General features: G+C 31.3%; 50 protein-coding genes and 11 tRNA genes (1 of these 61 running past the window's edge). 9 read left to right on the top strand and 52 right to left on the bottom strand.

Annotation, left to right across the window (positions count from 1 at the left end; translation table 11 throughout):
• From tilS to purR, 31 genes are all read right to left on the bottom strand, one after another.
• Positions 1-1,010, bottom strand: the 5' portion of a protein-coding gene (gene tilS, locus FGK85_RS02390; RefSeq protein ID WP_138203410.1) for a tRNA lysidine(34) synthetase TilS. It extends 373 nt beyond the left edge of the window; only the first 1,010 of its 1,383 coding nucleotides appear in the window; its start codon is at positions 1,008-1,010; its stop codon lies off the left edge, out of view.
• Positions 1,011-1,144: 134 nt separating this feature from the next.
• The gene (gene spoIIE, locus FGK85_RS02385; RefSeq protein WP_138203408.1) at positions 1,145-3,532 is read right to left on the bottom strand and encodes a stage II sporulation protein E; all 2,388 of its coding nucleotides are present in this window, start codon (positions 3,530-3,532) and stop codon (positions 1,145-1,147) included.
• A 488-nt stretch (positions 3,533-4,020) separates the two neighbouring features.
• Positions 4,021-4,097: transfer RNA gene (locus FGK85_RS02380), tRNA-Met, on the bottom strand.
• Between the two features lie 3 nt (positions 4,098-4,100).
• Positions 4,101-4,176: transfer RNA gene (locus FGK85_RS02375), tRNA-Met, on the bottom strand.
• Positions 4,177-4,182: 6 nt separating this feature from the next.
• Positions 4,183-4,271, bottom strand: a tRNA-Leu gene (locus FGK85_RS02370).
• A gap of 19 nt (positions 4,272-4,290) precedes the next feature.
• Positions 4,291-4,366 (bottom strand) — tRNA-Met (locus tag FGK85_RS02365).
• Positions 4,367-4,372: 6 nt separating this feature from the next.
• A tRNA-Leu gene (locus FGK85_RS02360) sits at positions 4,373-4,461 on the bottom strand.
• A 19-nt stretch (positions 4,462-4,480) separates the two neighbouring features.
• Positions 4,481-4,556, bottom strand: a tRNA-Met gene (locus FGK85_RS02355).
• Positions 4,557-4,562: 6 nt separating this feature from the next.
• Positions 4,563-4,651, bottom strand: a tRNA-Leu gene (locus tag FGK85_RS02350).
• A gap of 79 nt (positions 4,652-4,730) precedes the next feature.
• Positions 4,731-4,807: transfer RNA gene (locus FGK85_RS02345), tRNA-Met, on the bottom strand.
• Between the two features lie 3 nt (positions 4,808-4,810).
• Positions 4,811-4,886 (bottom strand) — tRNA-Met (locus FGK85_RS02340).
• Positions 4,887-4,891: 5 nt separating this feature from the next.
• Positions 4,892-4,980 (bottom strand) — tRNA-Leu (locus tag FGK85_RS02335).
• 282 nt (positions 4,981-5,262) lie between these two features.
• On the bottom strand, positions 5,263-5,676 hold the full coding sequence (locus tag FGK85_RS02330; protein WP_138203406.1) for a S1 domain-containing RNA-binding protein: 414 nt from the start codon (positions 5,674-5,676) through the stop codon (positions 5,263-5,265).
• A gap of 65 nt (positions 5,677-5,741) precedes the next feature.
• Positions 5,742-6,029, bottom strand: a complete 288-nt coding sequence (locus tag FGK85_RS02325; protein WP_138203439.1) for an FtsB family cell division protein — start codon at positions 6,027-6,029, stop codon at positions 5,742-5,744.
• 59 nt (positions 6,030-6,088) lie between these two features.
• A complete protein-coding gene (gene yabQ, locus FGK85_RS02320) occupies positions 6,089-6,517 on the bottom strand; it encodes a spore cortex biosynthesis protein YabQ (RefSeq protein WP_138203404.1) in 429 nt (142 codons plus the stop codon).
• A 4-nt stretch (positions 6,518-6,521) separates the two neighbouring features.
• The gene (gene yabP, locus FGK85_RS02315; protein WP_138203402.1) at positions 6,522-6,815 is read right to left on the bottom strand and encodes a sporulation protein YabP; all 294 of its coding nucleotides are present in this window, start codon (positions 6,813-6,815) and stop codon (positions 6,522-6,524) included.
• 67 nt (positions 6,816-6,882) lie between these two features.
• Positions 6,883-7,125 (bottom strand): RNA-binding S4 domain-containing protein, encoded by a 243-nt coding sequence (locus FGK85_RS02310; RefSeq protein WP_138203400.1) that lies wholly within the window; start codon positions 7,123-7,125, stop codon positions 6,883-6,885.
• A gap of 120 nt (positions 7,126-7,245) precedes the next feature.
• Entirely contained in the window at positions 7,246-7,521 is a 276-nt protein-coding gene (locus FGK85_RS02305) for an HU family DNA-binding protein (RefSeq protein ID WP_138203398.1), read from the bottom strand.
• An 83-nt stretch (positions 7,522-7,604) separates the two neighbouring features.
• Positions 7,605-9,059: a bifunctional methyltransferase/pyrophosphohydrolase YabN gene (gene yabN / locus FGK85_RS02300; protein WP_138203396.1), complete on the bottom strand. Its 1,455-nt coding sequence runs from the start codon at positions 9,057-9,059 to the stop codon at positions 7,605-7,607.
• Positions 9,060-9,079: 20 nt separating this feature from the next.
• A complete protein-coding gene (locus FGK85_RS02295) occupies positions 9,080-10,615 on the bottom strand; it encodes a putative polysaccharide biosynthesis protein (RefSeq protein WP_138203394.1) in 1,536 nt (511 codons plus the stop codon).
• A 150-nt stretch (positions 10,616-10,765) separates the two neighbouring features.
• Positions 10,766-11,311, bottom strand: coding sequence for a stage V sporulation protein T (gene spoVT, locus FGK85_RS02290; protein ID WP_138203391.1), 546 nt, complete (start codon positions 11,309-11,311; stop codon positions 10,766-10,768).
• Between the two features lie 175 nt (positions 11,312-11,486).
• Complete coding sequence (locus FGK85_RS02285; RefSeq protein ID WP_138203389.1) at positions 11,487-12,488, bottom strand: peptidylprolyl isomerase; 1,002 nt, start codon at positions 12,486-12,488, stop codon at positions 11,487-11,489.
• A 60-nt stretch (positions 12,489-12,548) separates the two neighbouring features.
• A complete protein-coding gene (gene mfd / locus FGK85_RS02280) occupies positions 12,549-16,073 on the bottom strand; it encodes a transcription-repair coupling factor (protein WP_138203387.1) in 3,525 nt (1,174 codons plus the stop codon).
• Between the two features lie 26 nt (positions 16,074-16,099).
• Positions 16,100-16,663 carry an aminoacyl-tRNA hydrolase gene (pth, locus tag FGK85_RS02275; RefSeq protein WP_138203385.1) on the bottom strand — a complete coding sequence of 188 codons (564 nt, stop codon included), beginning with the start codon at positions 16,661-16,663 and terminating at the stop codon, positions 16,100-16,102.
• A 178-nt stretch (positions 16,664-16,841) separates the two neighbouring features.
• Positions 16,842-18,005, bottom strand: coding sequence for a S1C family serine protease (locus FGK85_RS02270; protein WP_138203383.1), 1,164 nt, complete (start codon positions 18,003-18,005; stop codon positions 16,842-16,844).
• Between the two features lie 79 nt (positions 18,006-18,084).
• Entirely contained in the window at positions 18,085-19,491 is a 1,407-nt protein-coding gene (locus tag FGK85_RS02265; RefSeq protein ID WP_138203381.1) for a sensor histidine kinase, read from the bottom strand.
• A gap of 2 nt (positions 19,492-19,493) precedes the next feature.
• The gene (locus tag FGK85_RS02260) at positions 19,494-20,180 is read right to left on the bottom strand and encodes a response regulator transcription factor (RefSeq protein ID WP_138203379.1); all 687 of its coding nucleotides are present in this window, start codon (positions 20,178-20,180) and stop codon (positions 19,494-19,496) included.
• A 204-nt stretch (positions 20,181-20,384) separates the two neighbouring features.
• Complete coding sequence (locus FGK85_RS02255) at positions 20,385-21,344, bottom strand: ribose-phosphate diphosphokinase (protein WP_138203377.1); 960 nt, start codon at positions 21,342-21,344, stop codon at positions 20,385-20,387.
• A 19-nt stretch (positions 21,345-21,363) separates the two neighbouring features.
• On the bottom strand, positions 21,364-22,734 hold the full coding sequence (gene glmU / locus FGK85_RS02250) for a bifunctional UDP-N-acetylglucosamine diphosphorylase/glucosamine-1-phosphate N-acetyltransferase GlmU (RefSeq protein WP_138203375.1): 1,371 nt from the start codon (positions 22,732-22,734) through the stop codon (positions 21,364-21,366).
• A 163-nt stretch (positions 22,735-22,897) separates the two neighbouring features.
• Positions 22,898-23,188 (bottom strand): septation regulator SpoVG, encoded by a 291-nt coding sequence (gene spoVG / locus FGK85_RS02245; protein ID WP_138203373.1) that lies wholly within the window; start codon positions 23,186-23,188, stop codon positions 22,898-22,900.
• Positions 23,189-23,308: 120 nt separating this feature from the next.
• Complete coding sequence (purR, locus tag FGK85_RS02240; protein ID WP_138203371.1) at positions 23,309-24,124, bottom strand: pur operon repressor; 816 nt, start codon at positions 24,122-24,124, stop codon at positions 23,309-23,311.
• A 376-nt stretch (positions 24,125-24,500) separates the two neighbouring features.
• On the opposite strand from purR, the gene murC reads away from it, so the two are divergent.
• From murC to FGK85_RS02215, 5 genes are all read left to right on the top strand, one after another.
• On the top strand, positions 24,501-25,877 hold the full coding sequence (gene murC / locus FGK85_RS02235) for a UDP-N-acetylmuramate--L-alanine ligase (protein WP_138203369.1): 1,377 nt from the start codon (positions 24,501-24,503) through the stop codon (positions 25,875-25,877).
• Positions 25,878-25,975: 98 nt separating this feature from the next.
• On the top strand, positions 25,976-26,293 hold the full coding sequence (locus tag FGK85_RS02230; RefSeq protein WP_138203368.1) for a hypothetical protein: 318 nt from the start codon (positions 25,976-25,978) through the stop codon (positions 26,291-26,293).
• A gap of 118 nt (positions 26,294-26,411) precedes the next feature.
• Positions 26,412-26,487 (top strand) — tRNA-Pro (locus FGK85_RS02225).
• Between the two features lie 52 nt (positions 26,488-26,539).
• On the top strand, positions 26,540-27,193 hold the full coding sequence (locus tag FGK85_RS02220) for an HAD family hydrolase (RefSeq protein WP_138203366.1): 654 nt from the start codon (positions 26,540-26,542) through the stop codon (positions 27,191-27,193).
• A gap of 123 nt (positions 27,194-27,316) precedes the next feature.
• On the top strand, positions 27,317-27,733 hold the full coding sequence (locus tag FGK85_RS02215) for a hypothetical protein (protein WP_138203364.1): 417 nt from the start codon (positions 27,317-27,319) through the stop codon (positions 27,731-27,733).
• 27 nt (positions 27,734-27,760) lie between these two features.
• Here the strand turns inward: FGK85_RS02215 and FGK85_RS02210 are convergent, their stop codons facing one another.
• The 3 genes from FGK85_RS02210 to FGK85_RS02200 are packed head-to-tail and all read right to left on the bottom strand — an operon-like array spanning position 27,761 to position 30,532.
• On the bottom strand, positions 27,761-28,474 hold the full coding sequence (locus tag FGK85_RS02210) for a 2-phosphosulfolactate phosphatase family protein (RefSeq protein ID WP_138203361.1): 714 nt from the start codon (positions 28,472-28,474) through the stop codon (positions 27,761-27,763).
• Positions 28,475-28,508: 34 nt separating this feature from the next.
• Entirely contained in the window at positions 28,509-29,426 is a 918-nt protein-coding gene (mnmL, locus tag FGK85_RS02205) for a tRNA modification radical SAM protein MnmL/YtqA (protein ID WP_138203359.1), read from the bottom strand.
• A 14-nt stretch (positions 29,427-29,440) separates the two neighbouring features.
• Positions 29,441-30,532 carry a hypothetical protein gene (locus FGK85_RS02200; RefSeq protein WP_138203357.1) on the bottom strand — a complete coding sequence of 364 codons (1,092 nt, stop codon included), beginning with the start codon at positions 30,530-30,532 and terminating at the stop codon, positions 29,441-29,443.
• A 284-nt stretch (positions 30,533-30,816) separates the two neighbouring features.
• On the opposite strand from FGK85_RS02200, the gene FGK85_RS02195 reads away from it, so the two are divergent.
• Both FGK85_RS02195 and FGK85_RS02190 read left to right on the top strand, forming a co-directional pair.
• Positions 30,817-31,863: a YkvI family membrane protein gene (locus tag FGK85_RS02195; protein ID WP_138203355.1), complete on the top strand. Its 1,047-nt coding sequence runs from the start codon at positions 30,817-30,819 to the stop codon at positions 31,861-31,863.
• 74 nt (positions 31,864-31,937) lie between these two features.
• Positions 31,938-32,837: a radical SAM protein gene (locus FGK85_RS02190; RefSeq protein WP_138203354.1), complete on the top strand. Its 900-nt coding sequence runs from the start codon at positions 31,938-31,940 to the stop codon at positions 32,835-32,837.
• A gap of 295 nt (positions 32,838-33,132) precedes the next feature.
• Here FGK85_RS02190 and FGK85_RS02185 read toward each other — a convergent pair whose 3' ends face one another.
• From FGK85_RS02185 to FGK85_RS15690, 9 genes are all read right to left on the bottom strand, one after another.
• Entirely contained in the window at positions 33,133-34,059 is a 927-nt protein-coding gene (locus FGK85_RS02185) for an alpha/beta hydrolase (RefSeq protein WP_138203352.1), read from the bottom strand.
• 110 nt (positions 34,060-34,169) lie between these two features.
• The gene (gene glpK, locus FGK85_RS02180; RefSeq protein WP_138203350.1) at positions 34,170-35,666 is read right to left on the bottom strand and encodes a glycerol kinase GlpK; all 1,497 of its coding nucleotides are present in this window, start codon (positions 35,664-35,666) and stop codon (positions 34,170-34,172) included.
• Between the two features lie 270 nt (positions 35,667-35,936).
• Positions 35,937-36,308, bottom strand: a complete 372-nt coding sequence (locus FGK85_RS02175) for a DUF1667 domain-containing protein (RefSeq protein WP_138203348.1) — start codon at positions 36,306-36,308, stop codon at positions 35,937-35,939.
• Positions 36,309-36,397: 89 nt separating this feature from the next.
• Positions 36,398-37,654, bottom strand: coding sequence for an NAD(P)/FAD-dependent oxidoreductase (locus FGK85_RS02170; protein ID WP_138203346.1), 1,257 nt, complete (start codon positions 37,652-37,654; stop codon positions 36,398-36,400).
• A gap of 113 nt (positions 37,655-37,767) precedes the next feature.
• Positions 37,768-39,198, bottom strand: a complete 1,431-nt coding sequence (locus FGK85_RS02165; RefSeq protein WP_138203344.1) for an NAD(P)/FAD-dependent oxidoreductase — start codon at positions 39,196-39,198, stop codon at positions 37,768-37,770.
• A gap of 156 nt (positions 39,199-39,354) precedes the next feature.
• Complete coding sequence (locus FGK85_RS02160) at positions 39,355-39,930, bottom strand: glycerol-3-phosphate responsive antiterminator (protein ID WP_243122780.1); 576 nt, start codon at positions 39,928-39,930, stop codon at positions 39,355-39,357.
• Positions 39,931-39,935: 5 nt separating this feature from the next.
• Complete coding sequence (locus FGK85_RS02155) at positions 39,936-41,735, bottom strand: heme NO-binding domain-containing protein (protein ID WP_138203340.1); 1,800 nt, start codon at positions 41,733-41,735, stop codon at positions 39,936-39,938.
• Between the two features lie 204 nt (positions 41,736-41,939).
• Positions 41,940-43,265 carry a peptidoglycan-binding domain-containing protein gene (locus FGK85_RS02150; protein WP_138203338.1) on the bottom strand — a complete coding sequence of 442 codons (1,326 nt, stop codon included), beginning with the start codon at positions 43,263-43,265 and terminating at the stop codon, positions 41,940-41,942.
• A gap of 111 nt (positions 43,266-43,376) precedes the next feature.
• Entirely contained in the window at positions 43,377-46,874 is a 3,498-nt protein-coding gene (locus FGK85_RS15690) for a S8 family peptidase (protein WP_279232895.1), read from the bottom strand.
• 285 nt (positions 46,875-47,159) lie between these two features.
• On the opposite strand from FGK85_RS15690, the gene FGK85_RS02140 reads away from it, so the two are divergent.
• On the top strand, positions 47,160-47,471 hold the full coding sequence (locus FGK85_RS02140; protein ID WP_138203336.1) for a helix-turn-helix domain-containing protein: 312 nt from the start codon (positions 47,160-47,162) through the stop codon (positions 47,469-47,471).
• 483 nt (positions 47,472-47,954) lie between these two features.
• On the opposite strand, the gene FGK85_RS02135 is transcribed toward FGK85_RS02140, so the two are convergent.
• The 5 genes from FGK85_RS02135 to murI all read right to left on the bottom strand — a co-directional run bounded on the left by FGK85_RS02135 (position 47,955) and on the right by murI (position 51,362).
• The gene (locus FGK85_RS02135; RefSeq protein ID WP_138203334.1) at positions 47,955-48,626 is read right to left on the bottom strand and encodes a helix-turn-helix domain-containing protein; all 672 of its coding nucleotides are present in this window, start codon (positions 48,624-48,626) and stop codon (positions 47,955-47,957) included.
• Between the two features lie 17 nt (positions 48,627-48,643).
• Positions 48,644-49,024, bottom strand: a complete 381-nt coding sequence (locus FGK85_RS02130; protein ID WP_171011302.1) for a DUF3783 domain-containing protein — start codon at positions 49,022-49,024, stop codon at positions 48,644-48,646.
• Between the two features lie 116 nt (positions 49,025-49,140).
• On the bottom strand, positions 49,141-49,659 hold the full coding sequence (locus tag FGK85_RS02125; RefSeq protein WP_138203330.1) for a peptidylprolyl isomerase: 519 nt from the start codon (positions 49,657-49,659) through the stop codon (positions 49,141-49,143).
• Positions 49,660-49,748: 89 nt separating this feature from the next.
• Positions 49,749-50,189, bottom strand: a complete 441-nt coding sequence (locus FGK85_RS02120) for a hypothetical protein (protein ID WP_138203324.1) — start codon at positions 50,187-50,189, stop codon at positions 49,749-49,751.
• 402 nt (positions 50,190-50,591) lie between these two features.
• The gene (murI, locus tag FGK85_RS02115) at positions 50,592-51,362 is read right to left on the bottom strand and encodes a glutamate racemase (RefSeq protein WP_138203322.1); all 771 of its coding nucleotides are present in this window, start codon (positions 51,360-51,362) and stop codon (positions 50,592-50,594) included.
• A 243-nt stretch (positions 51,363-51,605) separates the two neighbouring features.
• Between murI and FGK85_RS02110 the strand changes: the two genes are divergently transcribed.
• Positions 51,606-53,501 (top strand): type I glutamate--ammonia ligase, encoded by a 1,896-nt coding sequence (locus FGK85_RS02110; protein WP_138203320.1) that lies wholly within the window; start codon positions 51,606-51,608, stop codon positions 53,499-53,501.
• 141 nt (positions 53,502-53,642) lie between these two features.
• Here FGK85_RS02110 and FGK85_RS02105 read toward each other — a convergent pair whose 3' ends face one another.
• The 4 genes from FGK85_RS02105 to asnS form a co-directional block, all read right to left on the bottom strand.
• Complete coding sequence (locus FGK85_RS02105; protein ID WP_138203319.1) at positions 53,643-54,398, bottom strand: acyl-CoA dehydratase activase; 756 nt, start codon at positions 54,396-54,398, stop codon at positions 53,643-53,645.
• Positions 54,399-54,411: 13 nt separating this feature from the next.
• A complete protein-coding gene (locus FGK85_RS02100) occupies positions 54,412-54,663 on the bottom strand; it encodes a putative Se/S carrier protein (protein WP_138203318.1) in 252 nt (83 codons plus the stop codon).
• A gap of 10 nt (positions 54,664-54,673) precedes the next feature.
• Positions 54,674-55,933, bottom strand: a complete 1,260-nt coding sequence (locus tag FGK85_RS02095) for a double-cubane-cluster-containing anaerobic reductase (protein ID WP_138203316.1) — start codon at positions 55,931-55,933, stop codon at positions 54,674-54,676.
• Positions 55,934-56,142: 209 nt separating this feature from the next.
• The gene (asnS, locus tag FGK85_RS02090) at positions 56,143-57,534 is read right to left on the bottom strand and encodes an asparagine--tRNA ligase (RefSeq protein ID WP_138203314.1); all 1,392 of its coding nucleotides are present in this window, start codon (positions 57,532-57,534) and stop codon (positions 56,143-56,145) included.
• Positions 57,535-57,671 lie beyond the last annotated feature (137 nt).

Genomic DNA, 57,671 nt, shown 5'->3' with positions numbered 1-57,671 from the left:
TCTAACATAAATTGTTTTTCTTCTCTCTCTATAGGAACATATTTATACAAATGAATGTCTCCATAATTATTTGCTACAATTATATTGTTAGGTAATGTAATTTGCTTCCCTGTGTCACCCTTTTGTATATGTATTATATCATATATATGTTTTGTCTCTAAATCATATAAATTACCCTTTAATTCATTTAATGCTATTCTTAAAACCCTAGACAATATGGCCTCATGTTCTTTAAATAATTCTTTCCTTAATATAATTCTACCACATTCTGAGCCACAATACTCCTTATATTTATCCTTAGCCGATAAATCTATGTATTCATTGTCTTTCCAAGTAAGATTTGCAAATCTGTTTATAGTATTAACTATATCCTTATTAAAGTTTTTCTCCATATAAGGTATCAGCTCAAGCCTTATTTTATTCCTTGAATATATGTTTTGTAAATTTGTTTTATCTATTCTAGCATTAATTCCATTATCTTCGCAATAACTTTCTATTTCCCCTCTGGTCAATCTTATTATAGGCCTCACAACTAAATTATCTCTAATGGGCTTTATGCCTACTGCTCCTGCTAAACCAGTACCTCTCATCAATCTCATAAGCACAGTTTCAGCTTGATCATTAGCATTATGAGCTACTGCAATCTTTTGAGCCTTAAGTTTTTCTTTTAATTCATAGAAAAATTCATATCTCTCTTCTCTTCCTGCAGTCTCACAGGATATATTTTTTTCTAAAGCTACTTTATTTATATCCACTCTTTTACTATAAAATTCTACATTTATTTTCTTACAATACTCTTCAACATATCTTTCATCATTATCTGCCTCTTCTCCTCGCAAACAATGATTTAAATGAGCCGCTGCTATTTCTATACCTAAATCCTCTCTAAGTAAATAAAGCATGTGTAGTAAGCACATTGAGTCTGGTCCTCCAGACACTGCTACTATTACTTTATCGCCTTTATGAAACATTTGGTATTCTCTAATAGTATTTAAAACCTTTTGTAACATTCAAACACTTCCTAAAAAAATTATATTTTTATAATAACCAATTATAACATAAATAAAGAATGAGCTTAAGTTTTTTTAGAACTTATTCCCATTCTATTAAAAAACATATATAAAAACAACCCCATATCCATGTTTTAATACAAATCATATACCTTTGAAACCATCACTGTCATATCATCCCTTACCTTTCCCTTGCTTAATTTTAGAGATTGCTCCATAAGTCCTTCAGCAATTTCTCTAGGGTTATTGCTATTGCTTTTTTCTAAATATTTAATTACCCAATCATTTTTTCCTACGTTTTCATTGTTATAGTCTATAACTCCATCTGTCAGCATTACTACAATATCACCATTTTGTAAATTAAACTTCTTTAAATCCACATCAACCTTATCTAATATTCCAATAGGAAGACTTTTAGACTCTATTACTTTTACATTATTAGCTTTCTTTATAAATGTTGACGCTGCACCTACTTTTATAAAATCCGCTTCACCGGTATATAAATTTACATTTGCTAAATCTACAGTGGAGAATTTCTCCTCTTCATAAAATTTTAATGACATAATAGAATTTACAGCATCAATAGATGTTCCTTCGCTAAAACCAGAATTCATAAAGTTCTCAATCATTTCTACCACAGCTGCACTTTCCTCACTAGCTTCTGGTCCAGATCCCATTCCATCACTCAATAGCATTAAATAATTTCCATCATTACCCTTACCAAAACTATAGCTATCTCCATTATACTCCTCTCCATCTTTACATTTTCTCTTCACATATGAGGATATATGATATTTAGGCATTTCTTTAAAGTTTATAGTGCATTCACCAGTATTAGCATCTATAAAACACCCTTCTTCCTCTATACACATACTTCTTCCAGTGACTTCATCTATTAATGGCAATATCTCTTTCACACATTTTTGCTTATTACCACAACTTTTCATCGCTAACTTTATAACGCTTCGTCCATTCTTATCTATAAAGCATGTAATATCCTCATATTTAATTTTTTCCTTATTTAATATCCTTATAACATCACGTTCTAATGCTACATTAAATCGAACACCATATGCAAAATCATTTGTGGCTTCTTTTATAGACTTTGCCATATTATTTATCTGCTCTGATAATATTTTTCTTCCTTCCTGTAACCGTATGTTTAAAAGTTCACTTATTACATAATTATTTGCTATCTCCTCTGTATTTTTTAATAATACTTCTTTATTTATACATTTTTTATCTATTTCCTTTGGAATTATTTTTCTTCCTTGCTGGTAATTCTGTATTAATTCTCCAAAAGCAGAATAGGTATAATGTAGTTCTCTATTCCAGCACATACCTTTCATACTACAATTACTACACACCCTATCAGCCAAGTTTTCTATTAAAGAAGTACTCTTGTTTTTCATACTTAAATTTTCATTTTTTGATAGGCGTCCTAAAGTTTCTGACATATTATCAAGTACCGATGAAAAACTATTTAATCTCTTTTCAAAAATCTTTTTAATTTTATTTATATACTCTTCACTAATATATTTTTGCTTTTCTTCTCTGTTAACTTCTAAACTTAGTTTTTCGTAAAACTTCCTAGGTATTAACAAAAATATTGCAACAGCTACTATAGGCTCTATAAGTTTAAAATTTTGAAAACTCCTAGAATACACTGTTACTATAAAGAAAGTTACTATAAAAGCAAAGGAAGTAAACCATCTTCCCATTTCTCGAAAAGCTCCTGCTATCAAGGCACACAAACCATAAATGCATGTATAGATGCTTATATCTTTTGCACCTAGTCCAATGATGGCTCCAAGGGCCACTCCTGTGGCAGTTCCAACACCACTTCCGCTTACGTAGGTTAAAATACTTATAAAAGTTAAAGATAAAACATTCCATAAAGATACTTTATAAATTTTTATTCCATAAGTACCTGCTAATACTAGTGATATAAATATAGCCATGGTTATCAATTCTTCACTACTATATAAATGCTTTGTATTTAATTCTTTAAAGCATAAAATGGAATGATCAATAATAAAATATAATGGAATAATACACGCCATTTCTAAAAAACAAAATAAAAAAGTTGTTCCTACAGGCTTTTTTAATATAAATAGTTGGTACATAATAAACTCTAAAAGTATTATTGAAAATGTAATTATAACCTTCTTACCTCTACTAATTCCCTTTAGAAGCCAAAATATCATAGCTATTAAGGATATAGCTATTAAATATCTTCCAACCTCTCCCACTGCATTATGTATCCAAACATAACCTAAAACACTGCCTGCACAAGGAATCAAAAACATATAATCCTCAAAATAATATAGCATGGCCACAAGAAGCGCAATACCAAAAGGAGCTATAGACTCCATTATAGCAACTCTGCTTATAAATAATGCTATAAAAAAGATACACACACCTTTAAATATTAAATTTGCATTTAAAGTTTTTTTTACCTCTTCCTTCTTTTGTACTCCAGATACTCTTTGGTACGGAAAAACATTTACACCGTATTGCATATTCACTCTCCCCCTACCTTAATTAATATCTAAATTATAACAAAAGATCGTGGTAATAATTGTCAATATTCCTGTTAAGAGAAAATTTATTTCAGACAATATAAAACATAAATCAGTATTTTTTACCATAAACTGTAATCTTATATTTCCTGCAATCTTACACTCTATATAACTTTTAAATACAACTTGTTAAATTAAACAGCACTTTGCCTCATATATTTTTCACATAAATAAGTTATATAAACAGAACTCTAACCTTCAGATGGAGTTTTTACTCCATCTGAAGGTTAGAGTTCGTTATCTAGGGACGTAGCTGCCGTTATCTCCCACTTTGTTAGAAGTGGGAGTGTTACGGCAGGTAGTCATGGGATAAAAAAGTCGTTATATATACTCTTTTGATAGGATTTAGGGGAATTTTTATTAGATAAATTTGAAATGTCATATTTACAAAAAAATAAAAAACCTCACTATGATTGTGAGGTTTTACATGGTAGCGGAAATAGGACTTGAACCTACGACACTTCGGGTATGAACCGAATGCTCTAGCCAGCTGAGCTATTCCGCCATGTGGTTGCGGGGATAGGACTTGAACCTATGACCTTCGGGTTATGAGCCCGACGAGCTACCAGCTGCTCCACCCCGCGACATTTTGGTGCTGAAGACCGGAATCGAACCGGTACGGTGTTTTAGCACCGCAGGATTTTAAGTCCTGTGCGTCTGCCAGTTCCGCCACTCCAGCGTATTAATTTTTAAATTTTTGGTTGCGGGGACAGGACTTGAACCTGTGACCTTCGGGTTATGAGCCCGACGAGCTACCAGCTGCTCCACCCCGCGACATTTTGGTGCTGAAGACCGGAATCGAACCGGTACGGTGTTTTAGCACCGCAGGATTTTAAGTCCTGTGCGTCTGCCAGTTCCGCCACTCCAGCGTATTAATTTTTAAATTTTTGGTTGCGGGGACAGGACTTGAACCTGTGACCTTCGGGTTATGAGCCCGACGAGCTACCAGCTGCTCCACCCCGCGACATTTTGGTGCTGAAGACCGGAATCGAACCGGTACGGTGTTTTAGCACCGCAGGATTTTAAGTCCTGTGCGTCTGCCAGTTCCGCCACTCCAGCATATTATTATGCCTATAATAAATATTATATTAATGCAACCAAAAATTCAATGCAATTGCCCTTACAATGATTAAGCAAATGGTAGCGGAAATAGGACTTGAACCTACGACACTTCGGGTATGAACCGAATGCTCTAGCCAGCTGAGCTATTCCGCCATGTGGTTGCGGGGATAGGACTTGAACCTATGACCTTCGGGTTATGAGCCCGACGAGCTACCAGCTGCTCCACCCCGCGTTATTTGGTGCTGAAGACCGGAATCGAACCGGTACGGTGTTTTAGCACCGCAGGATTTTAAGTCCTGTGCGTCTGCCAGTTCCGCCACTCCAGCAAGCCTTGCTTAATCTCAAGGACAGATTTTATTATATAGTATATATACATTCATGTCAACAACTTTTTAAAATATTTTTTAATTTGTAACTGAATCCCCTCTATTTACTCCTACCTTACCTCTTACTTCTTGCTTATTACTTTTTACTTCTTATTTATTACTTTTTACTTATTACTTCTTATCTATTACTTCTTACCTAGCACCTAGCAATTGTACCATAAATAAAAGGGCTATTAAAGCCTTTATTTCCACTTTAATAAGCCCTTGATATTCTTTTAAATACTACATACTAGAACCTCTTTTATTGCGACCACCATTTCTCATATTTTGGTGCTTCTTTATATCCTGGAACTTTTCTTCACTTTCTTTTAAAAACTTTGAAATTCTATCTTCAAAGTTTACAACTTCATTTTTCGCCTTCTCCTTTTGCCAATCAATTTCTACTGGTCTAGCAGTTTTCTTAACTTGATTAGCTTGCTTTATTGAAAGACTCATTCTTCCATTATCATCTATGGAAAGAACCTTAACTTTAACTTTATCTTTTTCCTTTAGATGCTTGCTTACATCCTTTACATATGATTCTGAGACTTCAGAAATATGTACTAACCCTGTTTTTCCCTCCACTTCTACAAATGCACCAAAATTAGTTATATTTACCACTGTACCTTCTGCAATACTTCCTACTTTTAAGGTCATGTTAAAAAGACTCCTCCTTAATAATATAATGTTCTATAGAAAATAAATTTAAAAACTAAATTAAACTACTTTGAAGTTTCTTTTGATGAATTATTAATTACAGGAGTTTCTCCTTTTTTAATAAAGTTTAGCTTTTCACGAGCTATTTTTTCTATATAGTTATCGCTTTTAGACATATTTACTTGATCCTGTAATTCATTATTTTTTTTCTTAAGAGTACTTAACTCTTGTTTCTTTTGGTTGTTTTCCTCTTTAATCTTTGCAATTGTCACTTGTTGACTTATAAAAATACCTAATATATAAACCACCAGTACAGCAACTATTACTTTTTTAAAATTAATTTTTTTCCTCATAGCCCCTACCCTTTTCATTTAATAGTATAAAATACATATATATATATTTTAAGTTGCTTTTACTTTTTATTCAAGTTATTTTTATACTTTTTATTTTTTTTTTCTTTTTTAAAAAATATATGAAAAAAACACCCTATTGTATAAGTAAAAATATTAAATGTTACACGTATTATTTTACCCATAGCTTTGTTAATTTTATTTATGCTTTTATAAAAATATCTACTAAACAACTTTAAATAAGCAAATATTCCAAAAGCTATATACATATAGCATTGCACACCCATGTAAGCATAGTTTGTAGTAAACAAAAATATAAAAACAACTATAGCTGCAAATATCCAAAAAAGTATATCCTGTATGAACAGTATTATTTTATTATTACAAGTTCCCCTTATAGTTCTATATACATCAAATAAAACTCCTGTCAATACCCCTGCTAAAATATTATATAAAAGTAATTGCAATTGAGACGTAGTTGATAATATCATGCTCTTACTTGAATAGCTTGCTTATGATGCTGTCGCTATCCTTTTTCTTTTCTTTATTCATATAGACGCAGGAGTCAATTGTTCCTATTATCACCAGTTCACCATTTTGAACATCTAACTTATTCATCTTTAGGTTATTCCCTCTTACTTTTAATTGTCCTAACTCAGTGGTTAAATCTATTTCTTCTTCATTAAAACTTATAACTTCTTGGACACCTGTAAGGCTTAACCTCTTTCTACTGTCTAAATTCAAAATGCTTTTATGATCTTGTATTTTAATTTCTTTTTTTATCTCCATTTAAATCCTCCTATAATCCTATAGTATCTATACTTAATATATGATTATAGGTATATCATTAGTACCTTTACTCTATTATTTGATACATTTCTTTAGCTGCTTCTTTTTTAACATGTTCTGCTATATTAATTATCTTAGCTTTTAATTTACCCTTTGCAAATTCTATTTCTATTATATCCTCTTCATTTACCTCAGTACTAGGTTTTGCAACTTTACCATTAATCCAAACTCTTCCGCTTTCACAAGCTTCTTTTGCTATGGTTCTTCTTTTGATTATCCTTGATACTTTAAGATATTTGTCTAATCTCATTTAATTCTCCCCCTTGTACAATATGGTTACCCCAAATTATTGTTTATTATTTCTTACTTTAAAGAAAAAACCTAGATTTGCATCTAGGTTTTTCTTTATGTAGCCAATATTATCTAGTAATTACTTATTTACTCTGTCTTTGAACTCTTTTCCTGCTTTAAATACTGGAACAATTGATGCTGGAATTGTTATTTCCTCTTTAGTTCTTGGATTTCTTCCAACTCTTTCAGCTCTTTCACGAGTTTCAAAAGTTCCAAATCCTATTAATTGAACCTTTTCACCTTTTTCTAATGTTTCTTGTACGCTTTCTATGAATGCCTTTAATACTGCTTCTGCATCCTTCTTAGTTAATTTACTCTTTTCTGCCATACTAGCGATTAATTCTGCTTTGTTCACTTTTGTTACCTCCTTAAATAATTAGAGTACGCTATTGAATAAGCATATTCTTCATTTTTTTTTAAATTCCTTCTAAAATTTTATTAATTTTTTAATAATTTTGCTTGATTCCAGAATTCATCCATTTGTTCTAATGTCATTTCTTCTAGAATTAGGCCATTTTCAATGGCTTTATCTTCTATATACTGAAATCTTTTTATAAATTTATATATAGTATAATTTAAAGCATCTTCTGGGTCAATGTCAAGAAATCTAGCAACATTTACACATGCAAATATTAAATCTCCTAGTTCTTCTTTTATTTTACCCTTATTATTGCTTTTATATACATTTTTTACCTCGTAAAATTCTTTTATAATTTTTTCAAAAGCAGGCTCCACAGAATCCCAATCAAATCCTACCTTAGCTGCCTTTGCTTGCACCTTATTAGCTCTCATAAGAGCTGGTAACATCTTTGGTATATGCTTTAATGAATCTGTATAGCTAACTAAACCTTGCTCTTGTTTCTTTATTTTATCCCAATTATCTAATACTTGCTCGGAATTGTCTACTTTTATATCTCCAAATATATGAGGATGCCTATTGATCATCTTGTTACATATAACTTTTATAACATCGTTTATATTAAAGTATCCCTCTTCTTCTCCAAGCTTTGAGTGAAATATTACTTGAAGTAATACATCCCCTAACTCTTCCACTAATTTATCTTCATCTTGTTCCTCTATTGCCTCTATAACTTCATAGCATTCCTCTATTAGACATTTTTTTAAAGTTTCATGATTTTGTTCCTTATCCCAAGGGCATCCATTTTCTCCCCTAAGTATATCCATTATTTCTTTTAAATCATAAAAATCCATTGTAGTATTCAAATCTTTAGGCACATATATAGAAGTTAAATAATCTATATCTTCCTGTCTATCAAGCTCATATACTTTTATTTTTCTTATGCTTTCTAAACCCTTCACTCCTGCTGCCCTAACAAAATATATATCAGTGTCATCATTGTAATAATCTAATAAAGCTAATTTAACCTCTGAAGCTATAAACCTATTATATACTTGTGTTATTATAAGTCCAACCCTTTTATCTAATATCTGCTTTTTTATATCAAAAGCATCAATTATCTTAACACCTTCTATAGGATCTAATTTAAGACTTTCCATTAGAGCATCTACAAAGCTTACTGCTGGTAATATTTCACTATCTATTCCCTTAGTTTCACAAATTCTATTTAATATAGTCACAGATTTTTCTGCTACCAAAGGGTGACCCGGTACCGCATAAACTATATCTTCTTTATACTCCATGCTTTTATTAACCAAGTCTTCTGCAATAGACTTATATACCTCATCAAAATTCTCACATTTTTCGTACAGCTCATCATAAGCTTGAAAGTTTACACCTAGATTTTTTATATATTCCACTGTAGGGTGTTTAACAGTTCTCAAATACACATGCTTTGACTTCTTTAATAATTCTATAACTCCCACAGTAAGTGCATCTGGAGCTCCTGGACCTAAACCTACTATTTTAATCATAGCCTTACCCTCTTTTATTTCTATTTTCTCATGAATCTCTTTTTAAAACTTTTATAACTAAATATACCCAAAGCGCATATTAATATTCCATAAACTACTATACCAGCTAATATTGCTGAAAGGCAAGAAATATTTATGCTCATTGTATAATTATATACGTACTTATAAATAAATACAACAAAAAATGTCATTATTACCGATGCATATAAAGGTTTTATCATAACTTGATAATAATTTACGGATATATTTAAATGTTTTTTAAGTACTTTCAGATTAAGTAAAGCCGCTGCAATATATCCTAAAATACTCCCAATCACTGCTCCATATACATTTATGGCTGGTATAGAAACTAAATAAAAAGTTACCAATGACTTTATTATGCATCCTATAAACAAATTTATTACTGGTTTTCTAAAATTCCCTGTCCCTTGAAGAATTGATGTAGTAGTTTGTGCCATTATTATAAATGGAATTGATATACTTAAATACTGTAATATATGGTACCCGCCTACTTGCTTGTTAAATACTAAATTTAAAATAGGATGGGCCATAAAGTATAATCCAAAAAATGAAGGTATGGATATAATAAAAGAAATTTTCAATGCAGTCTCTACTTTTCTTTTAACTTCCATTCTTCTATTTAAAATAAAAGCTTCTGAAATTATAGGAACTAAGGAACTGCCTAAAGCAACAGACAAGCCTAGTGGCACATTTATAAGCACAGATGCTTTTCCTGTAAGCTGACTATATAATACAGTGGCTTCCTTAGAAGTAAATCCTGCTTGTAAAAGTTTTTGAGGTACTAGTATTGAGTCTACCAAGCTCATTACCCCTCCTACTGCTGCTCCTAATGAAATAGGTATAGCTATGCTTAAAAGCTCCTCCATAATTCCCTTATCTCTCATTATAAGTCCTCTATAAAATTCTTTTCTTACCCTCACATATTTACTGCACAAATATAGGTCTGAAATAATTCCCCCTGCCGCTGCTCCTAAAGCTGCACCTGCTGCTGCAAACTCTATTCCCTTTGGCATTAATAAATAAGCAAGTCCAACTCCAACCACTACTCTTCCTACCTGCTCTAACATTTGAGAAACTGCTGTTGGATTCATATTTTGAAGCCCTTGAAAAAAACCTCTTAAACAGCTCATAATTGCTATAAATACTGGTGCTATAGCTATAGCAATTAGAGCATAATATGCCTTAGGATCCCACTTCAGGGCATAAACTATATTTTTAGAAAAAGCCAATAAGCTCCCTGTAAAACCTATGCTTAAAATACCCATCAAAACTACTGAATCTCTTAGAACTTGTACCGCACCACTTCTATCATTAATTGCATTTCTTTCAGAAACCATTTTTGATACTGCTATGGGTATTCCTGATGACACTGCTATAAATACTGCGTATAAAGGATATGACATTTGGTAATACCCCATCCCCTCGTCTCCAATTAAATTTTGCACTGGTATTCTAAAAAATATACCTATAAATCTTGTAAATACACTAGCAAGCCCTAAAATTAAAGTTCCCTTTACTAGCGACTGTTTCTTCATACACTCCCCAACCCCTAAAAAATACTATATTTAATGATATTTTTAATTTTTTTCTAATATTACTCATGATATTATTTTAAAAATGAATATTTATTTATTTTTTTGTCTATAATCTAAAATGAAAAAAATAAATGGCAGATAAACTGCCATTTATTCCATTTGTTTTCCTAAGAAGGTTGATGCTGTTTGAGCTAATTTAATCTCTAAATCAGGAGTATCCTTATTTTCTTCTTTACTGATTAAGATTACTGCCCCAATAGCATCCCCTTCTGCTATTATAGGAGCTACCACCTCACCAAAATATTTTCCTTCTACCTCCTCATCTTCATACAAAGGCACTAATTTATCCTTATCTAAAACTACATTCTTTCTAGCTTCTATTATTTCACCTAATTCATTACTTATTTTCTTATCTAAATACTCCTTTTTAGTGGTTCCACTTACTGAAACCATATTATCTCTGTCGCATATTATTACTATGTTACCAGTAGACTGATTTAATGCTTCAGCATATTCATTAGAAAAACTTGTAAGCTCATTAATAGGAGAATATTTCTTTAAAATTATTCCTCCTTCTCTATCTGTAAATATCTCCAATGGATCTCCTTCTCTTATTCTTAAAGTTCTTCTAATTTCTTTTGGTATAACAACTCTTCCTAGATCGTCTATTCTTCTTACTATTCCTGTTGCCTTCATTTGTTTAATTACCTCCTTAAAATTAAAGTATATAAAATTACTTGTACTCATATTATTTTTCTAAATATGAAATTTTATACACAAATGTTATGTAATAGCCCCTATAATACAAAAAAAGATACCTAAAGGCCCTGTATTAGCCTTTAGGTATCTTTAAAATAAAAATTTATTAATATTATAGATTTTTTTCATAAAGCTTTATTTTAGCATCATTTTTCCATTTTTCTAGTATTTCTTTCCATTGGGATTGTTTCTTACTTTCTGAAACCATCTTATTTATTTCACTTTTTACTTGATCATATTTTTTAATTGGATATTCTTCCTTTTCAATACACTTAATTATATGCCATCCAAATTGAGTTTTTATAGGTGATGATATTTGTCCCTTTGAAAGAGCTTGTGCTGCAGTCATAAACGTTTTATCGTAGTTTGCATCATTGTAATTAATAAATCCTAGATCTCCACCCTGTTCATTTGCTGCTTTATCTGTGGATACTTCTTTAGCTACTTTAGCAAAATCTTCTTTTTTATCCAATCTTTCCTTTGCCTTTTTAGCTTCCTCTTCTGTTTTAACTAAAATATGTGCCACATGTATTCTATTTGGTTTTTCTGTAAATTCTACCATGTGGGAATCATAATATTCTTTTGTTTCCTTTTCTGTAGCCTTTACATCCTTCATAGCAGCTTCATATACCTTAGGAACTACAACTCTTATTCTTAAGAAATTTTTTAAAGTTTTTTCTGTAAAACCACCTGCAGTCATTTCTTTCTTAAATTCCTTATCATCTTTATAATTCTTCTTTATAGCATCAAATTGTTTATTGACTTCTTCCTCTATTTTCTTTTCATCATATACCTTAAGTTCTTTTGCCTTTTGCATAATAACCATTTCCATAGTTAATTCATCTAATACACTTTTTCTAGTTTCCTTTAATTGTGATTTAGCTTCTTCATTTTTTTCATAGTCATTACCATATTTAGCTTTAGCACTTTCTATAGCTTTTACCATTTGAGGATATTCATCCACTTCTCCCCTAGTTATCTTTTCTCCTTTTACTTTAGCTACTGTTGATTTTTGAACTCTCTCCGGAGTTTTTTCTATTAAATTACATCCTGCTATTGATAACATACATGTTCCTAGCAACACTGATGCAATTATTTTCTTAACCTTTTTCACAATACATTCCTCCTATTTTCTCATCCATAAATAGACTCATAAATTAATTCTATCATAAAACTAGTCCTTTTCAACTAATTTACTTATAAACTCAACCATTTCTTTCATAATTTTTACTATTTTTTCTCTTTTCACTCCCTTAAGCTTATATGCTACAGCTGGCTTTTCTCCAATCTTAAACAATATATCCTTGCCATACTTATCCATAACATTCCTAACAAGCTTTTGGTTAAAATATGTTTTGTTATGAAACCTAAATACTAATTCATCCTTCTCATCTACTATTTCTTCTATTCCACACTTGCTACCTAAAGCCCTGCTATAAGATATGTCTATTAAATTATTAACCGCTTCTGGTATATCAGAATATCTATCCTCTATCTCTTCTTGTACATCTAACATATCATCATAAGAGTCTATAGCTGCTATCTTTTTATATATTTCTATCTTTTGAGTTTCGTCTTTTATATATGTTCCAGATATATATGCATCTACATTAACTTTTATATCTGTCTCTACCTTTTCCTTCTCTATATGGCCCTTTAATTGTCTAACAGTTTCCTCTAGCATTCTGCAATATAAATCATACCCTACCGCAGCCATATGACCATGTTGCGCAGAACCCATCATATTACCAGCACCTCTTATTTCAAGATCCCGCATGGCTATTTTAAATCCTGAGCCTAGCTCTGTAAAATCTTTAATAGCCTTTAGTCTTTTTTCTGCTACTTCAGTTAACGCTTTATCCTTTCTATAAGTAAAGTAAGCATATGCTATTTTATTAGAACGTCCTACCCGTCCCCTCAATTGATATAATTGAGATAAACCCATTTTATCTGCATCATATATAATCATAGTATTTACATTTTGTATATCAATACCTGTTTCTATTATAGTAGTGCAAATTAATAAATTTATCTTTCCATCCATGAAATCCATCATAACCTGCTCTAATTCTCTCTCTGTCATCTGCCCATGGGCTATGCCTATAGAAGCTTCAGGTACCAATTTACTTAAGTACCCTGCCATATCCTTTATGTTTTTCACCCGGTTATATACAAAGAAAACCTGTCCATCCCTGCTTATTTCTTTTATTATAGCATCTCTCATCAATTGCTCATTAAATTCTACCACATAGGTCTGTACTGGATATCTATCTTCTGGCGGAGTTTCTATTACACTTATATCTCTAACCCCTGTTAAAGACATATGCAATGTCCTAGGTATAGGTGTGGCTGTTAATGTCAATACATCTATATTCTTTTTCATTTCTTTTATTTTTTCTTTATGAGTAACCCCAAATCTTTGTTCCTCATCTATAATTAAAATACCTAAATCCTTAAACTTTACATCCTTTTGTAAAATTCTATGAGTACCTATTAAAATATCCACATTTCCTTCTTTTACACTTTTTAAAGTATTTTTTTGTTGTGCTGATGTTCTAAATCTACTTATCATATCTATCTTTATAGGAAAATCAGAAAATCTTTTTATAATGTTATTATAATGCTGTTCTGCTAATATGGTAGTAGGAACTAAAAATGCTACCTGTTTTCCCTCCATTACAACCTTAAAAGCAGCCCTTAAAGCTACTTCTGTCTTACCGTAACCTACATCCCCGCAAAGTAATCTATCCATTGGCTTGTTGGATTCTAAATCCCCTTTTATATCTTCTATTGCAGTTAATTGGTCCGGTGTTTCCTCGAAGGGAAATTCCTCTTCAAATTGTTTTTGCCATACTGTATCTTTACCATATTTATTACCCTTCACCGTGGACCTTATAGCATAAAGCTTAATGAGCTCTTCCGCTATGTCATTTATAGATTTTTTAACTTTGTTTTTAGTTTTATTCCATTCATTGCTACTTAATTTATTTATTTTAGGAGCTTTTCCCTCGCTACCTATATATTTTTGAACAAGATCTAGCTGCTCTACTGGCACATAGAGTTTATCATCTTTGTCGTACTCCAATTCTAAATAATCTCTTTTATGTCCCTGTACATCTAAATGCTTTATTCCTTTATATATACCAATACCGTGATTAGCATGTACTACATAGTCTCCCAGCCTAAGTTCTGAAAAACTCTTTATTTTACTTACGCCTTTTCCTTTTACCTGCTTTTTCTTTAACTTTCTTTTAGACTCTCCGAAAACTTCCTTATCAGATATAACACAAAGTTTTATTTCATCAGCCTGAAAACCCTTAAGAAGACTTCCAGAAGTAATAACCACCTGAGATACTTTTATTTCCTCCAGTTCTTCACTGTAAAAACTTTCAATGCCCATTTCCCTTAAAGTGTTTACTAATCTTTGTCCTCTTGTTTTAGTTCCTGATAATATTACGGTTGCATAGCCTTTACTCTTTTTATCCTTTATGTCATCTATTAAAAGCTCTAGCTGCCCATGATAGTTACTTAAGGTTACAGCAACAAAATCTACTTCTTTAATGTATTTTATAGTATCATTTGGCTTTTTAATAGAATCTATAGTTATAAACAAATTGTTTTTTAAACGTTGAATTGTTTCTTCTTTAGAAAATAGCAAGTCCCATTGTCTAGATAATATACTTGCCCTTTGAAAAAAGTTTTTATAATCCTCTTCAAATTCAAAATACACACTATCTAGTTTACCTATACATCTCTTAGCATCATCTAATATTATAAACGGTTCATTTATATAATCTAATAGTGATGCCTTCTTTTCATAAAAATATGGTATAAAACTCTCAATATTGTCAAACTTCCAAGTTTCTTTTAAATACTCTAAATTTTTATTAGTTGCTTTAATCAAATTTTGTAGATTATCTTTTAGTTCTTTACCATTAAAATTACCTTTTGCTTTTTCCAAGTCTTCTAAAATACCCTTATATCCCCTATCTAAATCCTCTGGAGTAAGTATTACTTCTTTAGCTGGAAATATTTCTATAGAATTTACTTTTTCTATACTTCTTTGTGTCTCCAAATTAAAAGTTCTTATAGAATCTATTTCATCACCAAAAAGCTCTATTCTATAAGGACTTGATGCTATAGGAGGATATATATCCACAATGCCTCCTCTTATTGAAAACTGTCCCTTTCCATCCACCGAAGGAGTTCTTTCATAGCCGCTTTCAACAAGCTTTTTTATAAGTGTATCTAATTCCACATTGCTACCTGTAGAATATTTTAGAGTATATTTTTTAAATAATTCTATTGGAGTATACAATGAGGTAAGTGCTTCTACTGTAGTAATTATTATTTTCTTTCCTCTTCTGAGCATTTCCCTTATAACTTTTAGTCTTTCCCACCTTAAATCACCTGACAAAGCATATATGTTATAAAATACTGTTTCTTTAACAGGAAAATAGTATGCATTGTTTGTGTAAAAAGATATATCTTCATATAAGTTTCTTGCCTCTATATCGCTATGAGTTAATATTAAAATGTTCCTATTTAATTCACTATAAATACCATTTATTAAATAACTTCTACTTGAATCTGCTACCCCATATATTTCTATAGGACCCTTTTCTGTTTCTATATTTTGAACTATATCCTTAAACTTCTTATTTTCCATTAAAGGCTTCATGAGCCCTTGTAATTTCATATAAAACACCTCTCAAGATTTAAATCTTATAAATTTATACCATTAAACTGATTCATTGCCTCATTTATTCCCTTAGTTACTATACCCTCTGCCGCATCTGCAGCTACCATTATGATCTTTTCTATTTTTTCTCTCTCTTCTTTAGAAAACTTACCCAAAACATGCGAAACTAACTCCCCTTTTGGAGAGCCTGCACCAACCTTAATTCTATTGAATTTATCTGAGTTTAAATTAGCTATTATGCTTTTAATTCCATTATGTCCACCAGCACTGCCAGCGGATCTCAGTCTAATTCTCCCCACTTCTAAACTTATATCATCATATATAACTATAATATTGTCACTTTTGATTTTATAAAAATTTACAGCTTCAATAAGACTTTCTCCGCTTAAATTCATATAAGTCTGAGGCTTCATTAATATTACCTTTTCATTACCTATTAACCCTTCACCGCATATACTCTTAAATTTTTTCCTATTTAACTGAATATTATACTTATCTCCAATACAATCAATAACCTCAAATCCAAGATTATGTCTTGTCCTCTCATATTCCTTACCAGGATTTCCTAATCCAATTATTAAATACATAATTACCTCCACTGATATTTTACATGTTTCACATATATTTTAGTATATATTAGCATTTTTTATATAGCAAGTTGTATTAAAATTCTTATTTTAGAGTATATTAAACATTAAATTAAACAGCATGCCGATTAATCCAGCTGCTGTTTAATTTGTTTTTATATATTTTAAATGTTTTATATTACTCTGCCTCAGATAATCTTATTTTATATTTTTCCGTCTCACCATTTCTCCACACTTTACAGGATACCACATCTCCTACTTTATGTTCAAATAGTATCGCTGACAGATCTGAAAAACTTTTTATCTTTTTATTATCAAATTCCGTCAATATATCTCCTGCCTGTATCCCTGATTTCTCTGCTCCAGAGTTAGGAACTAATTTAGTAACATAAACTCCTTCTATTCCACCAGTAGCCTGTGGATTAACAGTGCCACCATATATGCCCATTATAGGTCTTATAACCTTACCATTTTTCATAAGTTGATCAATAATTCCCTTAGCTTCATTTATAGCTATAGCAAAACCCATTCCTTCTGCATTAACCTGTGCTCCTAACTTCAAACTATTTATTCCTATTACTTCGCCATTTTCATTACATAAAGCCCCTCCACTATTACCAGGGTTTATGGCTGCATCTGTCTGAAGTACTTTATATACTGCTTCTCCTGATACTATTTTTCTATTTAAAGCACTTATTATTCCTGCTGTAACAGAACCTGCAAACTCCTCTCCAAGTGGATTGCCTATTGCTACAGCTAAATCTCCTACTTTCATTTTAGAGGAATCACCAAATTTTGCTACAGGTAAATTTTTAGAATTTACCTTAATAACTGCTAAATCTGACTTAGGATCCTTACCTACCACCTTAGCTTCTAATTCTTTTCCACTGGATAACTTTACTGTTAATTTAGTAGCACCTTCTATTACATGATTGTTAGTAACAATATACCCCTCTTCATTAAAAATTATACCTGAACCAGTACCTTGTTTTACATCTCCAAAAAAACCTTCTGCTCTATTACTTATAGCTACTACTGCAGGTCCAACAGTTTCTGCTACCTTATTTATAGGATTAGCGTTAATAATACGTGTGGTAGCATCATTGCTGTTATTTATACTTTTAGCAGGTGTTTCTTTTGTTTTATCAGCCCCTTGAGAATATTTATTTTCAACTACATAATTTGCTGTGGCAGCTCCTGATATCATTGCTACTAGTACGAAAATTATAAAGTATATTATTTTTTTAAAGATACCATTTTTCTTGTTTTTCCTAAACTTTATGTGATAATTGTTATATTCATCAGTCACTAATCCACCGTCATTTTCTTTATACTCACCCATACACACTACCTCCCGACTTAGTAATTTATAATTTAATTTTAATATACTATAATTTAATTTATAAAGTTTTATGAAAGGTTTAATTTTTTGTTAAAGTGAATGTAAACTCTACCCCATTTTCTTTATTTTTTACCCATATATCTTCTCCTAATTGTGATAATATACTCCTTACTATAGACAATCCTAAGCCAGTACTTATCTTAGAGGATCTAGCTTTATCAGCTTTGTAAAATCTATCCCAAATATGATTTAAATCTTCATCATTAATATTAGGTCCGCTATTAAACACACTAATATAAGCTTTTTTACCTTTACTTTTTGTGGTTATTTTAATCTGACCACCCTCATTTACATATTTCAGTGCATTATCTATTATATTAGTTATTATCTGTATAGTCCTATCCCTATCTGATAAAACATACAATTCCTCTTGTTCAAAACACACATCTACTTTTAATCCTTTATTTCTTATGCGAGTTTCAAATTTTATCACTGCAAGCCTTATTATTTCATTTAAATTTAACTCCCTTACCTTCAATGAAAATCTTCCTGATTCTATAGCTGATAAATCCAATAAATCATTCACTAACCTGGTAAGCCTTCCTATTTCTTCATAGGCTATAGATAGATAATAGTTTTTTTTATCTTCTGGTATTATTCCATCTAACATACCGCCTATAAAGCCCTTTATAGATGTTATGGGTGATCTTATTTCATGTGATACATTAGAAATAAACAATCTTCTATTATTCTCTACCTTTTCCAAAGAATCTGCCATAATATTAAAAGAATTAGCTAATTCCCCTATTTCATCATTAGATTTAATGTCTACTCTTTTGTCCACTTCACCTTTTGAAATTTTTCTTGCTACGCAATTAATTTGTGCCAAAGGCTTTATTATAATTTTCTGCGAGAAATAATATATAACTATACAAGACACCACAATAGCCAATATAGCGGAGGCCCATATAATTTTATATACGTTTTTTAATGCATACTTTATATTCTCTAAAGAAGTGTGCATTATTATTGTGCCTTTAAAACCATTTCCTTGGTCTATTGGTATTTCAATGGTATGTACAGGAACGGAAAATAAATTTCCGTAATTACCCTTTTTCTCTATAAATCTTTTTAACCTTAACTCTTTTAAATCACTAGTTAATATTTGCTTTCCTAAAATACTTTTGTATTTTTCATTGGATACAGCATACACATACCCATATTTATCAGTAAGCCATATATCTACCTTAAGATAATCTCCTATTAGTTTTAGTTGCTTATTCATTTCATAGTAAGAAATATCCCCATACATATACTGTACTGCAGAATCTCCTATTAATGCTGCTTTTTCAGCCAGTTCATTTTTATTCTGCTCAAAATAATAATTTTCAAACCACAGTGATAAAACTGTTGCAAGAATGGTAAAACTAATGGCTATTATTATGGTATAAGTGGCAACCATTTTAGAAAATAAACCTTTTTTCATCCTTATTTCACCTCAAATTTATAGCCCACACCCCATACAGTTTCTATTTTCCAGCTAATGCCACCTTCTAATTTTTCTCTAAGTCTCTTTACATGTACATCTACAGTCCTAGAGTCTCCCGGATAATCATAACCCCATACTTCACAAAGCAATTGTTCTCTAGTAAACACCCTATTCTTATTACTTGCTAAATAATATAACAATTCAAACTCTTTAGGAGGCATCTTTATTTCTTCTCCATTGTAAATTACCTTATATGAATTAATGTCTATCATTAAATCCTCAAAATTTAAAACCTCTTTGTTTACACTTTCAGAATTATATCTTCTTAATACTGCCTTCACCCTTGCTAACATTTCTTTAGGTTCAAAAGGTTTAACTATATAGTCATCAGCACCTAATTCTAATCCTAGAACCTTATCAAAAGTTTCTCCCTTAGCTGTTAACATTATTACTGGAGTTGAACTATCCCTTCTTATCCATTTTAGTACATCTATACCATCAATATTAGGTAACATTATGTCTAAAAGTACTAAATCAGGTTTATACTCTACAAACTTTTCCTCAGCAGCCTTCCCATTATGTACGCAAATAGTATTATATCCTGAACTCTCTAAATACATTTTGATTACTTCACATATATTCTCATCATCATCAACAATTAATATTTTGCCTATGCTTCCTTCCATTTTTCTCAACCTCCTATATATTAAGTATTCGAATATTATTTTACACATTTATTTAATTTTAATTTACCATAAAATCATTTATATATTGTAGTTTTAATTAAAAATTTACAAATATTTCACCTTATATACAAATAGGCATGCAATATCATAAGTTTCTTATAATATTGCATGCCTAAAATATATTAATATGTACTATAAAACTCTCTAGTCTTCAAATAATTTGCTTACTGATATATCTTCATATATTCTTCTTATAGCTTCTGCAAACATTGGTGCTACAGATAAAGTAGTAAATTTATCTAATTGCTTATCTTCTGGTAAATCTATAGTATTTAGCATAACTAATTTCTTTATTGCAGATTTTTCAATTCTTTCTATTGCTGGACCTGATAATACAGCATGACTACAACATGCATAAACTTCTTTTGCACCTAAATCAACTAAAGCATTAGCTCCATTAGTTATAGTTCCTGCAGTATCTATCATATCATCTAACAATATAACTCTTTTGCCTTTAATATCTCCTATTACATTCATAACTTCAGAAACATTAGCCTTTGGTCTTCTTTTGTCAATTATAGCTATTGGACAATGTAATCTGTCAGCAAATTTTCTAGATCTAGCTACGCTTCCTAAGTCTGGAGAAACTACTACTACATCATCTTGTTCTTGGAATCCATTTTCAATGAAGTGCTTAGCCAAAGTAGCTGCTCCCATTAAATGATCCACTGGAATATTAAAATATCCTTGTATTTGTGCTGCATGTAAATCCATAGTAAGTACTCTATCGGCACCTGCTGCTGTTATTAAATCAGCAACTAATTTAGCTGTAATTGGATCTCTTGCTTTTGCTTTTCTGTCTTGTCTAGCATATCCATAATAAGGCATAACCGCTGTTACTCTTCCTGCAGATGCTCTCTTGAAGGCATCAATCATTATTAAAAGCTCCATTAAATTATCATTTACTGGTGCGTTTGTTGATTGAACTACAAATACATCTGCTCCTCTTACAGTTTCACCTATGTTTACAGAAATTTCTCCGTCACTGAAAGTAGAAACTACTGCGTCTCCAACCTTTAATCCTAATATACCTGCAATTTCTTCTGCAAGCTTAGGGTTAGAATTACCTGTGAATATTTTTATATTTTTGCCATGGGTTATCATTATGTGAACCTCCTTATATTTATTTCCTTAAACCTTTTTTGTCTACCCAGCCTTCTTTGTTTACTTGTTTTGCTCTTCCTATAGCAAGGGCTCCTTCAGGTACCTTTTGAGTTATAGTAGAACCTGCTGCTATATATGTATTGTCTTCAACTTCCACTGGTGATACTAAATTTGTATTACATCCTATGAAAGCATTGTTTCCTATTATTGTTTTATATTTTTTCTTTCCATCATAGTTAACTACAACAGTTCCGCATCCAAAATTACATCCACTGCCTACTTCTGCATCACCTATGTAAGTTAAATGTGAAACCTTAGTGCCATCACCAATAGTAGATTTCTTAATCTCAACAAAATCGCCAATTCTAGCTTTTTTACCTATAATGCTTTCTGGTCTTATATATGCAAATGGACCAACAGTAGTGTTTTCCCCTACTTTACTATCCAATATTACTGAACTTTGGATAGTTACATTATTTTCTATTATACTGTCTTTTATTCTAGAATTAGGATATAAAACACAAGACTCTCCTATAATAGTTTTTCCCTCTATTACATTGCCTGGATATATTATTGTGTCTTTTCCTATTTCCACTTCGTCTCCTATGTATGTATTTTCAGGGCTAATTATAGTAACTCCATTTTCCATATGGCATCTGTTTATTCTATTTCTCATTATAGCTTCTACTTCTGCCAATTGAACTCTAGAGTTTACTCCTAAAGTTTCTTCAAAGTCAGTATCTATAGCACCAACTTTTTCGCCTTGATTCTTTAGAATAGATATAACATCAGTTAAATAATACTCTCCTTGAGCATTATTATTGTTCAATTTTTCTAAAGAACTTAAAAGATTAGATATATTGAAACAATACATACCTGAGTTTATCTCATTTATATTCTTCTCATTCTCACTGCAATCCTTAAACTCTACTATTTTTTCTACTTCGCCCTTTTCATTTCTAACTATTCTTCCATACTCAGCAGGGTCATCTATTATAGATGTTAAAATAGTAGCCTTAAAATCATTTTCTACATGATACTTAATAAGTTTTTTTACTGTTTCTGATTTTATTAAAGGCGCATCCCCTGTAAAAATAGCAACTACACCTTCTTTATTTTGTAAAAATTCCTTAGCACACATCACTGCATGACCTGTACCTAATTGATTTTCCTGCAAAGAGTATATCACATTTCTATTTTGTGTAGCCTCTTTAACCATTTCAGAACCAGTGCCTATAACTACATTTACATCATCTATTTCTGCTTTTCTCATGGTGTCTATTACGTGGTTTATCATCTCTTTGCCGCATACCTTATGTAAAACCTTTGGCATACTAGACTTCATTCTTTTACCTTTTCCTGCAGCTAATATCATAGCACATTTATACAATTCTAACACCTCTTTTAGGCATATTTTTGATATATCGTTCACTTTTACTTATTAATAAAACACACATATTCTATTATATTTTAAACATAAACTATTTTCAACACAACTAACGCTTTTTTCAAAAATTACTATAAAAAAAACAAAAAGGAGTGTTAACTCCTTTTTATTCTACAACTTCATCTTCACTTTCTATATCTTTATTTTTTACCTTTTCATATTCATCAAAAATTGCTTGTTGAATTTTTTCTCTTGTATCTGTGTTGATTGGATGTGCAATATCTTTAAATTCCCCATCTGGTGTTTTTCTACTTGGCATTGCTATAAATAGCCCACTCTTGCCTTCTATAACTTTTATGTCATGAACTACAAATTCATTATCAAAAGTTATAGATACTATTGCCTTCATTTTGCCTTCCGCAGCAATTTTTCTAATTCTAACGTCTGTAACTTGCATATAAATCCACCTCCGCGAGTATTAACTATATACTAATTCTCTATTATTCTCAAAATTCCTTCTAAATATTCTAAAAAATATTGATTTTTTAGAATATTTCAATTTAAGAATGAATTTCTATCATTTTATTCTTTCTGAAGGACTTATATTTACGCTTCCATTTTCATCAATTCCATTAAGCTCTGCCAAAGATATATAATGCTCCACAAGCTTATTTTTGGTTTCCATATTATCAATTAAAACTCCTATACCTAAAAGTTCACTTTCAAATTCCTTCAATAAATTAAAAATACCTAAAGCAGTTCCCCCCGCTTTCATAAAATCATCTATAAAAATACATTTACTTCCCTTATTAATAGCTTTTTTAGCCAAAGACATAGTTTGTATTCTTTTGCTAGATCCTGAAACATAATTAATGCTTACAGTTGTTCCTTCTGTGACCTTAGTATCTCTTCTTACTATTACAAGCTGAACTCCTAGCATCTTCGCCACTTCATAGGCTAGGGGGATACCCTTTGTTTCCACCGTAACTACATAATCTACATCCAAATTACTAAAAGTTGAAGCTAAAACCAAGCCAGCCTTGCGCACAATTTCTGGATTATACATAATATCAGTCATGTATATAAAATTTCCTGGTATAACTCTCTCCTTATCTTTTAATAATGTGCAAAGTTCATCTACAAATTCAAGCTTTTCTTCCCCTGATATATTACATCTATATTTTACCCCACCAGCTGCTCCAGCTATAGTTTCTATGGTCCCCATATTAAGACTATTTAAAACTTCTCTTACTATCATTAAATCTTCACTTATAGAAGACTTTGCCGCATTAAATTTTTCAGTAAAAACATTTAAATTTATAACTTTATTTGGACTATCCGTCAAAATCTTAGTTATTCCAATCACTCTTTGATTTCTATTTAACTTTTTCATCTTACCACCTATATCCTATTTAACGAATTTTTTTTATAAAAATCTCTTTATTATTCATATTCTATTCTAAAACTATATTAAAATCAATATACTTTAATGCAAATTATTGAACCTTTACTATTTTCTAAATTTTTATTATTAAAATATAAATTTAAGGAGTTCCTTAAGAATTCCAACATTGATTTTTCATTTTAAATTTTAAATTCTAGATTTTAAATAAAAAACCTTTATTCATCTAATTTAGAGTTTGATATTTATGTGCAAAAATTAAGTTATAAACTTTCTTACTTATTAAAAACTATCTAAAATAATGTATCGTTTTATTTAAAATATGTATATAATTAAAAATAGAACTTTTTATAGGGAGGTTTTTTATATGTCTTTTAATTTTATACAAGATAAACATAAAAAGGTTCATTTCATCGGAATAGGTGGTATCAGTATGAGTGGCCTTGCTGAAATATTAATAAAAAACGGCTTTGAAGTTTCAGGCTCTGATAGAAGTTCTTCTCCCATAACAGAAAAACTACAATCTATGGGCGCTGAAATATTTTATGGTCATAAAGCTGAAAACATAAAAAATGCAGATTTAGTAGTCTTTACAGCAGCTATTTCACCTGAAAATCCTGAAATACTAAAAGCTAAAGAATTAAACATCCCACTTATGGATAGAGCGGAGTTTCTAGGCAATATAATGAAGGGACATAAGTACAATATAGCTGTTTCTGGAACTCATGGTAAAACTACCACTACCTCTATGATGTCTCATATATTGCTTAAAGCCAATGTAGACCCTACCATATTAGTAGGAGGTCAATTAGATTCTATAAATGGAAATGTTCGCACAGGTAAAAGTGAATATTTCTTAACAGAAGCCTGTGAATATAAAGCTTCATTATTAAAATTTTATCCTTATATAGGAATTATTTTAAACATAGAAGAAGATCATCTAGATTTTTATAAGGATTTAGAAGAAATAAAAAATACTTTTATTAAATTTACTAAACTAATCCCTAAGGAAGGCTATCTTGTAGCCAATTATGATGATGCTGTAACAGCTGAAGTTTGTAATGAAGCTGATTGTAATATATTGAGCTTTGGAATAAATAATGGTGATATAAGAGCTAAAAACATTTCCTTTAATAACAATGGATGTCCTACATTTAAAGTATTTAAAGGTGATACTGAACTTTTTACCATTAATTTAAATGTTCCAGGAACTCACAATATATTAAATTCCTTAGCCACTATTTGTGCAGCTATGTGCTTAAATATCCCTAATGAATCTATTATAGAGGGAATTGAGTCCTTCAAAGGTACTCACAGACGTTTTGAAATAAAAGGGGTTAAAAATGGTGTTACTGTAATTGATGACTATGCACATCATCCAACGGAAATAAAAGCTGCTTTAAATGCTGTTAAAAACTATCCTCACAATAAAATTTACTGTGTTTTTCAGCCTCATACTTATACAAGAACCCTAAGCTTATTCAATGATTTTGCTGAATCCTTTTTTAATTGTGATGAATTAATTTTAGCTGATATATATGCTGCTAGAGAGCTGGATCCGGGAACTGTAAGTTCTAAGATGCTTTCAGATAAAATAAATGAAAAAGGGCTTAAATGTTCTAATATTCATGACTTCGAAGATATAGTTAATTATTTAAAACCCATTTTATGTGATGGAGATATACTTATAACAGTAGGTGCAGGTGATGTATTTAAGGTAGGAGAGTTGTTTTTAAGCAAATAAATATTGTTAAATAAACATTTCGCAAGGATTTACTAAATTTATGAATTTTTTAGTACTATTTCGTAAATAATATAGTAAGTACTTGGAGGTGTAGTATTATGAAAAACTTTTTAATCTCAGCCCTATGGGATATAATATTAATCCTTGTTTCCTATGGTATATTTAGAGTAGTTATAAGTGGCCCAACACGCCATAAATTATATGAGAAATTTTTAAGCTCTTTTGCTAAATTCGTAATATATCTCTTTGTAGCCACTGCTGTAATCACTGGCTTAACAGCGCTTATTCTTTATAAAACTAGATATATAGTTTATTTGAATATAGTTGCTTCAGCTTTGGTTTCCATATTAGTAGGATTTGTTATGTCTACAGTACCTACTCGAGGCATAGGAGATAAGAAAGAAGAAGGAAAGTAAAATATTTAAATTAATGTTTTAAACTGCCCTTGGTCCAGTCTAAACATTAATTTAAATATTTTTTTTACTTTTTGTGTTGACATGTGACTATTAATCATATATAATTATTCTTGTTCTTCGGGGTGTGGCGCAGATGGGAGCGCGCGTGGTTTGGGACCATGAGGTCGCAGGTTCAATCCCTGTCACCCCGACCAAAATCCTGTGTATTATACACAGGATTTTTTATTATATAAAGAGGTGATTATTTTGTTAAAAGATATAAAAGCTGCTATATTTGACATGGATGGAACTTTAATAGACTCTATGTGGATTTGGTCTAAAATAGATCAAGAATACTTAAAAAAAAGAGATCTCCCTGTGCCAAAAGATTTAAAAGCCTCTATAGAACATTTAACTTTTGAAGAAACAGCCACTTATTTTAAAAATAAATTTAATATTAAAGATTCCATAAATGAAATAATGGACGAGTGGAATCACATGGCTTATGACGAATACAAATTTAATGTAGGTCTTAAACCTGGTGCAAGAGAATATTTAGAAACATTAAAATCTATGAATATTAAAATTGGACTAGCCACTAGTAATAATAGGGTTCTTTTAGAAGCTGCACTAAAGAAAAATGATATATACCATTTCTTTGATACTATATGTACTACAGATGAAGTGTCTAGAGGTAAGAACTTTCCTGATATATATCTTTTAACTGCCGATAGACTTGGAATAAATCCTAAACATTGTATTGTTTTTGAAGATATTCTACCAGCTGTTCAAGGTGCTAAATCCGCTGGTATGAAAGTTGTTGCAATACATGATGCCTTTTCTGAAAATCAAAAGGATTTATTGATTAAAGAAGCTGATAAGTATATACACACTTATGAGGAATTATTAGAGGTTGTATAATTTTAAATTTCGATTTTATAAATAACTACATTTACATTATTTATTTTTAAATGTAAATGTAGTTATATTTTTTATATAAATTAAATAAATATAATAAAGAATCCTTTATTGGGGGGTATTTTTTTGACTTTCCTTGTAATACTACTGCTACTATCCTTGGGTGCCAATGGATATTTTATTCTTACATTTTCAAAGAAAAGTGATACCTTAAAAAAACAATCTATTCTGCTTTCAAGACAAAACGATACTTTAAGAAGTAAATTAATAGAGTTATACCCAAAAAAGCCGTCAAGTATTTCCTATAACATTCCAAAATACAAATGGGGTATAATACAAAAAAATTCTACATTGTTTATTTCTCCTTTAGAAAACTCCATAGAACTTATGTCCTTTAAAGAAAATACTAAAGTATATATATTAGATAATGCCAAAGTAGATTTAAAAAATTGGTTTTATATTTGCTTTGATTCGCCAGACAATATAACCATAAAAGGATGGGTTAAAGAAGAATCCATATCCTTAATTAACGAAATTTTATAAATTAATACATAAAGGTATGTATATGATTTACATACCTTTGTGTATATATCCTCTCTCATATTCCGGAACTATATTTATTATATCCTTACTGCAACAGTAGTTAAGGTCATCTTCTAACCCCAATTCTTTAAGCCTATTATAGTGACTTGCTCCCTTTATAAACTCTACCACATCATTATTACACTGGTATATATAATGAGCCGTCTTAGCTATATCGGTAAGTTCTACCTGAATACAATCCTTTATACATTGTATTATATATCCCCCACATATAAAGTCATCCATGGAAAACTCACCATAGGTTCCAGAATTAACTATAACCAAGTCATTATTAAGTTCTACTGCCCTTTTAGCCACAGCCTTGGCATTTAACATGGCACCTATAAGAATATTTTTTGCCTTTATGCATGCATTTATGGCCTTTGTTCCATTGCTGGTAGTCATCACAAGGACCTTGTCTTTAGCCACATTTTCCTTGTAATCCAAAGGAGAATTTGAAAAATCAAATCCATCTATTTTAACAGCATTTCTTTCTCCTCCAAGTATACATGGCTCTTTACTGCTTTTAGATATATCCTTAGCTTCTTCAACTGTTAATACTGGAATAACTCTTTTACAACCGTTATTAAGTGCTGTAGTTATAACAGATGTAGCTCTTAGCATATCTATAACTATTACTGTTTTTCCTATTATCTTTTCTTCCCTTATATCTTTTGCAGATATTATTACATCAATTTTCATTTGTAAATCCCCCACCTTATTTTAATAAAATGATTTAATAATTTATGCCTTGGTATATTTTCTTATCTTCTAAAGCTTTATCTATTCCATTTAAAACTTCCCATTTTTTAAGACTCCACATAGGTCCTATAAGTAAATTTCTAGGCGCATCCCCAGTAAGTCTATGAACTACCATATCTGGCGGCAATATTGAAATAGCTTCACAAATCAAATCTATGTACTCCTCTTGTTCTAAAAATCTTAATTTGCCCTGTTCATATAGATTAACTAAAGGAGTATTCTTCATAAGATGAAGAAGATGTATCTTTATTCCCTGCACTCCACAATCAGAAACATACTTTATGGTATTCAGCATATCCTCTTTAGTTTCTCCTGGAAGTCCAAATATAGTGTGTACTACTACATCTATATTTCTCTTTCTCAAATTTGAAACAGCTTCTTCAAAAACCTCTAATTTATAACCTCTATTTATAAGTTTAGCAGTTTTTTCATTAGAAGTTTGTAGTCCTAGTTCTACCCATGTATAAATTTTTTGAGAAAACTCCTCTAGTAGTGAAAGCACCTCATCGCCTAAACAATCAGGTCTTGTAGCTATAGCTAACGCTACAACATCACCCTGCGCTATAGCTTCTTCATATTTTTCCCTAAGTATATCCACAGATGCATAAGTATTGGTATAAGCCTGAAAATAGGCTATATATTTACCATTTTTCCACTTATTATTCATCATGTTTTTTATATCTCTAAATTGATCACTTATGGAGAACATCCTGTTACCTGCAAAGTCCCCAGACCCTCTCTCACTACAGTATATACAACCTTTTGTACCAATTGTACCATCTCTATTAGGACATGAAAAACCTGCATCCAATGATATTTTAAATACTTTTTCACCAAATTTATTTCTTAAAAAATAATTTAAACTGTGATATCTCTTATCTCCCCAAATCATCCTCTTCTTCCTTCCTAAATTCTATGGATTTTAAAATCTTTAAGATTTAATTTCCAATTTCCCATTAAGTCTTTATATTTTTCTTCTAAATTATCCTTAGGTAAAATTCGAAAAATTGCATTTTCCTTATCAAAATATGAAAATTCAATACTTACTTTATCTATTGGAAAACTATCTTCAAATTTTACCGGTATCATTTTACCACTATCGCTTTCATAAATTCTAATACATTTTGTACCATCGGATTTACTATATTGAATAGTAATAAACTTTTCATCCTGTGAAAAAACCATGTAATCCACAGCTGCATCTTTTATTATATCTAAATTAATTATTTCCTTTCCTATAGGTTTTTCTTTAATACCCTTATTTTTATTATCTCCAGCTTGTTTTTCTGCTTCTTCGCCTTCTTTATCTCCATTTTTGCCTTGAACAGCTAAGGTTTCATCTATCAATATAGATGCTGCATAAGCATCCTTATCTTTAGTGGATACCAACACCTTTGTACCATCAAAGGATATACTGGTGTCATTAAAGCTTTTACTTGGTACTTCCTGTTTATACATACTTAGCTTATCTTCCTTTGGAAACGCTGATTTAGGCAAATTTTCCATATCTATAACCAAATTAGTTTCAACATTACTTTTATCTCTTATTCTGACTTCATATCCATCTGAAAATATTTCCTTTTGCGGAGTTATATTTACCTCTGCTATTTTATATCCATCCTTCTCTTTTATCACTGAAATTCTGTACTCGTCTAAACTGGTATAAGCACTTTTTTCTCTAGTGCTTACGGCCTTAACTTTAAAAACAGAGTTTTTTTCCATTTCAGCCACATCTTCTACCCTATATCCTCTTACAATTATATCACTTTTTTTATAATTTCCCTGTTCTTTTATCATATCCTCTGTATACATTTTTTTAACCCCATCATAATCCTTCATAATTAGCCCTCTCATATACCTATCCACTAGGTTAGAGGCTGCATTGGTATCCATTTTCTTTTTTTGCTCCTGAGTGTTTAATTCTTTACTTTTACACCCTGCAACTGCAGTACAAAGAAAACATAAAATTCCTATTATAATTAAAAATCTTTTTCTCACATATATCACTCCTAATTCAAATAAGATATATTAGTGTTCTATTTTAGTTTCCCAAATAAACAAGATTTTAATTTACAAAATTATCATTATATATATCATATCTTTTTATTCAAGAAATATTTATAAACAGAGCTCTTAGCTTCAGATGGAGTTTTTTTACTCCATCTGAAGGTTAGAGATCGTTATCCAGGGACGTAGCTGCCGTTATCTCCCACTCTGTTAGAAGTGGGAGTGTTACTGCAGGTAGTCATCGGATAAACTAATAATTATATGGAGGGATTTCATTGAAAAAAAGACTTACATTAATTTTTCAAATAGCTGCTGTTTTTGTAGGCACCATAGTAGGAGCAGGATTAGCTTCAGGGCAAGAAATAACTCAGTTTTTCACTACATACGGATACAAAAGCTTTTTAGGAATTGTTTTTTGTTTCGTAATTTATTCCTTTATGAGCACTATAATAATAAAAATAAGCGTAAAATATAATCTTACATCCTATAATGAACTAATAAGTTTGGTGATGCCACAGCATATTGGAAAATTTACTGATTTAGTTACAGGCTTTTTTATGATAAGCAGTTCCGCTATAATATTGGCTGGCAGTGGGGCACTTTTTCATCAGTACTTTAAAGTTTCCCCTTGGGTAGGCATAGGCTTAATGGTACTTATATCTATAATTACTCTTTTAAAGGATACTAAGGGCCTTATAACCATAAATTCCTTTATAGTACCCTCACTTATAATTGTAATTCTAACTGTATTTAGTTTATACTTATTTTTTCATGAAAATATTTTTAATATTCAACATATAAAAAGTATAGAAACCTATAAAAACCCTTGGCTAATTTCTTCTCTTTTATATGGTGGATTTAATATACTTTGCTGTACAGGGGTCTTAGTTCCTCTAAGCAGTGAAATAAAAGAAACAAAATCCCTATGTATAGGTTCTACTTTAGGTGCCGCTATATTAACCCTTTTGTGCTTTATGATAAATTTAATGCTTCTTTTAAACATACCGTATATTTTTAAATATGATATACCTCTTCTATACATTGCAAACCCTTTCGGCAAAGGGTTACAACTTATTTTACTTGTAATAATATTTTTTGAAATGTTCTCAACGGAAGTTTCTGATATATACAGCGTAGCAAAAACTTTAAAGTTTAAATTTAATATTCCATACAAAATAGCTGTATTATTAATACTATGTTTCACTGTACCTATGGCCAGAATAGGCTTCAAAAATCTAATCACTTTTTTGTATCCTGCCTTTGGTGGCTTAAGCCTAATATTTATAATATGTTGCATGAGATTTTATAAAAAAAATATTTAAAACTAAAATTTACATGCTATAATTACAGGGTACAATAATTAGTTTAAACTGTATTTACTATAGAGGTGTTTTTTATGATAAATTTACTTAAAAATTGTAAACTTTGCCCAAGAAATTGCGGTGTAAATAGATTAGAAGGTGAATTAGGTTTTTGTAAAAGTAATGAAAATATTAAATTAGCAAAAGTCTCTCTGCACCATTGGGAAGAACCCTGTGTGTCTGGGAAAAACGGTTCTGGTACAGTATTTTTTTCTAATTGTAATTTAAGATGCGTCTTTTGCCAAAATCACAACATAAGCCAAGAATCCACAGGAAAAGAAGTGTCTATTAATAGATTAAGTGAGATATTTTTAGAACAGCAAAATAGGGGAGCTCACAATATAAATTTAGTGACTCCAACTCATTATGTACCTCAAATAATAGAAGCATTAAAAATAGCCAAAGCCAATGGCCTTAATATACCTGTGCTTTATAATTCCAACGGATATGAAAATATAGAAACTATTGAAGCCCTAAAAGGCTATATAGATGTGTACTTACCAGATCTCAAATATTTCAATGACAAATACGCTATAAAATACTCCTGCGCAAAGGACTATTTCACTAAGGCTTCAAAAGCCATTGAACATATGGTAGCTCAAGTGGGAAAATCTCAATTAGATAAGGATGGACTTATTAAAAAAGGTGTCATTATAAGACACCTAATGCTACCTGGACTTTTGTTTGATTCAAAGAAGCTAATGGATTATATATATACTACCTTTGGAGATGATGTTTATATAAGCCTTATGAATCAATATACCCCAATGTTTAATGCCTGCAAATACCCTGAAATAAATAAACCTTTAAATCCTAAGCATTATGACGCCTTAATAGATTACTGCTTAGAATTAGGTATTACTAAAGCCTTTATTCAAGGGGAAGGAACCTCCACACCAGAATTTACTCCAGACTTCGATTTGTCGGGAATATAAAGCATAAATTGCAAAGCAATTTATGGCTTTAGGGGGCTAGAATTTAGTTGGCTAGGGTGTCAGAGGGCTAGAGGGCTAGAATTTAGTTGGCTAGTTGGCTAGTTGGCTAGTTGGCTAGTTGGCTAGTTGGCTAGTTGGCTAGTTGGCTAGTTGGCGGAAAAGCTCCGCTTTTCCCGCCAACTAAACTATACAATGAAGATTTTCCGTAGCATCGCGAAGGAAAATCCTCCTTATCTAGCACTCTAGCACACTGGCAAACTAGCACACTAATTTTGGCCCTCTAGCACACTATTCCCTAATTGTGTCTATTAAGCCATCCCACTACGTTCTCCATTACCTCTTCCCTATTAGTTTCATTAAGCATCTCGTGTCTTCCATCTTTATAAAGTTTATATTCTAAATCCTCTATTCCTAAACTTTTATAGGTATTTACTAAATTCATAACGCCCTTTCCAGCCTTGCCCACAGGATCCTTATCACCTGAGAATATATATATAGGCAAATCCTTTGGAACCTTTATAATTTCACTTTTACGTTGAATGAGTTTTAATCCATTTAAAAAATCGTAAAAAAATCCGGCAGTAAATATTCCACCACAATATTCATCAGCTACATATTTATCTACTTCTTTTTCATCCCTGCTTAACCAGTCAAATTCAGTTCTGCTAGGTTTAAAAGCTTTATTGTAACCTCCAAAGGACAAATCATTTAACTTCTTACTTTTACTACTTCTGCCTATTTTACTAACTTCCCTTTTGGCAATCAATGCCCCCATATCTAATATTAATCCTTGCTTTCCACAGCTGCCAGAAAGTATAGCTCCATTTATTTCTTTACCGTATAACTGTATATATCTTTGGGTTAAAAAAGAACCCATACTATGACCTAAAATAAATATAGGTAAATCCTTATGTTGTTTTTTTATATAGTTTGTTATTTGATGCATATCCTCCACCATATTATTAAAACCATTTTCACCCAAGTCCCCTACTTTATCCACAGATTCGGCAGTTTTTCCATGACCTCTATGGTCATTTGCATAGACTATATATCCTGCTTCCGTTAATTTATTTGCAAATCTTTTGTATCTCTCCGCAGTTTCCGCCATGCCATGAGCTATTTGAACAACTCCTACAGGCTTTATATTTTCTTCCGGAAACCAATTGTATATAAAAATATTTAGTCCTTTTTTCTCTTTGAAATTAAAAGTTTTTTCTCTCATATAATAATCTCCCCTTTAATTTGCAATTTGCAAAATTTTACCCCATATTGCCAACATTTCCGTTGCCTTTATACTTTAATTACCCAACTTTCATAAATTAATGTTGATTTTTATCTTTCTCTTGCCCATCCTCTAGATCTTTCTACTGCATCATGCCAATCCTTTAGTAACTTTTCTCTTCTTTCCTCAATCATAACTGGATTAAACACCTTAGACACAGCCCAATTAGTTGATATGTCCTCTTTATCCTTCCAATATCCTGTGGCTAAACCTGCCAAATAGGCTGCACCCAAAGCTGTAGTTTCCGTAACCTTAGGTCTATGAACTGACACATCTAATATATCTGACTGAAATTGCATTAAAAAATTATTTGCACAAGCCCCACCATCTACCTTTAATTCTTTAAGTTTTATGCCTGAATCCTCTTGCATAGCTTTTAAAATATCATAGGATTGATAAGCTATAGATTCTAGTGTAGCTCTTATAAAATGTTCTTTTTTAGTTCCTCTGGTAAGTCCAACTACAGTACCTCTAGCATAAGGATCCCAATAAGGAGCTCCTAATCCTACAAAGGCAGGAACTAAATATACTCCATCCGTATCCTCCACAGCTAAAGCATATTCCTCTGAGTCTGCGGCATTTTTAAGCATTCTCATTTCATCCCTTAGCCATTGAATAGATGCTCCGCCCATAAATATACTTCCTTCTAGAGCATAATTTACCTTTCCATCTACTCCCCAAGCTATGGTAGTAAGTAATCCATTTTGAGAGGCAACAGCTTTCTCACCTGTGTTCATAAGCATAAAACATCCAGTACCATAGGTATTCTTTGCGGCTCCCTCATCATAGCAAGTTTGTCCAAATAAAGCTGCCTGTTGGTCTCCTGCATCTCCTGATATCTTTATAGGCATTCCAAAAAGCACCTCATCTGTTTCCCCATAGATGTAGCTAGATGGCTTTACCTGTGGCAGCATAGACTCTGGAATGTCAAATTCCCTTAATAAATCCTCATCCCATTTTAATTCATGAATATTAAATAGCATGGTTCTAGAAGCATTAGAATAATCCGTTACATGAATTCTTCCCTTAGTTAAATTCCATATAAGCCAAGTATCTATATTTCCAAATAGGAGGTTTCCTCTTTCAGCTTCTTCTCTTGCTCCTGGCACATTATCTAATATCCATTTTATTTTCGTAGCAGAAAAATACGCATCTAAAACCAACCCCGTTTTATTTCTTATCACTTCATCCATGCCCTTTTTTCTGAGTTCATCACAAATATCTGCGGTTCTTCTGCACTGCCATACTATAGCATTATATACAGGAAGCCCTGTCCTCTTATCCCACACAATAGTAGTTTCCCTTTGATTTGTTATGCCTATAGCCTCTATATCTTTAGCTGATACATTTATGGTAAACATAGCTTCCGTAGCTACACTAAATTGAGTAGCCCAAATTTCCATAGGATTGTGTTCTACCCAGCCTGACTTTGGATAAATCTGCTTAAATTCCTTTTGAGCCATACTCACTATTTCACCTTTTTTATTGAACAATATACATCTTGAACTGGTAGTTCCCTGATCAAGCGCCATTATTAATTTTCCCATAATAAATCCTCCATATAGAAATTCTTGTCCAGTAACATATCCACCGCTATCTTGCCTCTTTATATTTTATAGAAAATAAATTTACTACAGTAGATAGTACTTACATAAACGTTTGCATGAAACTAAATTAATATTCTATTTTTATATATTCAATAATATTATCATCCTATCCTTTAATCAATTAAAAGTTATCAAATAATTCAACCTTCGCTGCTATGGAATATCAATATAAAATTTAGAATGAATTATAAAAATCCTTTAGATGAGTTTTTAAATTAACTCATCCACTTGTTTTGTAGCTATTATATTAATTCCAGTGCCCGCTACATTTTTTAATACTACATCTCCTATTTTTATAGGTGCTTTTACTACAACTCCTCTTAATTCATCTATACACTGAAAAATTCTATCCTTTGGTATATCATTTTCCGTTTTTACAGACACTGCATCTATTACTCCACCTTCTACCTTTACGGAAGATGTTACTATTCTAGTGGGATTAGTACACTCCTTTTCCGCATAAGTTTTACCCTTAGGACAAGTATTTCCCTTTACCTCTACTACTTCACCATTTTCTATTTTAACCTCTAAGGAGCATCCCATGGGGCAACCTATACAAGTTAATTCTCTAACATCACTCATACTAAAGCATTCTCCCTTCCTGTCATTACTCCAACTAATGCAGCACTTCAACTACTGCAAATTAGTAAGTAATAATTTATAATCAATATCTATTTTTCCACCGTTACCCTTATCTTTTTACAATGAGGATATTTATTAAGCATATCCTTATTAAGTTTTATCGTTTCCATTTCCCCTGGAGTAAGTATTCTCTTTTTCCTATAAATCTCTCTTGAATCATCAAAATAAACTGACACATAATTGTCATGAAAAACTTCTCCCACTCTAAATCTAATATCTATTTCCTTTTCTATATTATCAGGATTTATTTTCTTTGGAACAGTATATCTAACTCCACCTTCAGCTACTATATCTATGCCCTCTTGTCCATACTCTTTTCCCTTTACATAATTAGCAGCACTATTTCCTGCATTTATACTTTCTATAGTAACATTATCCACTAAATCATGTACATGAAGAACATTTCCACAGGCAAATATTCCATCTATATTAGTTTGGAAACTTTCATTAACTTGTGGTCCTCCAGTAACCCCTGATAATTCTACATTGGCTTTAGTAGACAACTCATTTTCCGGTAAAAGTCCTACAGATAAAAGCAATGTATCACAAGGTATATACTCCTCTGTTTCCTTTATAGGTTTTCTGTTTTCATCCACCTTTGCTATAATTACTCCTTCTAATCTATCTTTTCCCTTTATATCTACCACTGTATGTGAAAGCTTAAGAGGTATATTAAAGTCATCTAAACACTGTACTATATTTCTCTTAAGTCCACTAGAATAAGGCATAAGTTCTACCACTGCTTTAACTTTCGCTCCTTCTAATGTCATTCTTCTTGCCATTATAAGTCCTATGTCACCAGATCCAAGTATAACTATTTCCTTTCCTGGCATTACTCCTTCTATATTTACAAACTTTTGAGCAGCTCCTGCAGAATATATTCCAGCACATCTGCTACCAGGTATATTTATAGCTCCTCTTGGTCTTTCTCTGCATCCCATGGCTAAAATAACTGCCTTGGCTTTAATTTCCAATAATCCATCAGAAGAATTTACTACTGTTAAAATCTTTTCCTCATTTATATCTATAACCATACTATTTAATATATATGGAATCTTTAATTCATTCACCTGGTCTATAAATCTTTGGGCGTATTCTGGCCCTGTTAACTCTTCCTTAAAGGTATGAAGTCCAAAACCATTGTGTATACACTGATTAAGTATTCCCCCTAAGCAGTTATCTCTTTCTATTATAATAATATCATCTATTCCCTGTTCCTTTGCGGCTATAGCTGCTGCAAGTCCCGCTGGGCCTCCCCCTATTATTGCTATATCATAATTTTTCATGCTTTTACCTCCAAATTTGCTTAATAACTACATTTAAACTTTAAATAAACTATTTTAAATAAAACCCACCAATCACATGTGTATGATAATTATTTGAATATTAAACTTCATATTTATCTCTTATTTTCATTTAATAATATATTGGATTTGCCTCCAAACTTAGTTACATCCATTTTAGACATATTTAATTCTCTAGCTAATATATCCACTACCTTAGTAGAACAAAATCCTGATTGACATCTTCCCATGCCAGCTCTAGTTCTTCTTTTAACTCCATCTAAGTCTCTAGCTCCCATAGGTCTTCTTATGGCGTCTACTATCTCTCCTTCTGTAACTAGTTCACATCTGCATATTATATTTCCGTACAATGGATTTATTTTTATAATTTCTTTTCTCTCCTCATTAGACATTTCTCTAAATTTAGGTATCCCTTTTCTTATAGGATTAAATTTGTGATTTTTATCTGGATTTAACTTATTTATAACTATATTCTCAATCATCTCTGCTATGGCTGGAGCAGATGATAACCCTGGTGATTCAATACCTGCAGCATTTATAAAATTGTCCACATCTTCAGATTCTCCAATTATAAAATCATCTTCTGTGCTATGAGCTCTTAATCCCGCAAAAGATGTTATTATACTTCTCATTGGAATATTTTTTAGCGTAAGCTTAGCTTTTTCTAATATTTCTCCTAAACCTTCCCCTGTAGTATTCAAATCCCCTTTATCCTCTATATCTATAGCATTAGGTCCTATTAATAAGTTTCCATCCACCGTTGGGGTTACTAAAACACCCTTGCCCATTTTGGTTGGTAATTGAAATATTGTTTTCTCTACAGTTTTTCCGGCTGTTTTATCGAATAAGCAATACTCGCCTTTTCTAGCTATTATATTTATCTTATTTTCACTAACCATATTGTTTATACTATCTGCATTTACCCCAGCAGCATTTATTATTAATCTTCCTTCAATATCTTCTAAATTAGTCTTTACTATAAAACTATCTTTCTCCTTAACTACATCTAGAACTTCACAATTAAACTTAAAATCCACCCCATTTGTAAAAGCATTTTCTGCTAAAGCTATAGTCATTTCATAAGGACAAACTATACCTCCTGTAGGGGCATATAAAGCCGCCACAATATTAGAATTTAAATTAGGCTCCATAGCCATAAGCTCATTCTTATCTAATATCTTAAGTCCAGAAATTCCATTTTGTTCTCCTCTTTCCTTAAGTTCTTGAAGCTTACCTAAATCCTCCTTATTAAAACAAACTACCAAAGAGCCATTTCTCTTAAAAGGAAAATCCAATTCCTTAGAAAGCCTATCAAACATTGCGTTACCTTTTTTATTCAATACTGATTTTAAAGAACCTGGCTTAGCATCATGTCCAGCATGTACTATAGCACTATTAGCCTTAGTGGTTCCTACCGCCACATCAGAACCTTTTTCCAAAACACAAATATTTAAATTATATTTCGAAAGTTCTCTAGCCACACCACATCCTATAACACCTGCACCTATAACAATAACATCAAACATTTTAATCCTCCTTCAACTCAAAAAAGCAAAAAAACCACCATCTATAAAGAGGGTCTCCCTTTATAAACGTGGCTTATCTCTCTCACTCTCGCCGTATATTTCATTATAAAATTATTATACTTTAATATAAATACCTTTGTCAACGAACGGGAGACTCTACATATACCATATTTCTTCCTTGCTGGTGGAAATAGCAATGGCTCCTGCCTTTAAACTTCCTATTACATCTTCCTTATCAGCTATAAGTCCCCCAGTTATTACTGGTACATTGATTTCTTTTCTAACCTTCTCTGTTATTTTATTCATAACTCCAGGCAATATTTCCACTGCATCTGGTTTTATAGCCTTAGCAGTGGAAATTCCACTGCTTAAGGATAAATTGTCTAATATAAACAACCTTTGAATAGCAAATAAATTATTTTCTTTTGCAGCTTTTATTATACTAGCTTTTGTACTTATTATTCCGTGGGGATTTATCTTTTCTTTTATATATCTTAAAGCATATTCATCTCTTCCAAACCCATCCATAAGATCCACATGTATATAAATACTTTTTCCTGACTCTTTAACCTTATGAACTATCTTATCTAAGTTAAGAATATTACCTTTAAGTAAAAATATTATTTCACAGGGAGATTCTATTGCATTATGCAACTTTTCTAAATTATTCACTGCTGCTATTATTGGACTAATCTGCAACTTCCCATAAAACTCATTCTTCAAAAAAACCACTCCCATTAAATTTTATATTTTACTAATTCCCCTTTAAATATTTGTGTAATCTTTTGGAATTTGTCTATGTTATCCACTAATTTCTTCAATTCATTTGTGTAATTATTAACGCTAGCACTTACTTCCTCTGAGGAAGCTGAGTTCTCTTCTGCAATAGCTGCTAATGACTCTATATTTTCGTATATACTAGCTATAGAATCCGCTTCTTTATTTAATTCATTTATAGTTTTTATCATAGATGAAGATACTGTTTGTATTGATTTATTTGCTTCATAACTAATGTTTTTAACAGTTTCTAAGCTAGTTGTCTCGCTCTCTAATACATCATATTGATTTCCTATACTGTTTACTAAATCCCTTATATCTCCCACAAATTCAGCTAAGTTTGAATTTATATCCTCTACAGCAGTTTTAGTTTGTTCAGCAAGCTTTCTAACCTCTTCCGCTACCACTGCAAATCCTCTTCCCTGTTCTCCTGCTCTAGCCGCTTCTATAGAGGCATTTAATGCTAAAAGATTAGTTTGCTCAGATATTTGAGAAACTATTAAAACTATATTAGTTATATCATTAGCCCTTCCTTGTAAATTCAGTCCCTTATCTTTTACCCCTTGGAACTTTTCTAATGTATTTAATATATTATTACTTGTCTTTTGAACATTTTCATAGCTATTATTTATTTTTTCAATAGCTTTTTCTAACTCTTCCTTATTAATATTTTCATTTTCTACTATACGCTTTAGCATTTGTACATTTTCATTTAATGCTAATGCAGTTCCTTCAGTATTTTGCGCTTGACTTACAGCTCCATCAGCTACTTGTTCCACCACACCAGCTATTTCATCAGATGTAATTTTCATAGTATCTGATATATTGTTTATATTATTTACAAAATTATTCATTTCATCTGTAACACCCTTGAATTCTACAAAATCAGCTTTTATAACTTCTTTATATCCCTTTAATGAACGGAATATATCTTCAAAGAAGTCATTTGTTTCTATATCCGAATCTTCATTATAATTGTGATTATTAATCTGCCTTATAGTTTCTTCTATCATATTTTTAGGTCTTATAAGAAAATATGTACCCATAAATGATGCTATAGATGAAACTAAAGAAATGATTAATCCTTTTAAGATATTATTAGCTCCCAAAACAGGCAATGTTCCAATAATAGATACTAAAAATGTAAATATTGCAACCTTAGCTTCTAATTTTTTTATAAATCCTAAGGATAATAATTTATTAAATTTATACACTCTTTTGTAATAAATATCTTTATTAAAAGTAAGCTTTAACTTTAAAAAATCATTTCTTCTCTCTAATTCATCTATTTGTATATCTTCTTTAAAAAATTCACAACTACCTTGTATTAATCCAAGAAAGTAATCAAACATACCCCTGTTGGAGCTATATGTAAAGATAGCCTGTCTATTAGATACGGGGTCTATATTTAATATAGGCGGCTTAGCTCCTTTAAATTTTTTAGTCATTACCACATGTACGTGAAACATAGATTTAAAAAATGAATACATATTTTCATGCTGAAAGAAAGCTGGAAAATCTTCATGGAATGACATTATATTGCTCTTACCTATTTCCATCCAAAGTTTTTTGCTATTTAACCCTATACCAGAAGCTATATTTTCTATAACCCTCTTTATCTTTGAATCTTCTACATCCTCTAATGGAGAAAATATCCTGCTAGTTTCCCAACCTTCTGATTCCATAGCTCTATCAACCACTTCATCATTATATAATTTTCTACAAGTTCTTAACCATGTCGCTACTACTGTACCTTTCATACTGCTCCCCCTTAACTCTAAAACTTATAATCTCAATTATATATTCGTTTATATATACTTTTTATTAATAATTAATATTAAATAAATCTTTAAAATAGAGAATTGAAGTTAATCAATTCTCTTAAAATTCCCATATTTATATTAAAAACAATTTTTACTATATAAATTATACCACTTTATTGATTTTTTTCTATATGAAATATCCTATTGTATGGGATATTCAATTGTTGGATGATAAAGATTAGAATATGGTGTTGGTGGAATAAAAATAGCTTCTTCATACCCTCTAGGTTGTAGTTCGGCTATTTTAGTAACTGCAACATATATATCTGATATTTTATACCAAGTTGGATAATCTACTACTCCTATTGGTGGTAAATAGAAAACCTTTTGGAATGTAGTAACTGCATTTTTAGTGCTTTCTCCATATATTCCATCTGCTATAACCTTAGGAATAGCTGGATAGTCCTGAGAAATTCTATTTAAATAAGTTTGAATTGTTCTAACAGGTTCTCCTGATGAACCTAGTTTTAAAACAAATCCTGGATAGGACATAGGAATTCCTCTAACCTGTTTTGCTGTTTCAAATTCTAAATTAGATCCATAAAAACTAGTTAATATTTCATATGGAACTTTTCCTTCATCACCTAAATACTTACTCCCCCATTGAGTAAGCCAACCTGGACATTGAACCTTTACTCCATCACAATATTGAGTGAGAAGTGGCTGCTTTCTCGTTGGTCTTTTAGCATATGTGGAAAATATACCATCCACTATCCTGCTTATATTAGCATATATATTTCTTCCATAAGTAAATGCATGATCATATGCCGTGGAATTGGTTATATCAAAACTTTTTCCCTTGCCCCTATACCATTCTGTATATATTCTATTTAAAGTAAATGATATTATACAATATATATTAGCTCTTATAGTTGTTTCTGGCCAAGTAGAAAATATTTCACTGGACGCTACATTTTTTATATAGTCCTTATATCTAACGGTATAATTAGGGGCCGATTGATCATTAGGTCCTCCAGCATGAACTACTATAAATTCTGGCACTACAGGTTCTGGAAGCACTACTCCTCCTGTAGGTTTAGGTTCTTCCTTATTAGGGTCTTCCGGTATCTTTGGAGGATAATTACCAACTAGAGTATTAGGTGGTATATCTATTAATTCTTCCTCTTGCCTATTTGGAGCTGTTTTCTCCATTTTACATTCTTGCACTGCTAAGGTCTGAGGATATATTTGACAATCCTTTACAAACAGCGTTCTATACCCTGGAGCCTCAACTCTTATATCACAAAAACTATATGGCAATTTATCTGAAGGTTTCATAGAAAACTCCAAATCAGGAGCATTTAATCCCAATTCATTTGTCAATCCAGATGTATCTGTGGTAGTAGTTTCCTCTAACTGTCTTGTACTATCTTCTGGTCTTTGCACTATAGTTACCTTTGCACCGTCTATAGGTATATAGGTTTCCCCTTCAAAAACTTGTACTTGAATGGTACCTTCACTTGGCATATTCAGTCTCCTTATATAATTACTCTAATAACAATAATATGGTATTTGCATTAAAAACGTTCTTACTTCTTACCTTGTATAGTGTAGAGCTTGAACTTTATATGCGAAAGTTTAGTTATCTATTAATTCATATACATCCTTGGGTATATTTATATAAATATTGCCCTCTGCCTCATTAACTAACTTACTTTTATATATCTCATATTCAATTATGCCTCTATCAATATTTTTTTCTCTCTCAAACCCTCTCACTGACATAAAAACTTTGTCTAAATCTAATTGACCATATCCCCATTCTCTATTGGGATAAACATCACCAGTTCTCTGTCTTGCTCCTCTTATAAGATAAGTTTTTAACTTAGTTGAATACATAGTTTTATCATTTCCTTTAACTATACCCCATTCCAAAAGCAAAGCCGAAGCCCCTGCAGTTACTGCTGCTGCCACACTGCTTCCGCTTACCGTAGTTACGCCTCCACCAACAGAGGTAGTTACAGCATTTACTCCTCCAGCTGCTATGTCTGGCTTTACTCTTAAATCCCTAGTATAACCTTTACCAGAAGCAGCTACTACAGTATTAGTATTTTGATTATAATAAGCACAAGATATGATTTTATTAGAAGTAGATGGTATTGTTAGAGTTACATATTGAGATGGCGCCAAAAATCTCGTACCATCTTTAAGAAGTTCCCTTTGTGGCAGCCATATATCATATCTTCCACTAACTATATAATCCCCTATTAGTTTAAATCGCCATATACCACTAGTTACATTTTTAATATTAACTCTAATAAGCTCATCTCCTGTTATTTCCTCTGGAATAAAATATTTCACTAATATAGTGCTACCTTCATAAACTAATCTTATTTCCTCCTGTTCCTGAATCTTTGCTGGTATCCTATCCACTACTTCACCGGATGGGGATATTATTCCTATGGATACCTTATCAGGTTTTTTGCACCATATTTCAAAACTTAAATCTCTTTCCATTTCATCAACTTTTATCTCAACAATTCTTTCCTCACCTTGTTTAAGAATACCATCAGTATGAATATCACCGTCGCCTTCATTACCACATGCTGTAACCGCAACTATGCCCCTTATTTTACTTATTTCATCTATAAATCTTTCTAATATAGCACTTCCATCATGAGCCCCTTCATTAGTTCCTAAAGGTATATATATTACTGTGGGCATATTTAATTTTTTAGCTAAATTATATATATGCTTAACTGCTAATATTATATTTACGCTGGAATATACAGGTATACCTTTTCCCTCAATAGCCCCTGAAGGCAATATAACTCTATCTGGTTTTAACTTAACTACTGCAAACTGACAATCTGGTGCTGCACCTACTAATTCAGGGTTAATACCTCTTGCACCTATTATTCCAGCCATGTTGGTTCCATGTCCCACTTCATCCTTGCTATTCACAATAGCATAAGGATCTTCTCCTTTTGCTTTAGCTGATATAGCATTATTTATTTCCTCACTGCTATACTCTCTTCCAAAACCAAAATCCTTAGGGAAATTATTCCCTGGTACTGTTTGATCCCATATATCAATTATTCTAGTGGTATCATTCTCATACATAAACTCTTTATTTAAATAGTCAATTCCAGTGTCCACCATACCCACCAGTACTCCCTGTCCTCTTAGATTTAAGAATGGACTAGTATGAAACTTTAATATATTAGCAGAATCCAAAGGTGATACTTGATTTAATGTATAGTGTGTCAAGTCTTCTACATAAATTATTTCCTTAGTTTTACTAAAGAACTCTTCTGCCTTGCTCTCATCTATATAAATTACTGCATATCTCTCATCTAAAATAAGAGGATATGCAAAATCTATATTTTTAAACAATGACATTATATCTCCATCATATTCCACTATATAAGATGCCTTATTAACTTCCTGTCTAAAATTTCTACTACCCATCACCAACTCCATTCCCCCTTTTACACATAATTTTCCATATCCCCAAGTAGGTCCTGGGTACTGTACATCATTTTTATCCCTTGTAGCTCCCTTAAGCAAAAGGTACTTTAGCCTATCCCCATACATATAAGTATCATTGCCTTGAACAATTCCCCATTGCATTAAAAGTGCCGCTGCTCCTGCTACATGTGGTGCAGCCATGGAAGTACCTGATAAGCTATCAAAAGTCCCCATAGGAATTGATGATAATATTCCTTCTCCAGGAGCGACCAAATCAGGTTTATCACCACCTACTTCTCCCCTTCCTGAGAAACTAGATATACTATTTAATTTATAATCATAACTTCCTACAGAAATTACCCCTTGCACAGTGGCTGGAATACCTAATGTGTTAAAGGGATTGGGTTTCAAAAACTTTGTATTAGGATTTAACCCTTCCGCAATAGGCAGCCAAATATCATACTTACCCCTAGTTTTACTTAAAGAATTTATAGTAATTTGCCAAACTCCCCCAAGTATAAATTCCTTTTCACTGGTGAAAGTTATTACTATTTCACCATTTATATCAAAAGGTTTAGGTCCGCTATTATATATAAAATATCTGTCATTACCTATAGTCCCTTGATAATATCCTTCCTTTATAAATACATTTTGTGATACTATCCCTGCAGGGCTTTTTATTTCTATACTTATATCATCAAGAAAATCCTTGTAAAATTGTAGCACTATAACCCTCTCATCTTCCGCTATGCTTATAGATATATTTTGAGAAGTTTCTAAAATTCCTCCCACATGATGCGCCCTGTCTCCCTCATTGCCTGAAGCCACCACAAAGCTAATTCTTTCAAAATTACAAATGGCATTAATATATTGCTCTAAAAGGCTATTGCCATTGTGTGCTCCGTCATTACTGCTAAAACTCAAATTAATAACTAAAGGCTTTTTAATCTGGTAACTTTTATCCACTAAAAATTTTATTCCTCGCATTAACTGAGTACTTCTGGCATAGTTTACTTTTCCCTCTGGAGTCATTTTTACCATGGCTATAGAAGATTCATACGCCACGCCATAGTACTTTCTATCTATATTACCTCCGGCACAAGCTATACCTGCCACATGTGTTCCATGACCAGATAAATCCCTTTCATTTACAATTTGGTACGGATTAGGAGATTTCAAAGCCATATTTATCTCATTTTTATCCCATACCTTCCCTCCTTGAGATAAATCATATATATACTCTATGCGCGTATTTCCATCTACATCTTTAAAAGCCGGATGAGTAAAGTCTATACCTGAATCTATAAATCCAACAAGTACATCTTTTCCTGTAAGCCCATACAAATTCCACACATCCAGAACACAAGAAGCCCTATTACTCTCTAAATCTGAAGCATATAATATTTTAGGTAGCTCTATGTATTGAATTTCTTCAATACTTCCTAGCGCCTCTAACTTATCGCTATTTATGGTTATTATTCCAAAACCGTATCCTAAATTTTCAAATACTCCACCCATGTTTTCTATTTTTTCTTTAACTATACTTCCTTTCTCTCCAAATAAAATTACTAACTCTAAAAAACCCTTAAGTATATCCTCATTTTTAGAAAGCTGGGCTATCCGCTCTTTTACATCAAGTGGCACATTATTTAATAAGTTTAAAATCCCGCCCGTGTTTTCCGTAAATACTCACCTCGAAATATTGCTTAACATTATATTTTATGAAACTTTTACTAAATAAGTTACTAAAGGAATACATTTAGAGTCGGAAATTCGTTTGCTAGTGGAGTAGTTGTCCAAGTGACCAGATGGCTAGAACTTAGGCAATATTTTTTGTAAAGTATTGATAAAATTTATAAATATAGTTATTATTTATAATATATAATAATATTAATAAACAATTCTAAAATAATGAAACTTAAACACTAAATAAAAAAGGGAGGGAAAGTATTGGAAAAGAATAAACTATTACCATTAGCTATAATTATACTTGCAATTAGTATAGTTTTTAGTTCTATATGGATAGGGCAATCTTTAAAAGCATTTGCAAATAAAAATACTCCTGTAAATTCACAACAAAATGATATTTTGGGACTTGAAGAAGCAGCAAAATATTTAAATATTAGCAAATCAGAGTTACTATATCTTTCTGAAGGAAAAGGTTCAACCATTAATTATATTAAAATTAATGGTAAATACATCTTTAGTAAGGAAGGGTTGAATAAGTGGGTCCAATCTACTAAATTGGAAGCTCAGCAGTAAATCTTATTTTATTTACTACGTCAAAAAAACTACACGAAAGGCTTCGCTTAAAAAAATCATGAGCTCCTTATTTATAAACAGAGCTCTTAGCTTCAGATGGAGTTTTTACTCCAACTGAAGGTTAGAGATCGTTATCCAGGGACGTAGCTGCCGTTATCTCCCACTTTGTTAGAAGTGGGAGTGTTACGGCAGGTAGTCATCGGATAAATTAAAGATTTTCTGAATAAAATGAAGAAAATCCACATTAATTGATATTTAATATTTGATATTTGATATTTATATATTTAGTCTGGCTACCGCCAATAAAAGATTTAAGTTAAGTCCAAAAATAGCTAACACAATTTCATAACATGAAATTATGTTAGCTATCTTTTTTACATTCTAAAATTTTTCGTAATGCAATGAAGAAAAATTATCCTTTACTAGCCCTCTAGCACACTGGCACACTAGCCCACTGAAAATTGTGACAACGTCACAATTTTCTTATAGTATTATTTCTACTTTGTCTATTTTAACTAATGGTTTAATATTTTTAATTTCTGCGGTTTCTGTAATTACATTTCCTCTGTTACTTATTAAAAGAACCTTATTGTTGTCTAGCCTTTTAATTTGTCTTACAACTCTTTCACCCTTATGCTCCAATAAACAAACAGAGTTATTTTCAACTTCACTTATAGTATGTCCAAAAGCTATATCGCCTTTTGCTATTCTGAAACCTATCATATCATCATCTTGTATAGCTAAAAATAAGACCTTGTCTTGGCTATGTCCCTCTATTTTGTTTGATATTAAAGGAAGTGTCTTCTTGCCTAAAACTCTGTTTAAGCTGTAATCATATACTGGTATAGCCTTTAATATGGATGAAAAAGCTTCTCCCCAAACAGCTGAAACTTCTTTTTCCTTAGTTATACCTAATTTTCTATTTACAACTTTTACTTGATCATTTTCTTCTTCTTTAAAGTTCATGGTTAAGTCATTTAGATCTTCCCCTAATACCTTTGAGGCTTTTTCTATAAGATTTTCATTCATAACCTTTCTTCCCTGTTCTACTTCGGTTATAAACTTTTCAGCCACTCCTAATTTTTTAGCTAACTTTTTTGCACTTATTCCTTTTTCATTTCGTATTTTTTGTATTTTTTCCCCTATTCTACTCATTTATATACCTCGTTTCTTTATGCCCTTTTGTTAGAGTTTTTTCTATACCATTCTCGCTCTCTTAAAAGCTCCTTTAAAAGTTCTTTAAATGTCCATTCTCTTGATGTTTCAGTAACCACCGCAAGAATGCATACTAGATTTTTATTGGCTCTAATTTTACCTATTAATTCTTCTAGCTTAAAATCTTCTATATTATTAAACAATATGGTCTTTTCTTCTGGCATTTCCCTATCATATACTTCTATCATCAATCCATCTAGTATATCTTTTACTTTCATATTTGCCATAGTGTTCTTTATTATTTTAAACCTTAGAGATTCTTCACTACATAAAGAATTTAGGAATTCATTTTCCTCATCACTGAATCCATAGGCTAGTATAGAAGAGTTGTTATCCAAAATTATCCCCTCTCTCATAAGTTTCTTATTACAATAATTAACTTAATATGAACTATCCTCCACTGACTTACACCAAGTTGAGGCTTCTTAATTAAATAAATTTTACAGTATCACTACTACATTTTTTCTGGTTCGTTATATTCTACACCAAAAGTTTCTACAGTAACCTCTTTCATAATTTGAGGTTCCATTGGATTATCCCTATGGTCTCTTTCTGTAGCTGCTATCTTTTGAGCAACTTCCATGCCTTCTATAACCTTACCAAAGCCAGCATATTGTCCATCTAAATGTGGAGCCGCTCCTACCATTATAAAAAATTGACTACCTGCTGAATTAGGTGCCATAGTTCTAGCCATAGATAAAACACCTTCAGTGTGCTTTAAATCATTTTTAAATCCGTTAGACTTAAATTCTCCCTTTATAGAATATCCTGGACCGCCAACGCCTGTGCCATGAGGGCATCCTGCTTGAATAACAAACCCTGGTATAACCCTGTGAAAGCATATGCCATCATAGAATTTTTTATTTATCAAACTTATAAAATTATTTACAGTATTAGGTGCTACCTCTGGATATAATTCTGCCTTTATAATATCTCCATTTTCCATTTTAATAGTAACTATTGGATTTGCCATGTTTATCTCTCCTTTAACATACTTAATTTGTATTTTTAAATAATTATATCACATTTTATAGTATTATCCATTTATTTAATCCTTAGTATTTATTCTATCTTTTCTTCTTTCCATAGTATTTTTATATTTATATTGTTTATAGGCTTGTCAACTTTAATATTTAAAAAACCCTTAGGAAGTAGAATTATACATTTATTAGGGAGCATTTCAACTCTTTTCTTCTCATTATTGTTTATACTAGCTAAATGTATATACTCCTTTTCTTCAATAACATCATTGAAAAATAAAAACTTCATATTTTTTTCTTCAAAAGAAAATTCCCTGTTTCCACTTCCAATTCTTAAATAAAAATTCTTGTTTTCAGACTTAACAAATATATTTTTAATTATATATATGCTGTTACTATTCTTAGGATTTGCAATTGTTATATTGTCAAATTCATATTTACTATTTATTTCTTTATCCATTTCCTTTAGTTCATAACTTTTTAAATAATCCTCATCATTTTTATCTAATATAAAGCCTTTCATTTCATCACCCTCACCATGGTATTTTCATAAGAATTGTACTATTATTTTATTCTAATAAAAATATAAAGTGAGGGTTTGTTTATAAAATATCATTAATATTTCCTAATTTTTCTTTCCTAAAACTATCCTAACATTGTTATAATTACTACATTTAAATCTACATCAAAAGTACAAAAACTTATTAATTTTTGTAAAAATAAAGATACTTTTTCAAAAAAAATAAAAAGAGCAATTAAAATAACTGCTCTTAAAAATTAATGTTTTAATATATAAAGTAAGGGTGTAATATTATGAGTATTAACTTTATTACCTTTGAATTCAACAATTTTATTTAATTGTTTTTTCTATACTCAATATATCAAATCTCTCAAGTATTGTCAATGTTTTCACAAAGTTTTTTTACTATATATTCATAAGTTTATAGCTTAATTTAATTATTTCTTCTCCATCTAATGAATTATATATGAATATTTTACCTTCTTGTTTTTTATTATTGAGCATTTTTCTACTTTGTAATTGCCTTTTCAGCTGCATAGAAGTACCTGTACTCCCATCAATAATAGGTATATCTTCTCCTATTATTTGGGATAATTTATTTTTTATAAATGGATAATGAGTACATCCCAAAACTATAGATGAAATTTGTTCATTAGAAAATTCTTTAAGCTTTTCTCTTAAATATTCCTCTAATTCTAAACTATCTATATCTCCCTTTTCAATAAACTCCATTAATCCTGGACAAGGCAATGGAACTATATCGTAATCTTTTTTATATTTTTCCATTAAATTTTTAAACTTCTTTTCTGAAAGGGTTACAGTTGTAGCCATTATTATAATTTCACCCTGCCTATTAAGTTCCACAGCAGGTTTTAAAGCAGGCTCTATACCTATAATAGGCATGGAATACCTCTTTCTAAGCTCATCAACTGAAGCACTAGTTGCCGTATTACATGCTATAACTATGGCTTTTACTTCTTTAGCTAAAAGAAAATCCACCACATTATTTGTCAATCTTCTTATTTCTTTTACACTCTTAGTACCATAGGGCGCATTTTTTGTATCTCCATAATATATAAAATCCTCATGAGGCAATAATTTAATAGCTTCTTTTAAAACACTTAATCCACCTAAACCAGAATCAAATATTCCTATAGGTTTACTGCTTTCTTCCATATTTCCTGCACCACCTTGTGTTAAACAAATATAAATCCTTTACTTAGATATTTTAACAAACTACACTATAAAAATACAAATAAAATATAGAAAAATATTAAAAATCAATGTTTTTTTCACTATTATTAGCTTCTTTTAAATATTTATATTAAATTAACCTATGAATCCATTTCATTTTTCTTGACATTGAATTGTTATTAATGTAGAATTTTTGGCATATAATTTTTTCTTGGAGGGATGTTTATGAATGATTTACTATACACAATTTCAAAAGAAAACCACTCCCCTAAAGCGCTAAAAGATATATTATCTAATGCTCCTGAGGTAAAATTCGTTTCTTTTGTAGGCGTGGACTTAGCTGGAAATGACACAGATGAAAAGATTCCAATATCATTATTTCTAAAGGATATAGAAGGTTTTTTAACAGGTGCTATACAAACTGACGGCTCATCTGTAGCACTACCTGGTATAGCCACTATAAACAATGCAAAAATTGATATGATTGCGGATAAGGACTCAACTTGGTTTATAGACTATAACTATGAACATTTAGACTCTAAAAGTGGGCGCCCTATAGGAACCCTTAGAATCCCTTGTTTTTTATATCATGATAGCAAGGCTGTAGACTCTCGTTCAATTCTAAAAAATGCCATTCATTTTTTCAAAACTTCTCTTATGAATATGTTTAGAGAAACTCCTGAACTTTTACATACCTATAATATAGAGTTTGATGACATTGAAGATATTTCAGTTACTGCCGCTACAGAACTAGAATTTTGGGTTCAAACACCTAATGACGAAGCTCATGTAGAAGAACTGTCCACATCTCAAGTACTTCAAGAGCAATACTGGACAAGAACCAAAGGCTCTGTAAGAACTTCATTAGAACAATGTCTAATGCTTATGGAGGCTTATGGCTTTAATCCTGAAATGGGTCACAAGGAAGTAGGGGGCGTAAAAGCTAAAGTAAATGAATCAGGCAGCTACACACATATAATGGAGCAGCTAGAAATAGATTGGAAATACTCTAATGCTATTCAAACCTCAGACAATGAAATCATTATTAAAAATATAGTAAGAGAAACTTTTAGATTAAACGGGCTTGATGTTACCTTTTTAGCTAAGCCAATTGATTCAGTGGCAGGTAGCGGAAAGCATACTCATATTAGTATAACTTTAAACTGTAAATCCGGAAAATGCATAAATTTATTTACTGCCACTAAGGATCATTTTCTTAGTGCCATAGGTTATGCATCAATAATGGGAATTCTAAAAAATTATGAGGTGATAAGTCCCTTTGTTTCCCCTACATATAATTCCCTTAAGAGATTAAAACCAGGCTTTGAAGCACCTGTTTGTGTAGTTACTTCCTTAGGACATACAGTAGAAATGCCTTCTAGAAATAGGACTATACTATTAGCTCTTATAAGAGATTTAGATAATCCTTTTTCAACTAGATTTGAATTGAGATCGCCAAACCCACATACTAATACTTATTTATGTATAGCTTCCATGTGTATGGCTATGTTAGACGGAATAAGTTATGCAATAAAAGAGTCTAAAACTGAAGATGACCTATTAAAAGAGTTATCTAAAAATTATGGGGAAGAATTTGGATACTTAGAGAAGTATAGAATGTATAGAAGTGAAGATGATGTATTCCATAAATATTCTGAAAAAGATAGAGATAAGTTCTTTGGAAAAGCTCCTAAAACTGTACAGGAAAATCTTTCATTTTTAGATAATTGTAAAGATAAAGTGGCTATATTAAAGAAAGGTAATGTCTTTACTGATACAATAATTAATGGTTTTAAAAGTACTTCTATTAAAAGGTGGCTAATGGAAATAAACCATAGAATAATAAATAACTATATGAAAGAGGTTAGAGGCTATAAGAAATTGCATTTAGATGATTTAGCTCTAGACTTAGACCTTTCATATTGGATAAAAATAAATGATTTAAGAAAGTACATAATGAAGGATACTTATGATAGAAAAAGTCTATTTACTCAAATAAAAGAAGCTAGTAAAAATGAGGATTTACCTCTTATATCTGAACTTCAATTAGAGCTAGACAACAAAATGGAAGAACTTAGAAAATTATATTGTACTTATGAAAAAAATTTATTAGATATTTAACTGAAAGATCTATCCATCTTCTGTAAGTGAGCATAGTTCACCTCTTACAGAATTGTAAACTACAAAATAATAAATCCATACACCTTTACTTAAAATAACCCCCATGAAAAACCTTACTAATGGCTTTCATGGGGGTATTTATCATATTTTTTTAGCGCTTAAAGCTGCACCAATGGCTCCTGCATACTTTGCCAAAGGATGAGTTTCTACTTTTTTCTGTAACTTCTCTGAAAGTTTATCTACGAAGTCCTTATTTCCACTAAGTCCCCCAGTAAAAAAATAATTCTCTGAAGAGGAGTGTTTGTAGCACAAGGATTTCACTTTACTTACTATAGAATCTACTATAGCATAAGCTATATCCTCTCTTCTCTTTCCCTTAGCCACCAAGCTTATTACCTCTGATTCTGCAAAAACAGTACACATAGAGCTTATAGTTACTCCACTGCCTTCTTTAGAAAGCCTGCATAGGGTTTCTAGATCTACTCCTAATTTATTAGCCATTATCTCTAAAAATCTTCCTGTACCTGCAGAGCATTTGTCATTCATTAAAAAATCAGTAACCATTCCCTTTTGCACAGTTATTACCTTAGTATCCTGTCCCCCTACATCTATAACTGTGCAATCACCCTTATATAGATAATTAGCACCTTTTCCATGACAGGTTATTTCTGTAATAGTTTTATGGGCATAGGGCACTGAAATCCTTCCATATCCAGTGGCAACTATTTTAGAATTCTCTTCATTTACTCCCTGCTGCTGTAACTTATTTTTTATGTTTTCAGAGGTTTCTACGCTATTCCATCCCGCTGGCACAGAAAATTTAATTTTTAATTCCTCGCCCTCAAAAGCTACTACCTTTGTAGCTGTGGATCCCATATCTATTCCTACATAATACATGTCTCATCATCCTTTAAGCATAAAAATTAGTATACTTCTTCTTTAAAGTATAAAATCCTATTATATCCACATGATTTTCTTCTATTAAGCCTTTTATTCTATCCTCATCTTCTTTTTCATAAATTATGCATATACCACAGCAAGTAGAAAGTTCTCTTGGAGTAGGAGAGATTACATATTTTATATTTTGTTCTTTAAGCAAATTTTCTAATTTAGTGCCTTCTGTATGATTTCTAAAAAGTATATAATGATTCTCTTTTTCCATTAAAATCACCTTAAATCATTTCTAAGAATGCTTCTACTCTTGTTTTTATTTGACCTGAATCCTCTGTGGAATAATCTGTTTCTATATGCATAACTGGTATATTTTTATCTTTTAGCATATCCCTAATGCTCTTATCTTCAACGGCATATGTATGGCAGAAAGATAAATTATAGTCAATAACTCCATCCACATCATATTCCTTTGCATATCTTAATATATCATCTATTCTTCCACTATTTGGTGTAAAGCAAGCACAGTTGATATTTAGATATCTTCTAGCTAAATTATCTATTAAATCATCCAAAGTTTCTCCATCTTCACAAACTTCATTTTCAAAATATCTTGTACCAGTGCAAGTTTCTTCAACTACAATCTCAGCACCTAAGTTCTCTATTATGCTATGTATTTTCCAGTTTGGAAGAGCCATAGGAGTTCCTGTTATCATAAGTCTCTTCTTTTCTTTAGCTTGTCCCTTCTTTATTCTTTCCTCTAATTCATCACATAGCTTGTTTACATTATCTACAAATCTATTTACATCATCATAAAAAGCAATTTGAGATATTAAAAGGCAATCAAGTCCACTTATTGGAGATGGTTTATGTTTTCTTAAGTCATATAATCTCTTTAAAGCTCTTCTCTTTTTATTAGCTAATTTTATAGCTTCTTTTAAATTCTCTACAGTAACCTTATTTCCAGTTAACTGTTCCATTTTATCTATAAATATTCTTATTTCATCTTTCCACATAGTATAGTCTTTTTCTCTCTTCATTTGTGGTAAATCCATTACATGAACAGGAGTATATTCATTTAATAATTCCCAAGCTTTTTTCTTTCCATCACATGTAGTTTCCCCAACCAACATATCACAAGATTGGAAATATGGACATGTAGCTCCAATTTTAGCTCCTGTAAATGCTTTAATTAAAGGACATAGATTTTTAGGAAGAACCTTTTCTCCATCCTCTATCCAAAACTGAGATCCTGCACAAAGCCCTACTCCTAAAGCACCTGTAGCTAATATTACTTCATCTGGTACAAAAACACAAAATGTTCCTATAACCTTACCACCATTTTTCTTGTGTTCTTCTAATTCCTGAATTCTTGCACCATGAACTTCTGAAACTACATAGTTAAAATAGTTCATTCCTTCTGGTCTATCCTCTTGTTGTAAATAAACTGAACCATACAACTCTGGTAAAACCTCACACAATTGATCGTGCTTTTCTAAATTGATATTTAACTTTTTCCACATTTCTCTATAGTCTGCCATAAAATTCAACTCCTTTATTCATCATTCACATAAATAGTAACATAATCTATTACCATATAGGTTTTGATTTTTTAATAGAACTTTAGGCAGCTATTGATTTTGTAAATAACAATTACCCTTTCATAAATATAAAAGAACTTCGTTCCTGCAAAAGGAAAACGAAGTTCTTTAAATTTAACACTCTATTAAAATATTTTCATGCATGTATTTTAGAATTCTGCACTACCTGGAGTTCTTGGGAATGGTATAACGTCTCTTATATTGCTCATACCTGTTAGATACATTATCATTCTCTCAAATCCTAAACCAAAACCAGCATGCTTAGTTTCTCCATATTTTCTAAGCTCTAAATACCACCAGTAATCTTCCTTTTCTAATCCAAGCTCTGCAATCCTAGCCTCTAAAACATCAAGTCTTTCTTCTCTTTGGCTTCCTCCTATTATTTCTCCAACTCCTGGCACTAGAAGGTCTGCTGCTGCAACAGTTTTGTTGTCATCATTAATTCTCATGTAGAATGCCTTTATATCCTTTGGATAGTCAGTTACAAATACTGGCTTATTGTATATTTTCTCTGTTATATATCTCTCATGCTCTGTTTGAAGATCGCATCCCCATTCTACTGGGTACTTAAACTCTACATCTGCTTTTTTCAATAATTCTACAGCTTCAGTATAAGATATTCTTGCAAAATCAGAATTTAAAACATTGTTTAATCTATCCTTTAGTCCTTTATCTATAAAGCTGTTGAAGAATTCTATTTCTTCTGGAGCATTTTCCATTACATATTTTATTATATATTTAACCATTTCTTCTGCTAAATCCATGTCATCTGCAAGATCTGCAAAAGCTATTTCTGGTTCTATCATCCAGAACTCTGAAGCGTGTCTTCCTGTGTTTGAATTTTCTGCTCTAAAAGTTGGTCCAAAAGTATATATATTTCTAAATGCTAGAGCATATATTTCTCCTTCTAGCTGACCACTTACAGTAAGGTTAGCAGATTTTCCAAAGAAATCCTGTGAATAGTCTATTTTACCCTTTTCATCCTTTGGAAGGTTCTCCATGTCTAAAGTAGTAACTCTAAACATTTCTCCTGCACCCTCGCAGTCGCTGGCAGTTATTATTGGAGTGTGTACATATACAAAACCTTGTTCCTGGAAGAATTTATGAACAGCATAAGCAGCTATTGAACGCACTCTAAATACTGCTGAAAAAGCGTTACTTCTTGGTCTTAAGTGAGCTATACTTCTTAAATACTCAAAGGTATGTCTTTTCTTTTGTAGTGGATAATCTGATGAAGAGTTTCCCACTTTAGTAACCTTTGAAGCTTTAATTTCAAAAGGTTGCTTTGTTCCTGGTGTTTCAACTACTTCTCCTATTACTTCTATAGAAGCACTTATAGGTAATTTACCTAATTCACTAAAGTTTTCTAAAGCTTCATCAAATACTATTTGTACATTCTTAAAAAAACTTCCATCATTAACTTCTATAAACCCAAAAGCTTTTGATGCTCTTACTGTTTTTACCCAGCCTGATATTTTTACTTCTTTACCTATATACTGCTTTGTTTCTCTGTAAAGACTCTTAATTAGTATGTCTTTCATTATATTTCCTCCTCGTATAATAAGTTTATAGCAGTCATTTAACTGACTATAAACTTATTTATTTTTATATTTTAGTATAGATAAGAAAGTATCTATGTTTTTCTGTGGGGATTCTCCCAATTCCATAGTTGCTGTCT

Source organism: Haloimpatiens lingqiaonensis (genome assembly GCF_901447495.1).
Taxonomy (GTDB): Bacteria; Bacillota; Clostridia; order Clostridiales; family Clostridiaceae; genus Haloimpatiens; species Haloimpatiens lingqiaonensis.
Note: the sequence above shows the minus strand (reverse complement) of the source record. Positions and strands in the feature narration are given on the sequence as shown.

Coding starts and splice junctions, on each gene's coding strand:
- FGK85_RS02170 (WP_138203346.1), bottom strand. CDS start 37,654: ATGAAAAATTATGATATAGCAATAATAGGGGGAGGCCCAGCGGGACTT.
- murI (WP_138203322.1), bottom strand. CDS start 51,362: ATGGAAGAAAGCAGTAAACCTATAGGAATATTTGATTCTGGTTTAGGT.
- spoIIE (WP_138203408.1), bottom strand. CDS start 3,532: ATGCAATACGGTGTAAATGTTTTTCCGTACCAAAGAGTATCTGGAGTA.
- FGK85_RS02265 (WP_138203381.1), bottom strand. CDS start 19,491: ATGAAAAAAGGTTTATTTTCTAAAATGGTTGCCACTTATACCATAATA.
- FGK85_RS02135 (WP_138203334.1), bottom strand. CDS start 48,626: ATGAGTAGAATAGGGGAAAAAATACAAAAAATACGAAATGAAAAAGGA.
- purR (WP_138203371.1), bottom strand. CDS start 24,124: ATGAAAAAGTTAAATAGAAATCAAAGAGTGATTGGAATAACTAAGATT.
- FGK85_RS02175 (WP_138203348.1), bottom strand. CDS start 36,308: ATGAGTGATGTTAGAGAATTAACTTGTATAGGTTGCCCCATGGGATGC.
- FGK85_RS02255 (WP_138203377.1), bottom strand. CDS start 21,344: ATGATAACCCATGGCAAAAATATAAAAATATTCACAGGTAATTCTAAC.
- FGK85_RS02230 (WP_138203368.1), top strand. CDS start 25,976: ATGAAAAACTTTTTAATCTCAGCCCTATGGGATATAATATTAATCCTT.
- yabQ (WP_138203404.1), bottom strand. CDS start 6,517: ATGATATTATCAACTACGTCTCAATTGCAATTACTTTTATATAATATT.
- FGK85_RS02330 (WP_138203406.1), bottom strand. CDS start 5,676: ATGACCTTAAAAGTAGGAAGTATTGCAGAAGGTACAGTGGTAAATATA.
- FGK85_RS02125 (WP_138203330.1), bottom strand. CDS start 49,659: ATGGCAAATCCAATAGTTACTATTAAAATGGAAAATGGAGATATTATA.
- mfd (WP_138203387.1), bottom strand. CDS start 16,073: ATGAAATTACAAGGGCTCATGAAGCCTTTAATGGAAAATAAGAAGTTT.
- FGK85_RS02105 (WP_138203319.1), bottom strand. CDS start 54,398: ATGTATTATGTAGGAATAGATATGGGATCCACAGCTACAAAGGTAGTA.
- murC (WP_138203369.1), top strand. CDS start 24,501: ATGTCTTTTAATTTTATACAAGATAAACATAAAAAGGTTCATTTCATC.
- yabN (WP_138203396.1), bottom strand. CDS start 9,059: ATGATTAAAATAGTAGGTTTAGGTCCAGGAGCTCCAGATGCACTTACT.
- asnS (WP_138203314.1), bottom strand. CDS start 57,534: ATGAAAGACATACTAATTAAGAGTCTTTACAGAGAAACAAAGCAGTAT.
- mnmL (WP_138203359.1), bottom strand. CDS start 29,426: ATGATTTGGGGAGATAAGAGATATCACAGTTTAAATTATTTTTTAAGA.
- FGK85_RS02270 (WP_138203383.1), bottom strand. CDS start 18,005: ATGGGTGAGTATAAAGAAAATGACGGTGGATTAGTGACTGATGAATAT.
- FGK85_RS02150 (WP_138203338.1), bottom strand. CDS start 43,265: ATGCCAAGTGAAGGTACCATTCAAGTACAAGTTTTTGAAGGGGAAACC.
- FGK85_RS02310 (WP_138203400.1), bottom strand. CDS start 7,125: ATGAGATTAGACAAATATCTTAAAGTATCAAGGATAATCAAAAGAAGA.
- FGK85_RS02295 (WP_138203394.1), bottom strand. CDS start 10,615: ATGAAGAAACAGTCGCTAGTAAAGGGAACTTTAATTTTAGGGCTTGCT.
- FGK85_RS02165 (WP_138203344.1), bottom strand. CDS start 39,198: ATGTTTGATGTTATTGTTATAGGTGCAGGTGTTATAGGATGTGGTGTG.
- spoVG (WP_138203373.1), bottom strand. CDS start 23,188: ATGCAAGTTACAGACGTTAGAATTAGAAAAATTGCTGCGGAAGGCAAA.
- FGK85_RS02100 (WP_138203318.1), bottom strand. CDS start 54,663: ATGGAAAAAGAGAATCATTATATACTTTTTAGAAATCATACAGAAGGC.
- FGK85_RS02095 (WP_138203316.1), bottom strand. CDS start 55,933: ATGGCAGACTATAGAGAAATGTGGAAAAAGTTAAATATCAATTTAGAA.
- FGK85_RS02190 (WP_138203354.1), top strand. CDS start 31,938: ATGATAAATTTACTTAAAAATTGTAAACTTTGCCCAAGAAATTGCGGT.
- FGK85_RS02155 (WP_138203340.1), bottom strand. CDS start 41,735: ATGAAAGGTACAGTAGTAGCGACATGGTTAAGAACTTGTAGAAAATTA.
- FGK85_RS02185 (WP_138203352.1), bottom strand. CDS start 34,059: ATGAGAGAAAAAACTTTTAATTTCAAAGAGAAAAAAGGACTAAATATT.
- glpK (WP_138203350.1), bottom strand. CDS start 35,666: ATGGGAAAATTAATAATGGCGCTTGATCAGGGAACTACCAGTTCAAGA.
- yabP (WP_138203402.1), bottom strand. CDS start 6,815: ATGGAGATAAAAAAAGAAATTAAAATACAAGATCATAAAAGCATTTTG.
- spoVT (WP_138203391.1), bottom strand. CDS start 11,311: ATGAAGGCAACAGGAATAGTAAGAAGAATAGACGATCTAGGAAGAGTT.
- FGK85_RS02325 (WP_138203439.1), bottom strand. CDS start 6,029: ATGAGGAAAAAAATTAATTTTAAAAAAGTAATAGTTGCTGTACTGGTG.
- FGK85_RS02120 (WP_138203324.1), bottom strand. CDS start 50,189: ATGAAAGGCTTTATATTAGATAAAAATGATGAGGATTATTTAAAAAGT.
- FGK85_RS02210 (WP_138203361.1), bottom strand. CDS start 28,474: ATGAAAATTGATGTAATAATATCTGCAAAAGATATAAGGGAAGAAAAG.
- FGK85_RS02260 (WP_138203379.1), bottom strand. CDS start 20,180: ATGGAAGGAAGCATAGGCAAAATATTAATTGTTGATGATGATGAGAAT.
- pth (WP_138203385.1), bottom strand. CDS start 16,663: ATGTATTTAATAATTGGATTAGGAAATCCTGGTAAGGAATATGAGAGG.
- FGK85_RS02110 (WP_138203320.1), top strand. CDS start 51,606: ATGAATGATTTACTATACACAATTTCAAAAGAAAACCACTCCCCTAAA.